The sequence below is a fragment of the Peptostreptococcus sp. MV1 genome (genome assembly GCF_000758885.1).
GTDB lineage: Bacteria > Bacillota > Clostridia > Peptostreptococcales > Peptostreptococcaceae > Peptostreptococcus.
This window is the reverse complement of sequence record NZ_JRNB01000047.1, coordinates 1-46,314: the sequence shown is the minus strand read 5'-3', so window position 1 is coordinate 46,314 and position 46,314 is coordinate 1. Positions and strand designations below refer to the sequence as shown.

The following is a 46,314-nucleotide window of genomic DNA, read 5'->3' as shown; positions in this document are numbered from 1 at the left end:
CACAGCTGGCTTGGAAGGCCAGAACTCTACCATTGAGCTACACCCGCATATAAAATTATGACTCATAGGGGATTCGAACCCCTGTTGCCGCCGTGAGAGGGCGGAGTCTTAACCACTTGACCAATGAGCCGTATGACGACCTCGCTAAGTCAAAGCTCTTTTCAATCACTACTGTTTTGAACAAGTATTATAATATCAAAGTTACCCTTAAAAGTCAATAGCTTTTTCAAGAAAAATTTGCATTTTTTCGCTTTTTTTCAGAAGTCTCTTTTTAAGCCACTTTAAGATGGAGAGAACTGTTCTAGTCTGCCCACCTGTATACTTATCTAACACTACTAGCAAATTTGTCTGATATTTATCTAACCATCATATCCACAACTATTATAAAACACTTTTAAGTAATCTGTCAAGAATTATTAAGATTGTCTTAAGAATATATTATATTTCCGTTAAAGTACTTTCACTGGCCCATTTTTTGGTCTATAATCTTTATGTAATTAAGGGGGTATTAATATGAAAAAAGTATTAATAATGACCGCTTCCACAGGTGGAGGCCACAACAGGGCTGCAAAAGCCATTATAGAAGAATTGGAAAAAAGGACCTACAAGGGTCATAATATAGAATGTAAGATCATAGATAGCTTCAAGTTGGTCAGCACAGCCATGGACAAGCTAATATCAGATGGCTACGAAATATCAGCTAAGTATACACCATCAGCATACGGTCGCATCTACAAGCTATCCGACAAGAAGTTTTTCGCTATAAACGAATTTAAAAACAATCCAATCGCCCTAATACTAGCTAGGAAATTCAAAAAACTAATACTAGAAGAAGAACCCGACCTAATAATCGGAACTCATGCATTTCCACTGGTAGCACTTAGCAGGTTGAAAAGAGGCGCTAGGGGTGACGAACTAGAATGTCCTTTCTCAGAATTTGTAGCAAAGACAAGTGAGGAGATGTACAACTTTCCACCACTTATATCAGTTTTAACCGACTATACAGCCCACTCTGCCTACCTACAGGACGAGATTGACTACTATATATGCGGAGATGAATACGTTAAGGAACTCCTTATAGAAGACGGTATCGATGAGTCCAAGGTCATGCCTTTTGGTATACCTGTAGAAAAATCCTTTATGGAAAATAGGCCTAGAGAAGAAGTTCTTGGGGAACTGGGATTGGATCCCCACAAAAAAACCATCCTTTTGATGGGTGGTAGCTTTGGTGCGGGCAATATAAAGGGAACGCTTGAAGATATATCTCAAATAGATAGGACCTTCCAGATCCTAGTCATCACAGGCAGAAATATGCACCTAAAAAAATCTCTAGAGAGAAAAATTGAAAACTACGATACCAGTATAGATATAAAGCTCATAGGCTTCACCAAGAATATGAATGATATCTTGTCTGCTGTAGATATACTTATCACCAAGCCAGGGGGGCTGACTACTACAGAAGCCCTACTAAAGGATGTCCCAATGGTCATACCATACTTTATACCTGGCCAAGAGGGCGAGAACCTAGACTTCTTGACCAACTGCGGTGTAGCCATCAGGACTACCAAAAAGTTTTCCATTAAGTCTGTTATAAAGGTCCTTCTTGACAACCCAGAAAGACTCGAAAGGATGAAGGACAATATCAGATCAATCAAAAAACTAAAGTCTGCTGAGAACATAGCCGACCTGGCCCTGGATATATTCGACAGGTCAAGTGTGGATTACGAATCAATCCACCTGAGGCAAAACCTCTTGACTAAGATAGAAAACAGCGTTGTAATCAGTAAGAGCATCATTTCAAAAGCCTGGTCATGGTCTATAGGCTTATAAAAAATAGGCACCAAAAGTGATATTTGAGTCACTTCTGGTGCCTATTGATATTTTTGATTCATTTTCTCATTATGCGGCCCCTATTTGCTGAAAACTCCCCTTATTGGTCATTCTCTTTTGCCTCATAAATTGTTATTTATTTCTAGGAGGCTCATAATAGTCCTCTTCATAGTCATACTGAAAGTTTCTAGCATTGTTCCTAAATACACTGGTATCATTAACCCTCTTATACCTAGATGTCCTGCCTGATTTCTTTGTCTTAGTCTGGTTGTGTCTCTTTTTTACTACCAGACCAAGGGCCTTGTTTTCATCATATTCCTTAGCCATATTTTCAACCTTCTTTAGCTCCAAACTATACTGGTCCAGACAGGCCTGGGCTATCTCCAATTCCTGGTCTAGGTCCATCATATCTCTCTTCTTCCCTCTAGGGCCTTGGAAATCGTCACATCATCAGCATACTCCAGGTCACCACCTACTGGTAGACCATGGGCTATCCTAGTAACCTTGATCCCCATAGGCTTGACCAACCTAGAAATATACATGGCAGTCGCCTCCCCCTCTATAGTAGGATTTGTCGCCATTATTATTTCCTGGACACTGCCATCTCCTAGTCTCGAAATCAGTTCCTTGATATTGAGCATATCTGGACCTATGCCATCCATAGGAGATATGACCCCATTTAGGACATGATAGCGACCATTATAGTCCTTGGTCCTCTCCATGGCTGCAACATCCCTAGGATCCTCTACCACACAAATAGTAGATGAATCCCTATGACCATTGGCGCATATAGGACAGACCTCTGTATCTGAAATATTACAGCAAACACTGCAATACTTTATTTCATTTTTCACGTCTACCAATGCCTTGGATAGGCCTGCCACATCCTTTATATCCATGTTTATCACATGGAAGGCCAACCTCTGGGCAGTCTTTCTACCTATGCCTGGCAGCTTTGAAAATTCATTTATCAGCCTATCAATTGGCTCACTGTAATTCTCCATATCGTCATATCACCTTCTACATTAAGTCAACCAACTAGAAAGGCAGGTTCATTCCACCTGTTAGCTTGCCCATCTGAGACTTCTGCATTTCATCTATCTCTCTCATGGCCTGGTTTACAGCACTCATGACTAGGTCTTCCAACATCTCTATATCGTCTTGGTCAACTACTTCAGGCTTGATGTTGATACCAACTACTTCCTTCTTGCCATTTACCCTTACTACAACTGCTCCACCACCTACAGAAGATTCTATTTCCTTAGCCTCTAATTCTTCCTGGGCCTTTTGCATATCAGCCTGCATCTTCTGAGCCTGCTTCAACAAGTTGTTCATATTCATTCCACCTGGCATTCCTCCGCCAAATCCACCTTTTTTAGCCATTAATATTTCCTCCTCAAATTTATTTTCTTATTTATATTTAGCTTATTATATTAAACCTACAACTACTCTATCTCTAAAGTATCCCCCAAGACATCCTTGAGCATGGACTCAAGAGGACTCTCTTCATCCTTTGGAGCCTCTTCCTTGTCAAAATTCATCTTGGACATATTGGCCTCCAGAATAAACCTCAGGTCAATATTTAGACCACATATCCTAGATAGGGTAGACTGTATATAGGCCTTATTGGACTCTTCCTCTAGCCTCTCTAGGGCAAATTCAAACTTGTCTTCCAGAATTATATACAAGATACCATTTTTATAGCTGATACCCTTTTTTTGTACCAAAAAGGCCCTCAGTGGCATCTTCTTGTCTTCCTTCATCTTGTCTAGGAACTTGTCCCAATTTTCGTTGATTAGGACTAGGTCCTCATCGTCTATTATATCAAATTTATCACTAGTGTCTATAGAAGAATTTGTCGACTGGTCCATAGCCATACCTAGATGTGGAGGGACTTGGTTCAAGCCCTGCACCATTGTGGCTTGACCGACCTGACCTGGCAATACATTAGCCTTTATACTAATCATACCATCTTCAACCAACTTTTCCAGTTTTTCCAACCTCTTTGATAGGGCTTGGTCTGACTGGTCCATAGCCGGTGATGCTAACTTCATTATATATATTTCAAGGGTCATCCTCTGGTTGCTAGAATACTTCATCTTGTCCGCCAAGTCTGATAAAATCGTCAAAATTCTGATGATTTCTTCCGTATCTATACCACTAACCAGGTCCATCATAGACTGAGTTTGGTCTTGAGTCAGGTCTACAATATCAGTAGACTGTCCAAATATCTTGACCATCATTAGGGACCTGAAAAAGCCTGTTATGTCCTCTACCAAGAGCCTCAAATCCTTGCCCCACATAAAGTAGTCATCAATCATTTCCATTGACCTACATACATCGGACTCCATTATTGACCTAGCCATCTTTAGTAACTGGTCTGGATCAGAACCGCCTAATAGGTCCAAGACTTGGTCTGCTGTCAACTTGGAATCAGAAAATGACAGGCACTTGTCCAGTATGCTCAGGGAATCTCTGACAGACCCCTGGCCATTTCTGGCTATTATCCTAATGGCATCTTCCTCTATGTCTATAGATTCACTCTGGCATATTAGTCTCATCCTGTCCATGAGGTCTCCAACCGATACCCTCTTAAAGTCAAACCTCTGACACCTAGATAGGATGGTCGCCGGTATCTTATTGGGCTCTGTAGTAGCCAGTATAAATATGACATAAGATGGTGGCTCTTCTAGCGTCTTTAGAAGGGCATTGAAGGCCCCCTGTGATAGCATATGAACCTCATCTATTATATATACCTTATACTTGGAATTAGCTGGTGTATACTTGACTGTATCCCTCAATTCCCTGATATCATCTACGCTATTGTTGGATGCTGCGTCTATCTCAATTACATCTAGGTTTGACGAATCCATTATAGACAGGCAGCTAGGACACTCATTACAAGGACGGTCTTGGTCGCTGGTTTGACAGTTGACTGCCCTAGATAGAATCTTGGCAGTAGTAGTCTTACCAGTACCCCTAGTCCCACAAAATAGGTAGGCATGACTCATACTATTTTCTTTTATTTGATTTTTAAGAGTCCTGATGATATGGTCTTGACCTATTACATCATCAAATACTAGTGGTCTATACTCCCTATACAAGGCCTTGTGCATAATATCCCTCCAAAAAAATAACAACCCCATTAATGGGATTGTAAATTTATATGTTTAAACTGCACACCATCCTTCGACAAGTGCCTACAACCGTTGCTAGTGTAGTTGGCTCCGCACAGGCGTCCCCAAGTCACATGAAAGTGACCACTTACCGCTGCTTTCTTCCGAATCTGACGGGATTCATGGGCTTGCATTGCTTGGGACCCATGCATCAACACTACTTGCACAAGACTGCATCACAGACAGCTTGCCTCTGGATGGAATTCAACCTCGCTAAAGCGGATTGCGAGTTACAGGGCACCGCTAACTCCCCATCTAGTACAGCAAAATTATAACCAAAATTAATTTAATTATTGATTAACATATCTACATTTAAATCTTAGTTAACCATTAAAGTGAAACTTACCTCTGTAAATTTAAAGTGTCTGACTTTGATTAGCCAAGACATAACTTATGATATCATATTTGAGATAAATATTCAATGTTTTATTTTCATTAATAGTTGGATTGACGGGCTTTACCATGAGCAAGACAAAATAGGCTACTTTAAAAGAACTACTAGACCGCCATTTCTTATACTATTTGCTAGAGCCTTCCTATCATTAAAGTTATTCTTGTCATACTTTTTGATGCTGATATCATCCGTCAAAAGTATGTACTTACATACTAAATAGGTCTTGTAGTCATAGCCCTTCTTGGTGTAGACTGTCACCTGCTTGTTGTAGGTAGTTGTGGGGTAGGTCAGTTCATTGTCACTGATCTTATCCTCCATAACTTCCTTGAAGCGGTACATATCTACATCATGGGCCAATCTATCAGCCGGTACCAAGACCTGGCTCAGCCTGGCGTGATCATATAGGCAAATACCTAGCATCATGACCAGGCTAAGGCCTATATAAAATATATTTTTCCGATAGACGCTGAGAAACCATGCCAAAAATAACAATCCTATATATATCTTCATACTATTAAAATACCTATCATAACTAGCCAAAACCCTAGCCTCATATATAGGCATGGAAAACAAGTACATAAACAGGTTGCCCACCTGGTAGGCAATAGATGTCAATAGGGCAAATACAGATAGACCTGCCAGAGAAAGCCAAAACTTCTTTTTGGTCACCAAAAGACTTATCAGACCAATCGCCAGCAGGGCTATAAGTATATACCAATAAATATCTCCAACATTCCTGTCTATAAACATATTTACTATCATATCCACATTTCCCTTGCCCTTGGACGCCATTTCCTCTGAATACCTGGCAAAGGATATAGAGTGCTTGGCTGCCTTTTCAGCCACAAAGGTCCTCTTGTGGTGGAGGATCCAGGCCTGCTGGACTATAAATGGAATCAAGATGGCCATGACTAGCTTTAGACTAATTTTCCTCTCTTTTATCATGAAAAATACTAAGAGTAGCAAGGAAAACAATAAAAATATAAGTCCGCTATGCTTGATACTAATCAAAAATGACCCCAAGAGTAAAAAGGGAAGCCATACCTGTCTCACATCCTTCCTATGGTAGTAAACCATATAGGACAGGGCAAAGGCCACTGTAGCTAGTATAGTATCTATATACATGGTAAAGGTCCTGACATTGGCAACCTCAACTAGAGCAAGTGTAAACACAAAGACTAGACCCATAAATACCCTTTTGGCCATATCACCCCTGGCCATTTTTCTGGAGAAAGGCAGGATGGGCAAGACAGAAAATACTAGTACAAGGGCATGAGCCTGTTGGTATAGATTTTCTTGGTAGACGGTCCTAGCGCTATTGAAAAGACAAAATATTGGCATGGCCAGTGGATAATCACTGAAACTAATACACTTGTCCAGTGGTCCAGGTAGGGCCCTAGATGTCTGCATCAGCCTAACTGCCAGTCCCCAATGTGAAAAGGCATCATAGTCCCCCACATTAGACCTCAAAAATAGGCCCGTATATACCAGCATAAGAAGTCCTGTCAGGCCATACAAGTAGAGGTTATTCCTATATATTCTCGGATAGGCCAATAGTCCAAACACAAATAGGCCCAGTCCCAAAATATACATAATATAAATACCAGGAAAAAGAAGGTCCATATAGCCAAAAAATATAAGGGCTACAGATATAAAAGCAATCGTACATATGGGGGCAAACTGACCCCTTATAGCTAGCCTAGCCTCTAGGAAGCAAGAATATCCCGCTATACAGGCAAATATCAATAATAAGTGCAAAAATGGATACAGTATCCTTATACCATCCAATACTTTTCACCTCCAAAAATCACCAATAAAAATAAATCATAAAAATATAAGGCCCCACCAAGCAGGACCCCAAAAATAAAGAAGTGCTTAATTAAAAAATTTAGTAAAAAAACACCTAAGAATCATCCTATAAATTTTAAAAGAATCTACAAATGGCCTAAAGTGACTCTCTGAATTTTCCTTGATATAGTGGGTCTTGATATCCACTTCTCTTATCTTATAGGACAGTCTAGAGGCCTCTATCAACATATTCATCTCATATTCAAATCTGTCACCATCAAGATTATTGAAGTCTGCTAGGGCTCCTAGAGAAAGCCCCCTCATACCCGTCTGACTGTCATTTATCCTGACACCATATAGGAGACTAAATATAGCCCTAGTCAGCTTGTTTCCATACCTACTCTTGAATGGCACACATGCCTCATCAAAATTCCTCCTACCCATATATACAGTAGAAGCAAAATCCCCCTCACAAGATAGGTAGTCATCAGTCATAAGACCGTCCAACCTGACCACATCTTCCACCAGGTGCTGACCATCAGAATCCAAGCACAAGACACCTATATATCCATCCAAGGCAGACTCATCTAAACTTAAGACATAGGTAAAAGCATCCTTTAGGGCCCTGCCCTTACCCATATTCTTCTCATGCGTCAATATATGTATATATGAGCCAGATAGCCCACTTATATCTGTAAATATCTTCTGCTTATCATCCTGACTTCCATCATCGACCACTAGAATATATTCAAATCCATTTTTCACTAGATCCTTGACATATTCTACAAAATAAAAAGGAGGGTTATAAGCAGGTATTATCAATATAGTCTTTCTCATCCTATTCAAATGCCTTCACCCCCCAACTAATCTTTCTTTATAAACCTATAACACTAGGCACTTTTTGTCTTCTTGAACATGGCTGAAACCCTGTCTACATAAGGTACATAAATAGACAATAGGGCAAAAGCAGCCAATACTAGCGGATACCAAGTTAGGTATACCACTTCAAAGGGACTATTTAGTCCCTTTATACTTGCACAGGCAAATAAGACCTGGGCACCATAGGGAATCAAACCCTGGAATACACAAGAGAATATATCTAAAAGCGACGCCGCCCTCTTAGGCTCTATACCGTACTCTTGACTGATTTCCTTGGCTATTGGTCCATTGATCAAGATAGCAACTGTATTGTTTGCAGTAGCTAGGTCTGTAAGTGATACCATGGCACTGATACCAAGTTCAGCTGACTTCTTACCCTTGATAATCTTCCTAACCTGCTTGATAATCCAGTTTATACCACCCTCACGTTCAACCATATAGGCTAGGCCACCTGTAAACATTGATAGAAGGAAGATATCCAACATACCCTTGAAGCCTTCAAATATCTGCTGGCTGAATACTAGGGCTGTAAATGAACCGTCACTAATACCTATTATACCTGATAGGACAATACCTCCTGTCAAAACTACGAACACATTCATGCCCCATATAGCAGATACTAGGACGAATATATATGGTATAACCTTGATTATATTGTACTCATATGACTTCACACTTGGTATAGCCTCTGGTCTAGCAAATACCAGCAACAAAACTATAGTAACTATGGCAGCTGGTAGGGCTATAATAAAGTTGGCCTTGAACTTGTCCTTCATCTCAACTCCCTGAGTCCTAGTCGCCGCTATAGTAGTATCTGATATGATAGATAGGTTGTCACCAAACATACCACCACTGATAGTAGCACCTATCACCATGGCCTCACTAAGACCTGCCGCCTGGGCAAAACCTATAGCTATTGGAGCAACTGCTACAACCGTACCCACAGATGTACCTGTAGATATGGCTATAAAAGATGAAATTATAAATATACCTACTGTTATATACTGAGGTGGTAGTACTGACATACCAAGATTTACAACTGAATCAACACCGCCCATCTGCTTGGACACTGTTGAGAATGCACCAGCTAGCAAAAATATGATACACATGATGATTATGTTTTCATTACCGCATCCCTTGACTAGATTATTGAACTTTTCTTCAATAGACCCCTTAAACATTATAAATGCAACTATAATACCTACTATTGCCGCTACTGGTGATGGCAATTGATAAAAGGCCATTTCTGTCCCCTGAACATTCAAGACTATACCTGTAATCAGGTATATACCTACAAAGACTAGGAAGGGGATTAAGGCTTTGGCACTAACCTTATCGTTTTTCATATACGACTTCCTCCTTAAAAAATAAATATTTTCTCATTTTACATACTAATACTAATAGTATACAATAAAACACCAGGCTATACAACCTAGTGTTTTCAATATTTCTATTTAATCAACTTATAAACTGGCGGAGAGAGAGGGATTTGAACCCTCGGTGCAGTTTCCCACACACCCGCTTTCCAGGCGAGCCCCTTAAGCCACTCGGACACCTCTCCGTATTATTTCCACCTAGATAATAATACCACAAGTCATCCAATTTTATAAGCCCTAATTTTAATTATAGTCAATAAATTCCCTCATGTTGTTCATCTTTCTATTCATGATACCCCCAACTGATCGGAAACCAACACCATAGCATCCCAAGGAAGGGTCTGTTACATCATACTGCCTAAGGGCCTTGGTCCAGATTTCTCTTTCCTCATATGTTGGGTTCTTTACGAATATAGCTGGGTCATCAAAGGTAGGCACAGATGAATAGAAGGTACAATTTCTAGAATTCTTCTGACAAAACTCCTTTACACCATCATGACAGGCAAAGTGGTCCACATTACCCCCACTCTTGTCGTGTACATTCTTGGCAAGGCTCTTGTATGAGAAGTTCTTTCCATGTTCTTCCTCAAATTTTTCTATAGCCTTAATAACTATATCCTTGTCAATCTCCAGATTTCTATTGTGGGTAAAGATTACATTTTCCTTCTTTACACCCATTATTTCAAGGGCCCTTACCATCTCCATATCTCTCAGATAAATAAAGTCTTTCCTACTAATCCTACTCCTACTAGTCCTAATAAACTCACGGTCTAGGGCTTCGTATACCCTACTCTTACTACCATCTGTCATCAGTATCAGGTAGACCTTCCTGCCGTCCTTTACATCTCTGATTATATCCAAGCCCATATCTATAGACTCATCATCCTGGTGGGGATTTATATATACCACGTCAGTCACATACTTTTTAACCAATCCACCCACAGCTACTATCTTTTTGAAGTGGTAGTCGTGGACCTCTTCACTAGACTCCTTGACCAATAATATGTTGGTCTTCATGGCTGTCGCAAGAGGCGTTGCTGCTACAGTATCTGCAAATGTCGTACCAGATGAGATCAGGATATTTTCACTGTCTGGATAATATTCCTTGTGGATAATTCTAGAGGTCTGGTACCTATCCTGACCACTAATCCTCCTAGCCCTACTTATCTTTGCCATGGATTCATTGCTGATTGTATTCTCACCACCAACTACTAATACTTCTTCAGCCCCATAGTCATTTATAATTTTTGCCGTACTATCATCTATGTCCTTGCCAACCAAGAGCATTGGAATCTTGTTTGTATAGGAATATGACGACATAGACAAACTATCTGCAAATACCTCACTACTAGCCAATATCAAACTTTTTTTGTTGGTATTCTTATTTTTATCGGCAAATTCACCACACTTATAAGATAGGTCAAAAGGCTTGTCAGCGCTAATAGTCTGGACCTTGTATCCCTCGCTAACCAGGTCTGATTCTAACTTGGGATTTATATTGCAACCTACTATATATACATGTTCTGCCTTTAACCTGGCAATCTCTGCATTTGTATTCCTATCCAAGCCCCTCCTGCTATTCAACAATATAGGAGCATCTAGGTAGGCCGACAACTGTAGGGCCGACATACTATCCACATAGTTGGATCCATCTACTATAATAACCTCATCTGAATGATCATAAGCCATCTGTGATATTAGCCTAGATGTGTCATACCTATCCTGACCATTCAGGCCCACATAATCCTTAGTCATATCGTTCAAAAATTGGTCAATTTGCCTCTCTCCATAGGCCTCTATGTCCACTCCTGCCAACATACCCATGCTAATACTAATTATACTGGCCAGTATAAGACTCTTCCTTATAAATTTAGCCATTGATACACCTCCAAATAATTCCAATTTTCATAAAATTTTCTGCTTATCAATAGAATATCACATAATAGCTTTTTTGTAATTATATTTCAGTATACAATTTATTAACTTTATATTTTTTGATATTCAGCCTATTTTATATGAGAAAAATCTCGTCGAGTCTATATTTTTTTCTCCTTCCTTCTCTCTCTAAAAAAGTCGGTCAAAATCCTACTAGCCTCTTCTTCTAATATACCAAACTCAACGTTTATATTTCTATCCCTATAAACTTCTAGCTTGAAGTCATTATGCTTGCCAACTAGGTGATTTTTCTTGTGGCTGGCCCCTATATATAGCTTTTTTATCCTAGAGTTTTCTATAGCTCCTGCACACATCAAGCATGGTTCCATAGTCACGTACATATGGCAGTCAAACAACCTCCACCTGCCCAAGGTCTTGGCAGCATCCTGGATAGCAACAATTTCTGCGTGCTGGGTCGGGTCACCTGTCAACTCAACCTGGTTAAATCCCCTACCCACTATCTGGCCATCATATACCACCACAGCACCTATAGGGGTCTCCTTCATGGCATAAGCCTTCTTGGCCTCCTTCATGGCCTCAGACATAAAATACAGCTTGTCATCCTTCATAAGGCCAGACATTATAGCCACACCATGGGCTCCTGCTTCTAAGGCAAGACCTGAATTATCCATACCTATACCACCTATGGCATAGACTGGTAGTCTAGAAGTTTTGCACATATTCCCCAGAAAATCCAAGCCTCTAGGCTCCAGCCCCTTCTTGCAGTCGGTAACAAATACATGGCCGGCAAAAATATAGCTCGCTCCCAGTTTTTCAGCCAATCTAGCCTCATCAATAGAATGGGTAGATGCACCTATATGGTCAAAACTCTCCATAAAATACCTATAGTCTTCTTCATTTTCTGCTAGGTCTACAAGTAGGGGAAGGGGCATATGGATATTTTTTATCCCCAACTCCAAGGCAGATTTCCAGTACTTGTGGGCATATAGGTATATCTGGTACTTCTTACAAAGGACATCTACATCCTTTAGGAGCTGAAAATAATCCTCCTCACCTAGGTCCTTCTCTCTCAATACCAAACCCTGTATAGAAAAATCTGCCAGGTAGTCCCCCTTTCTATAGGAACTGAATACATCTTCCAACCTCTTTAATAGCCCCTCTTGGCAAAGCTTCCTATTGGTCACTATCATCAAATTTGTATTTCTTTCCACCTTATAACCCACCTCGCTTTCGAATATTTTACATAAATATTATACCATGCAAGCTCATATAAGAAGTGCATGGTATAAGTAATCTTTATGTATTTTACTGACTAATATCTGCTAAGCTTCTTTGCTAGCTTCCTGAGTTAGGTTTATATAGTCGCTCATAACCGGCTGTAGACCACCAGACTTGATAGCCTCAAAGACTTCTTCCACATTCCTAGCATCAGCTATTTCAAACTGTTCATCACCCTTTTGGTCCTCTACTTCCTTAGAATGACTACCTATACCCGTACTAACTCCGGCTGATATCTTTGTAGCAGCTATCTTTATAATATTATCCCTAAATCTAGGCAACTCCCTAGTTGATACGGTAATATTAGCAAATGGAAGAAAAATCCTATAGGCACATATTATCTGCAATAGCTGAGTTTCATGCACGTCCTTGGGGTTAATTTTATCGTTATTTATAATAGGTCTTAGCCTTGGACACGATATCGATATCTCTGCATGAGGGTACTTTTGTTGCAATAGGTAGGCGTGGTAGCCCGTAGCAAAGGCATCCTTCCTAAAGTCATCCAAGCCCAATAAGGCCGCAAATCCTACCCCTCTCATACCACCTCTCAAGGCCCTCTCCTGAGCATTTAACCTGTATGGGAAGATCCTCTTGTGGCCTGCTAGGTGAAGTGTCTCATACTTGTCGGAATTATATGTTTCCTGGAATACTGTCACATAGTCTGCCCCGCAAGAGTTTAGGTAGGCATATTCATCAGAATTCATAGGGTATACCTCTAGGCCTACCACACTAAAGTACTTGGTAGCCAATTTACAAGCCTCACCTATATACTTGACATCAGAATGCTTTCTACTCTCTCCTGTAAGGATCAGGATCTCTTGAAGTCCTGTAGCTGCTATAGCCTGCATCTCCTTTTCAATCTGGTCAAAGTTCAACCTAGACCTCTTTATCTTGTTGTGTGAATTAAACCCACAATATATACAATAATTTTCGCAGTAGTTTGCTATATATAAGGGCGTAAACATATATATGGAATTACCGAAATGTGCCCTAGTCTCCCTTTGAGCCCTCTGAGCTATCTCTTCTAAAAAATCTAGGGCAGCTGGTGATAAAAGGGCCTGGAAATCTCTTGGTGATAAAATATCTTTAGCCAAGGCTGCCTTTACATCAGCAGGTGTAAATGAATCATAGTCATAAGCCTCCATCTGGTCTATAACCCTATCCATAATATCTGACTCAAACTGTTCCATACCTTCCATATACTGCATATGATCTATTCTCTTCATATCGCAACTCCCCCCTAGTCCTGTAAAAATCCTGTAAGTGGTGATGAAGCTACACCACCCTTTTCTATGACTCTTCCTAATTTAGCTAAATATGCTAGTCTACCTGCCTCTATAGCCTGCTTGAAGGCCTGGGCCATCATAGGTATATCTCCAGCTGTAGCTATAGCCGTATTGGCCATTATGGCAGCCGCCCCCATCTCCATAGCCTCACAGGCCTGTGATGGTCTACCAATACCTGCATCTACTATTATTGGTAGGTCTATTTCATCTATCAGAATCTGTATAAAGTCCTTAGTAGCTAGTCCCTTGTTTGAACCAATTGGAGAACCAAGTGGCATTATACAGGCAGCACCAGCATTTTTTAGGTCTCTAGCTACATTTAGGTCCGGATACATATATGGCATGACTATAAAGCCTTCCTTGGCAAGAATTTCAGTAGCTTTGATAGTTTCAGCATTATCTGGCAATAGGTACTTTGAATCCCTAATTACCTCAATTTTTACAAAGTCACCACAGCCACACTCTCTAGACAACCTAGCTATTCTCACGGCCTCCTCTGCATTTCTAGCACCTGACGTATTTGGCAAAAGTGTAACCCCCTTAGGTATATAGTCCAGGATATTTTCCACCTGGCCACCCACAGCCCTTCTCAAGGCTAGGGTAATAATTTCTGCCCCTGCATACTTGACTGCACTATTAATCAGGTCCAAAGAATACTTGCCTGAGCCAAGTATAAACCTCGAATTAAACTCTCTACCACCTATTATCAACTTATCTTCCATATTTGTATCCTCCATATTTTTAAATTCTTATTTTTCTTACTCCATACCCAGGAGTAACCTTATAATTATATTAGCCTGGTGACCTGCACATATGCTGACCCTAGGAGCCATCATACCATCAACCTCTTCAAAGTCTGACCTTCCATCACCACATATATATAATCTTCCAAACTTCTTTTCAGTCCTAATCAGGTTGGCATCATCCAAACCAGCCATACCAGATGCAGCTACAAGAATCTTGTCATCAAAATTCGTCAAGACCTCCGACACCACCATAGACTTGCTAGCAGCATCATCTAGGGCCTCACAGACAACATCTGAACCTTCAACAATATCTATAATATTATCCTTGTCTATCTTTGTATTTATTATCTCTAGGTCTATAAATGGATTAATGGACCTAATAACCTCTAGCAGGGCCTGGGGCTTTTTCATACCTATATGTGATAGGTTATAGTACTGACGGTTTAAATTTGACAATTCTACTCGGTCAAAATCTACCAATACTAGCTTGCCTATACCAGACCTGGCCAGATAGACTCCTATATTAGATCCTAGACCACCAAGCCCCAAGATACACACGCTCGACCTTGCCAAGACCCCATCTTTATCCCTTATATTCCTCTTGAAGAGGTCATCCGGACCTAGACTATAGCCCTTTATAGTCACATGACTTAGGCCCTTATTTATTTCGCAATCCTTATAAATCTTAGCCACCTCCTACAAAACAAACTATCTCCACCTTGTCATACTCGTTTAATACGTAGTCACCATAACTTCCTCTTTTCAGGATAACTCCATTTAACTCAACAGCTAGCCTATTCGTATCAAAGCCCTCACTCTCCAAGTAATCTAGCAGGGTCCGGCCTGCAACAAGAACTTCCTTACCATTTATAGTAGCCACAACTTCACCTCATTTCAAAAATATTGTGTCCGATAAAACTTCAAAAACATCTAAAATCAGCGATTATATAATACTAGCTAATATATCGGTTTTTTCTATGATTTTCTAATTTTTACCGAAAAAAAACGCACGAAGGAAGCCTACACCCGTGGTGGTGTACCCCTTCGTGCGATATTAATCAACACTCTACCTGTATTTTACTATATCTTGCTTGTAATGACAAGGGGAAATCTCTATTTCATCTATAAAACCATGAAAAAACTGAACCCATAAAAGTCTACATAACCGAGTCTACCATATAAATCGGTATAAAACTGATTCCATCCTTTTTACATCTATCCTTTTGTGACAATAGGATTTGCTCGTCTATCACCTTAGAATACTTCTTGCCAAATTCTTTTAAGGACTTGTGGCTACCCAAACCTGATGACTTCACTTCTATCGGCCTTAGCTTGTAGCCATTAGATACCAGAAAATCTATCTCATAATAATGGCTACTAGCCTTCTGGTCCCATGTATGATAGTAAAGCTCATAATCCTTAAAAACGACATTTCTTCAAAATAATAAAGTCCGAAAAATGACATTTCTTCAAGATTATATTTGCCTAAATAGTGTATTTCTTCAGATAAAAACCGACCCAAGAATCAGAACTCATCTGACTCCAGGTCGGTTAAAATTTCATATATTAAACTATAATCTTATTCCCAATAATCTAGGTCTTCAGGATTCAATCCAACAGACTTAGCGTGGAATTCTGGTTCCTTACCAGCCTTCTTCTGGTCTTCATAGTCCTTAAGAGCCTTAATAGCTACACCACCCATGATTACACAACAAGGTATATTTATAAGAGCCATCAAGCCCATTGTAATATCGGCAAATGCCCAAGCTGCTTCCATTGACATGATTGCACCAATGAATACTATCAAGGCAGCAACTGCATAGAATAATTTCATAAATCCATCACTTGGCTTCTTGTTGCCATTTAGGTAAGATAGACCTGTTTCACAGTAGTAAAGGTTACCTATCAATGTAGTGAAGGCAAACATGATCATTGCTATTGTGATAAATAGTGGTCCAAATGAACCAAATACAGAACGTAATGATTCCTGTACCATTGGAGCACCTGCAAGTTCAGGCTTCATTCCAACACCACTGATTAATATCATAAATGCTGTTGCTGAACAAATCAATATAGTATCTATATATACAGATAGGAACTGTACTAGACCCTGCTTAACTGGGTGAGAAACCTCTGCTGATGCTGCAGCATTTGGAGCAGAACCAACACCTGCTTCATTTGAGTAAAGTCCACGCTTGATACCGTATACTAGGCAAGAACCTGCTATACCACCGGCAAAAGACCTAGCACTGAAGGCATCTGTAAATATCATTCTGAATACTTCTGGAAGCATTCCTATATTTAAAACTAGTACTATAAGTGAAACCAATACATAAGCTATACCCATAAATGGAACTATAACCTCTGTTACGTGTATCATACGCTTACCACCACCAATGATTGAGATGAAAACCGCAAGCGCTATAACTGCACCTATTATCTTTGGTGTCACACTTGGATTATAGAAACCGTAAGTTGAGAATGCAGACTGCAGGTTGTAAGAACACAATAGGTTAAATCCAAAACCATAAGTCAAAATCAAGCATACAACGAACAGACCTGCAAGGAACTTGCTCTTTAGAGCTGTTTCAATGTAATAAGCTGGACCACCGTAGCATCCACCAGTCTTTTCATCTTTACGCTTGTAAATCTGAGCTAGTGTAGACTCTATAAATGCTGTTGCTGAACCAACTATAGCTAGTATCCACATCCAAAATGCTGCACCTGGACCTCCAAGTACTATGGCAGTAGATACACCAACTATATTACCTGTACCAACACGAGATGCAGTAGAAACCATCAAGGCCTGGAAAGAAGAAACCTTTCCTTTTTCGCCTGGCTTTTCCATAACTGCCCTTACAGATTCAGGAAATAGCCTAAGCTGCACAAACTTTGTCCTAAAACTGAAATAGATACCAGCTACAGCTAGTACTACTATCAGAATGGGATAGTACATAAGGTCGTCAATTTTTGTCAATAATTCTAAAATAAGTCATTCCTCCCCTTTTCGCAGAACAAAATATCGTTATCCTGCAATTTAACATATTTATTACTAATTTATTCCACAATAATATTATCCTATAAACAGGGGAAAATTGCAAGCAAAAAACTGAAGGTTTCAAAAAAATTATCTAATTTCTTATACTATAACAAAAATTGCATAAATACTATAATTAATGGTCAAATGCATGGTATTTATATCTATATTGAAGCACATTATGAAAGTTATGCATAGAACGATTCAAAAAATTGTGCAGATATAAGAGTTAATGAATTAAATATTTCATTTATTCCAACCAAACTTTTTATACTATATATTATTTGATTACATCACACTTCATATACTTTCTAAGCGCCTCTGGAACTACCACACTGCCATCAGCCTGCTGGTAGTTTTCAAGGATCGCCGCAAGAGTTCTACCCACTGCTAGACCTGAACCATTTAATGTATGAACAAACTCAGTCTTAGAGTTCCTATCCCTCTTAAACCTGATATTGGCCCTTCTAGCCTGGAAGTCTTCAAAATTTGAGCAAGAAGAAATTTCTACATACCTGTTATAGCTTGGCATCCAAACTTCTAGGTCATACTTCTTAGCAGCAGTAAATCCTAGGTCACCTGTACATATCTTAACTACCCTATATGGTAGACCCAATAACTGTAGCATCTTTTCAGCATCGTTAGTCAAAGTCTCTAGCTCCTGATAAGAATCCTCTGGCTTTACAAATTTCACTAGCTCTACTTTATTGAACTGGTGCTGTCTAACTAGACCCCTAGTGTCCCTACCTGCTGAACCGGCTTCAGACCTAAAACATGGAGTGTAGGCACAGTGTTTGATTGGAAGCTTGTCCACATCTACTATTTCATTGTTGTATAGGTTAGTCACTGGAACCTCTGCAGTCGGAACTAGGAAGTATTCTAAACCTTCAATCTTGAACATATCCTCTTCAAACTTAGGTAGCTGGCCAGTACCTATAAAGCTGTTTCTATTAGCCATAAAAGGAGGTATTACCTCTGTATAACCGTGGTTTTCAGTATGCTGGTCAAGGAAGAAGCCTATTAATGACCTTTCTAACTTTGAACCTAGTCCCTTCAATACTGTAAATCTTGAACCAGTTATCTTTCCACCTCTTTCAAAGTCAAGTATATCTAGTCCTGTACCTAGGTCCCAATGGGCCTTGAAGTCAAAATCAAACTTAGTAGGCTCACCCCATCTTCTTATTTCAACATTGTCCTCATCAGTTTCACCCTGTGGTACATCTGGATGTGGAACATTAGGTATTCTCATCAACCTGTATACAAGCTTTTCTTCCACTTCTCTAAGCTCAGCATCAAATTCCTTAATCCTGTCTGATAATTCCTTTAATTCAGCCTTGATAGCATCTATACTTTCACCATTTTTCATCATCACTGGTATCTTCTTAGAATCAATATTTGACTTGTTCTTTAGAACTTCAACTTCCTTTAATATAGCCTTTCTCTTGTCATCCAATTCCAATACTTCATCAAGGTCCTTAGGGTCAAATTCACCTTCACCTCTTCTGCCCATCAAAAGCTTAATCTCATCAAGATTCTCTCTAATTCTCTTTACGTCTAACATCCTTCTACCTCTCTTTATAAATTTTATTATTTTGTATCAAAATACCTAGGCTCATGCAGAAAATCCTATGACCAAGTCTGATAAAAACTAGTCCTTGGTCCTTTTTTTAATAATAAAAAAGGACTCCCATCCCCATAAGGGACGAAAGTCATTATTCCGCGTTACCACCCTAGTTGGCTAAAAAACTAGCCCACCTCTAACCCTTATCGCAGGTCCTACGTCTAGTACTATTTCAAACTAGAAGCTCCGGAGTAGATTCAGAAAAACTTGCCATGGATTCACACCAACCATCCATTCTCTGAAGACAAGATTTAACCTACTAGGCTCCATCATCGCCCTTAAGTCTATATGTGTTTATTATATACCTATTAGGTATCTTTTTCAAGCCTATTTTACACTATCTTCACTATCTTCACTATCTTATGCACCAAGTGGCATATAATGGAACACTCTTAATTCCATCCTCATATCCGAAATTTTTTGTTGAAAGTCTTATAGCCTCAGCCCCATACTTTTTCATAAATTTATCTAGACTTTTTGACCTAGTTCTCTGGCCTGATTTTACTTCTATTGGTATAATCTCACCTTGTGAAGATTGATATACAAAGTCTAGTTCTGTATTTTGATTTGGATTCCAATAATAGGGTTCCACGCCACTTGCGACTAATTCCTCAAGCACATATAACTCTGCCAAAGTCCCCTTATATATACCTAGTATCTTGTCATCTACAAGCACTTTTTCATAAGGCATATTTATCATTCTCGAAAAAAGTCCCACATCTGATAAATATACTTTAAAAAAACTAGGTTCCCTATAGGCAGCAATTGGGATGCTTCCCTCGCTTATTCTTTCAAGCTTATTAATAATACCTGACATTTCCAACCAATGAATTGGGTATGCATAGTCTTTAGCCCTGGCTCCAGACTTTATTACGCTATACTTAAACTTTTTATTATCCTTGCCTAAATGCACAGGTATACTCTTGAATATATCATACAGTTTTGTAGAATCTTCATTAGATGCATATTTCTGCATATCAGCAATATATGAATTATTTATTAAATTTTGCACCTGCCTAACCTTATCCAAGTCATTGGTGGATATATAGGTGTAAACCGCCTCTGGCATACCGCCGACCAGCAAATATTCCCTATATAAACCAAGAGCCATATCATGCAAGGGAAAGTACTCATTCTTCTTATAAGAACTCTCTATCATTTTAATAATTGAAGATTTGCCTTTTGCAATCAAAAATTCTTTAAATGTCATAGGTCTCATTGTCTCCAACTGCACCTTACCTACAGGAAACGAAAACTCTTCACGATTCATATAGATTCCAAGCATACTTCCTGTAGCTATAACATTATACAAATTATCAGACTCCTCAAAATATTTCAAAGATGTTATCGCCCTCTCACTAGCCTGGACCTCATCAAATATAAACACAGTATCCTCATTAACTTCTACATCATACAATACACCTATAACAGCCACAATTCTATCCGGATTAAGGTCATTTATAAATATATCATTCAAACTTTTATTTTCTTCAAAATTTAGATAAACCACATTTTTATAGTTCTCTCGTGCAAACTTCCTGACAATATAAGTCTTACCAACCTGCCTAGCCCCTTGAATTAAAAGGGGCTTCTTATTTTTATTTAACTTCCAATTCAATAGCACCTTTTCAAAATCACGCTTCATCATCTACCACCTCTTTCGGTAAAAAATGTTATATGTATCACTTTTTATCAATAAAAAATGTAATATACTACACTTTTCATTATATCACCAATAAGAGAAATTTACTACACTCGTCTCTCAATAACTGAAAAAGTTGCATAAGCTTGTAGTGGATGGTATTCATAATAAACTCTGCATGGTCCTGTACATTATATTTAGGTATTTAGAGGTCAACCTCTAAAAGAATCGGAGTATGGTCCTGCCTTGCCCCAGAATCAATCATCTCTGATACCATAACCTTATCAGCCACATCCTGGCTAACTATCCAATAGTCAATTCTCCAGCCTGTATTATTAATCTTGCTAGTCTTGACCCTCTGAGCCCACCAAGAATACACATCCTTGACATCTCCATGAACCTGCCTAAAAGTATCCACAAATCCCCTAGCAAGTAGGTTGGTAAAGCCTTCTCTCTCTTCATCAGTAAAGCCCGGAGACCTGTGATTATTAGCTGGGTTGGCAAGGTCTATTTCCTTATGGGCGACATTATAGTCACCACAGGCAAGGACTGGCTTGATCTTGGCCAAACCTTCTAGGTAGTCTGCATACTTGATATCCCAAGCCTGCCTATCTTCCAACCTCTTTAGGCCGTCGCCAGCATTAGGTGTATATACCTGAGTTACATAGCAAGAATCTAAGTCAAGAGTGATAATCCTCCCCTCATAATCCATTGTATCAGGAGCCCCTATCTCAGGATATGTAACCTCAAGTTTCATACCCTTTTTGTATAGGAACATGGTACCTGCATAACCCTTTCTAGCAGGTTCAACAGATGACCTCCAAACTAGGTCATAAGCTTCAAAGATTTCTTCTAGGCACTCAATGTGCTTTTTTGTTGGTCCCTTGGCAGACAACTTAGTCTCCTGTAGTGCTAGGATATCCGCATCCATACCAGCTAGTTTTTTTAGTACATCCCTAGACAACAAGGCTCTAGCAGAATCACTTGTTAGGGCTGCATTTAGGGAATCTATATTCCACGAAATTAATTTCATAATTACCTCCTATATATTTTAAAAAAGAGAGTGCTTTTGCACTCTCTTTATATATACCAAATAATATAATAATTATTCAATTATAGAAGCAACAACACCTGAAGCTACAGTTCTACCACCTTCTCTGATGGCGAATCTAAGACCTTCTTCAACACAGATAGAGTTGATTAGGTCAACTTCGATTGTTACGTTGTCACCAGGCATAACCATTTCTATACCTTCTGGAAGCTTACACTCACCAGTTACGTCAGTTGTTCTGAAGTAGAACTGTGGTCTATATCCATCGAAGAAAGGAGTATGTCTACCACCTTCTTCTTTCTTAAGAACGTAGATTTCTGCCTTGAACTTAGTATGAGCGTGAACTGTTCCTGGCTGAGCAAGAACCTGTCCTCTTTCGATTTCGTCTCTCTGAACACCTCTTAGTAGAGCACCGATGTTATCACCAGCTTCTGCCTGATCTAGTAACTTTCTGAACATTTCTACTCCTGTTACTACAACCTTTCTTGGTTCTTCAGTTAAACCAACTAGTTCAACTTCATCAGAAACCTTAAGAACACCTCTTTCAACTCTACCAGTTGCAACTGTACCTCTACCAGTGATTGAGAATACGTCTTCTACTGGCATTAGGAATGGCTTGTCAACGTCTCTTTCTGGAGCTGGGATGTATTCATCTATCATGTTGTAGAATTCTACTATCTTTTCACCCCATTCAGAATCTGGGTTTTCAAGAGCCATTAGAGCAGAACCTCTAACTATTGGAGTATCATCTCCTGGGAAATCATATTCGTTAAGTAATTCTCTAACTTCCATTTCAACTAGTTCAAGAAGTTCTTCATCGTCTACCATATCACACTTGTTTAGGAATACAACGATGTAAGGAACACCAACCTGTCTAGAAAGTAGGATATGTTCTCTTGTCTGAGGCATTGGACCATCTGTTGCAGCAACAACTAGGATAGCACCGTCCATCTGAGCAGCACCTGTGATCATGTTCTTAACATAGTCGGCATGTCCTGGGCAGTCTACGTGAGCGTAGTGTCTAGCTGGAGTTTCGTATTCAACGTGAGCTGTAGAGATTGTGATACCTCTTTCTCTTTCTTCTGGTGCCTTATCTATGTTAGCGAAGTCTACTGCTTCACCTAACTGATACTTGTTGAATAATGTCTTTGTTATAGCTGCTGTTAATGTAGTCTTACCGTGGTCAACGTGACCGATTGTACCAATATTAACATGTGGCTTATTTCTTTCAAATTTAGCTTTTGCCATTTTAAGTTTCCTCCCTTAAGAAATTAATATTTATTTATTGGAGGGCGGAATCCACCCTCCTTTTTATTCTTTATAAGTATATCACTTTTATACTTATTTTTCAACATTTCATTAAAAAATCTGATGATTTTTTGAGTCTATAAACGGATTTACGACCCTTTTTTACTTTATAAAGTTCAAGTCTTGGCTAGTCTATATTAATTAGACTTTTAAGACTACTTACCTTCTGTTATCTTTTTAGCAACAGATGCTGGAACCTGTGCATAGTGGTCGAATATCATAGTGTAAGTTGCTCTACCCTGAGTTGTAGATCTAAGGTCTGTAGAATATCCGAACATTTCAGATAGTGGAACGTGAGCTCTAACAACCTGAGCACCATTTCTTTCTTCCATACCCTGAATCATACCTCTTCTAGAGTTAAGGTCACCCATAACGTCACCCATGTAATCGTCTGGAGTAACAACTTCAACTGCGAAGATTGGTTCAAGAAGAACTGCATTACCCTTCTTCATTGCATCCTTGAAGGCCATAGAAGCTGCCATCTTGAAGGCCATTTCTGATGAATCGACTTCATGGTAAGAACCATCGTATAATTCAACAGCAACGTCAACAACTGGGTAACCAGCTACGATACCTGACTGCATAGCACCCTGGATACCCTGATCAACTGGACCAACATATTCCTTAGGTACAGATCCACCAACCGTCTTGTTTTCGAACTTGTATCCTTCGCCTGGCTCAAGTGGGTTAACTCTGATCTTAACGTGACCGTACTGACCTCTACCACCTGACTGCTTAGAGTACTTGTACTCAACATCAACTGGAACTGTGATAGTTTCTCTGTATGCAACCTGAGGAGCACCAACTGTAGCTTCAACCTTGAATTCTCTAAGTAGTCTGTCAACGATGATTTCAAGGTGAAGCTCACCCATACCACCGATGATAGTCTGGCCAGTTTCTGCATCAGTTCTAACTGTGAATGTAGGGTCTTCTTCAGCAAGCTTCTGAAGAGCTACACCCATCTTTTCCTGAGCTGCCTTAGAAGCTGGTTCTATAGCAACGAAGATAACTGGTTCTGGGAATTCCATTGATTCAAGAATAATAGGCTCATTAGGATCGCATAGTGAATCTCCTGTAGTTGTATCCTTTAGACCAACTGCAGCAGCTATATCACCTGCATAAACTTCTGTTATTTCTTCTCTTGTATTGGCATGCATCTGAAGGATACGACCAATTCTTTCTCTCTTATTCTTTGTAGCATTTAGTACATAAGAACCAGACTCTAGCTTACCAGAGTAAACTCTAAAGAATGCTAACTTACCTACGAATGGGTCAGTCATGATCTTGAATGCAAGAGCTGAGAATGGTTCATCATCTGATGCATGTCTTTCACTTTCTTCACCATCTGGTAGGATACCCTTTATAGATTCTATATCAGTTGGAGCTGGTAGGTAATCTATAACAGCGTCTAAGAGTAACTGAACACCCTTGTTCTTGTAAGCAGTACCACATAGTACTGGGTTCATTTCACAAGCGATAGTAGCCTTTCTGATAGCTAGCTTTAGTTCATCTATACTTATTTCTTCACCTTCTAGGTACTTCATCATTAGGTCTTCATCAGTTTCTGCAACTGCTTCTACCATGATTTCCCTATATTCATTAGCCTGGTCTACCATGTCAGATGGAATGTCTATAACTTCGATTTCAGTACCCTCGTCGTTCTTGTAGATACTAGCCTTCATAGTTAGTAGGTCTATGATACCTGTGAAGTTGTCTTCACTACCTATTGGTAACTGTATAGCTACAGCATTAGCCTTTAGTCTTTCCTTCATCATTCCAACAACGTTTAGGAAGTCAGCACCCTGTCTGTCCATCTTGTTTACGAATGCGATTCTAGGAACACCGTAAGTTTCAGCCTGTCTCCATACATTTTCTGACTGAGGCTCAACTCCAGATCTGGCACAGAAAACTGCTACAGAACCATCTAGAACTCTTAGAGATCTTTCAACTTCTACTGTAAAGTCGACGTGTCCTGGAGTATCTATAATATTTACTCTGTGACCATCCCACTGACAAGTAGTAGCCGCAGAAGTAATTGTGATACCTCTTTCTTTTTCCTGCTCCATCCAGTCCATCTGAGACGCACCGTCATGAGTTTCACCGATTTTATGAGTACGACCTGCATAGAACAAGATTCTCTCTGTAGTTGTAGTCTTACCTGCATCTATGTGGGCCATTATTCCTATATTTCTAGTCTTTTCCAATGGAAATTGTCTAGCCATTTCTTTCCTCCTTAAATTATTTCAAACTCAGTTTGATGACTACCATCTGTAGTGAGCAAATGCCTTATTAGCTTCTGCCATCTTGTGAGTATCTTCTTTCTTCTTGACTGAGGCTCCTGTGTTGTTAGCTGCATCTATTATTTCCTTTGCTAGCTTTTCGACCATTCCCTTTTCGCCTCTAGCTCTTGTATATTTTACTAACCATCTAAGTCCTAGAGTCTGTCTTCTGTCAGCTCTAACTTCGATAGGCACCTGATAGTTGGCACCACCAACTCTTCTAGCCTTAACTTCTAGTACTGGCATGATGTTTTCCATAGCCTTGCTGAATACTTCTAGAGCATCTTCTCCAGTTCTTTCAGCTACTAGTGCGAACGCATCGTATACTATTCTCTGTGACTTTCCTCTTTTTCCGTCATACATTAAATTATTTATTAACTTTGTTACTACCTTACTTCCGTACATTGGATCTGGTAAAACTTCTCTCTTTGGAACATTACCTTTTCTTGGCATTACGCTTCCCTCCTTAATTATTAAAGTTAAATCATAGGTACTCGACAATGTCTGCCGTGATGCCATAAATATATTTATTTAAAGCATCGAACTATAATCAATTGCTGATTTCCAGCTACTTGTCTGTTCATATTATGGCTTGAACCCGCCCTGGGCCTAGCCCTCTCCTTGACCCCCAAGTCAAAGGTATGGGTCAAATCTAGTCGCTATCTAGTAGTTATCTCTAACCTACTTCTTAGCTTCCTTTGGTCTCTTAGCACCGTACTTAGATCTTGACTGTCTTCTAGCGTCAACACCTGCAGTATCTAGTGTACCTCTTAGGATATGGTATCTTACACCTGGTAAGTCCTTAACTCTACCACCTCTGATCATAACAACACTATGTTCCTGTAGGTTATGACCTTCACCTGGTATGTATGCAGATACTTCTATACCGTTTGTAAGTCTAACTCTGGCAACCTTTCTAAGGGCTGAGTTTGGCTTCTTAGGTGTTACTGTCTTTACAGAAGTACAAACACCTCTCTTCTGTGGAGCACTAATATCAGTGGCCTTCTTGTATAAAGAATTGTAGCCCTTCTGAAGTGCTGGAGCAGTAGATTTCTTTTCTACAGCTTTTCTACTCTTACGTACTAATTGGTTGATTGTTGGCATCAACTGCACCTCCTTTTGTTAAAATTTTCGATCTTGTTAATTGATCGCCAACCTGACCAATATGCTTAGCATATTGATTAATTGTTTTGATGCTTTTAGTCTTCACTAAAAAGGTATGCAATCTGTAGATTACATACCTTATAATTTTATCACCTCACAGGCCTTGTGTCAACTAGTTGTAGAATAATTTTTGGAAAATAGAATTAAGTGGATCTTCACATCCATCAATCACTATTATTTTCCTTTTTTTCAATTCTCACACATCAATTCCCTGTCTTTTATTTAATTTTTTTTACTAATCTCTCTTAAAAAGATCTCTCGTATATACCTTATCAATTACATCATCAAGGCAAGAATCATATCTATTTGCTATTATACTATGGCTAATCGACTTAAACCTATTTATATCATTTACTATCTTACTTCCAAAAAATGTGGTTCCATCTTCTAGGCTGGGCTCATATATAACTATAGTAGCTCCCTTAGCCTTTAATCTCTTCATTACACCTTGTATAGATGAATGTCTAAAGTTGTCAGAATTAGACTTCATAGTCAACCTATAGACACCTACTATACATTCCTTCTCATTTTCAAGAGAATATTCACCATGACTGTTGTAATCATAATAATCAGCTAAGTTCAAAACCCTATCAGCGATAAAATCCTTTCTAGTTTTATTACTTTCTACAATAGCGGACATCATATTCTGAGGTACGCTATCGTAGTTTGCTAATAGTTGCTTGGTATCCTTGGGTAAACAATAGCCTCCATATCCAAAAGATGGATTGTTATAATGGTTGCCTATCCTTGGATCTAAGCAAACACCCTTTATTATACTCTCTGTATTTAAGCCTTTCATTTCGGCATATGTATCCAACTCATTAAAATAGCTAACCCTAAGTGCTAGATATGTATTTGCAAATAGCTTGACTGCCTCTGCCTCTGTAAATCCCATCGATAAAATCTCTATATCTTCCTTAATAGCACCCTCTGCCAACAAGTTGGCAAATATATTACTCGCTTCAACAAGATATTTATCATCCTTATCTGCAGACACTATTATCCTAGACGGATACAAATTGTCATACAATGCCTTGGACTCCCTCAAAAATTCTGGACTGAATATAATATTTCTAGTATTATATTTTTTCCTTATAGATTCAGTATATCCAACTGGTATAGTAGACTTAATAACTATAATAGCATTTTTATTAACTTCTAACACATTTTCAACAACAGACTCCACAGATGATGTATCAAAATAATTTTTTTGTGCATCATAATTTGTAGGTGCTGCTATAACAACATAATCTGCATCCTTATAAGCATAATTCGCATCCAAAGTAGCAACTAAATTTAAATCCTTATTAGATAAATAATTTTCTATATAATCATCGTGTATAGGGGATTTTTTGTTATTTATCATATTCACCTTTTCCTCTATAACATCAACGGCTACAACGCTATTAAACTGGGCCAAAAGTATAGATATAGACAAACCTACATAACCAGTTCCAACAACAGCTATATTATAATACTTTTTCGATTTTTTATTTTCTAAAACATTCATCCCTATACACCCCTCTTTCTATTTTTCCACCAACAAGACTATAGCCTGTGATGATATTCCTTGTCTGGCACCGGTGAAGCCTAGTCCTTCTTCTGTAGTTGCCTTGACGTTGATACTAGTCCTGTCAGTATCCAGTAGCCTAGCAAAATTATCTACCATACTAGACAGGTGAGGAGCCATCTTGGGAGCCTGGGCTATAATCGTACAATCAGCATTGCCTAGCCTGTATCCCTTCTGGTCCATTAATTCCTTGGCATATTCCAAGAGTCTTAGACTGTCTGCCCCCTTGTACTTTGAGTCTGTATCAGGGAAGTGCCTGCCTAGGTCTCCCTCTGCTAGGGCCCCAAATATTGCGTCTATCAGGGCATGAGTCAAGACATCGGCATCTGAATGGCCAAGCAGCCCCTTGTCATGTTCTATCTTGACACCACCTATTATGAGGTCCCTACCCTCTACCAACTTGTGTACATCGTACCCTATCCCTACTCTCATTATCTTCCTCCTTATTACTACTAAATCCCCGGCAATTGATTTACCGAGGATTTTTATAAAATATATATAGCCTGTTTCTTAATCAAATATATACCTAGCCTGCCTTATATCTTCTGGCGTTGTAATCTTGTTGTTCATATATGAGCCCATTATCATCTTGACCTTGTGCCCGTACCTCTCTACTAGGCTGGCATCATCAGTCCCCAAAAAACCTTCCTGCCTAGCCCTTGTATGTGCCTCCCTTATCAGGTCAAACCTAAATGTCTGTGGCGTCTGAGCACACCATACTAGACTCCTGTCAGGTGTCTGGACTACTCTATTGTCTGAGTCAACTATCTTGACTGTGTCCTTGCTAGGAACTCCTACACATATAGCACCGCAGTCTAGGCTCTCCAAGATTGACCTAGTGATTATATCCTCATCGACAAAGGGCCTGGCCCCGTCATGTATCAGGACTATATTGGTGTCGTCTGAAATGGCTCCTATACAGTTGTAAATAGAGTCTTGCCTCTCAGAACCACCGATTACCTTGACTATGTTCTTGAACATATATTGTTCTATAATTGAATCTATCTCTTCCTCATCCTCTGCCCTGATGGCTAGGACTATCTTCCTAATCATTGAATGGTCGTAAAACCTAGCTATGGTATGGGCTATTATTGGCTTGCCTGCTAGGTCCAAGAGAATCTTGTTCTTGTCAGACATCATCCTCCTGCCAGCTCCAGCAGCTAATATTATTGCGTCTGCCCTTACTTGGTCTTTTCTTATCTTTTCCATATCAATCACCTTCTACACTGTTTGATGCCATGCTAGACTTGAAGGCTGATCCCGTCTTCCTAAAGTTACCCGGAGATATACCTACCGTCTTTGTAAATACTGTAGAAAAATAGCTGACATTCCTATAACCGCACTCTTGGCTAATCTCTGCTATATTCTTGTCCGTCTGCAAAAGCAGGTTTCTGGCACGGTTTAGCTTCCTAAAATTCACATAGGCACTAAAGGTATAGCCTGTCTTTTGCTTGAATAACTGCGATAGGTAGCTCTTGTTGATATGAGCACACTCCGAAGCCTCTTCTAGGCTGATAGGTCTTTGTATATTGTCATCTATGTACTTGAATACGCTCTTCAAGGACGGATTGACCCCTAGTATATTGTGTTCCAACATTTCATCATAATACTGGCCAACTATCATACTTGCAGTTGACACAAAATTCTTGCTCGTTATCTTTTTATGCATCAATATTGTACAATGATAGCAACAACGTTGCAAGGAAATATTATGTGTAAAAAGCGTGTAATAGTAGATAGCATATATCAGGCTATTTAAAAATACCCTGTATGCTACAATATTTTCACTATCTATCCAGTCTCTAGACATTTTTTTGAACTCTCCCATGGCATTTTCCATATTACCCCTTGCCAGATTCTCGCACAGGGCCCTATAGTCTATTTCCATATCGAAGCTGTCCAACTGCATTATACTATGCATAATAAAATCCCCCCTCTTTATACAAGTCTTCCCCAACTAATAGACTAGATGAGGTCGACCTATATAATCATATCTGATATAATCCTCTATTTATAAATGCAGACAAAATTCATGCCCCTTATACTTTCATTTATTATTATATATCATACAGAAGGCAAAAAACAGGGTCTAAAAGCAAAAAAACCTAAATATAGTTAATAAATTAATAAATATAGTTAATTGATTATAAAATTCAATGTGGTAAAATATATAGTATAGACGGTCAAAGGACAAGAGGAGGATATTATGAAAATTGCTATAGTATATGGATCACTAACAGGAAATACAGAAAGATTGGCCAAGGGGGTATTTGATAGAATAGCTCCTGAACATGAAAAGGCCTTATTCAATATAAAGGACAATCCAGACCTATCAGACTACGATGTAGTTGGATTTGGATTTTGGGTTGACAGGTCATTCCCATTCAAGGCTATGAAGGAATTAATCTCCGAGACAAGAAACAAGGAGGTATTCCTAATGGGTACTATGGGCTACTTCCCAGACTCAGACCACGGCCAGGCATGTATCAAGAACACTGTAGGCCTAGTTGACAAGTCTTGTAATATCATGGGCTACTTCATATGCAATGGTAAGGTAGATATGAGATTGCTAGAGAGAATAGCACAGATGAAGCCTAAGAACATGGGCGAGGAAGTATTTAAGAAGCATATGCTTGATGAGAAGAACCTGATCAAGTACAAGATGCTAGGTGAGCATGTCAACGATACAGACATTGAATACTGCTCTGCTAGGTTCAATGAAAGAGTTGCCATGAAGGCCGCTATTGATAGTTTATAATTTCAATATTTAAATATATGGAATTATGATTCCCCAAATTCCTACCGACATAATTTTATATTATGTCAAAAAAGCGACTAATCCCCAATTAGTCGCTTTTTTGTTATTTGTCTCCAAATTTTATTTCATTTATCATATCCATCCACTTACCAGTCTTGCCTACGTAAAACTCATAAGTATTGCCCTTTTTCATAGTGACCCTAATACCGTCATTGGTAAAAGGAGTAGGCTTGAACCTCTCTATTGACTCAGCCTTGGCTATGGATAGTCTAACAGCCTTCTTCTCTATTAGGTCTGGGTCTGGAGTGTTGGCAAATATTATCATCTTGTCTGTAAGGTATAGCCAACCCTTCTTTATCTTGCCGTCCTTCATTTGAGCCTGGGCATCATATTTCAGAATTCCCTTTTGATTCATCTTTATTGCAAATATCCTCATGTTGGTAGTGTCGCTTCTTCTCCTATTGAGCATCCAGCCTGTCATGAAGAAGGTTCCTCCCATTAGGACAAATACGTATAGGAAGTAGTTTAGGTTGCCCATAGTCAGACCTTCCTTGCTAAACCTGCCTACATTTAGGGCCACTCCAAAAAGAAGACCAACTAAAACAGACTTTTGCAGTTGTTTAAATACATCTGTTGTCATTATATTACCTCTCTTAAATCTTGATGGGAAGTAAACTGTCCAAGTCCACCTCCCACAATATTATTTATAACTTATTCTCTATACTCCAGTTTTAGACTAATTAAAATGCCCAGTTACCATCCTTAAATATCTGGAATTCCTGACCATCCTGCTGGATACCTACTATATCCAAGTCCTTGTCACCTATCATAAAGTCCACATGGGTCATGCTGACATTGATTCCTAGACCGTCCTTGTCCTCTTCAGCTATATTTGCCCCATCCTTGACACAAGAGCTGTAGGCAGCCCCAATAGCCAGGTGGCATGAAGCATTCTCATCAAATAGGGTAGTATAGAAGACTATATCCTTGTTGGAAATCGGTGAATCATATGGCACTAGGGCAACTTCACCTAACCTAAATGACCCTTCATCAGTCTCTATCAAGTTCTTTAGGTTGTCCCTGCCAGTCTTGGCATCAAAATCCACAACTTTACCAGCCTCATACTTAATCCAGAAGTCCTCAATCAAGCTACCAGCGTATACTAGTGGCTTGGTAGAATGGACCACACCGTCCACCTTGTACTTGTGTGGCATACCATATATCTCCTCTGTTGGTATATTTGGATTAAATAGGTTGCCCTTTGGATCCTTGGCAGCCCCACCTAGCCATATATGATTATCTGGCAGACCTATCACTAGGTCAGTCTTTGATGACTTGTATCTCAACTCCTTGAAATTCATCTTGTTCATAAAGGCTGTCTTTTCCTTTAGGTTCTTATTGTGGTCATGCCAAGCTGCCACAGGGTCCTCAGTTACCCTAGAGCAGTCTAGGATATTCTTCCATAGCTCTTCCATAGCCTCACTATCAGCAAGGTCAGGATGAACCCTCTTGGCCCAGGCTAGAGATGGTACAGCCACTATAGACCACTTGACCCTATCATTAAGTGTATATGATCTCCACTCCTTCAAATACTTGCCGGCCTCCTTCTGGAAACGTCCTATCCTATCAGGATCAACCCCCTTCATAAGGTCTGGGTCATTGGCTATAATAGACAGGAAGGAACCACCCTCCTTGGCAATCTGAGTGTACTTGTATGACTGCCATTCAGGATACTCATCAAAGGCCTCTCCTGGTGCATTTAAGTACTTGACCCTAGTGATTACCTCATCAGAATACTCCACATACACCTGCTTGGCACCAGCCCTATAGGCCTCCCTCACACACCTTCTAGCAAAGTCCCTAGACTCCACATCAGCCCTAATCAAGAGACTCTCGCCCGGCTGAACATTTATACCTGTCTTGATTGCCAACTCGGCAAACTTGTCAATTCTATTGTCTAAAGTCATATTAAAACCTCCTATTTATATTTTTGCTTGTAATTCAAAATATTATTTCCAACTAGTTCCTACAATACTGGCCCTGGTTTTATTTGTCGATAAATTGTCGACACTTCATATACAACCACATAAGCTTTTATACCCTCTACATAAAATATAATATCATATAGAGACTCCTATATCTACAAGCAATTCTTATTTTATATAGTCTTATACCCACCAAAGCACCTTGATAAAATAGGGGAGCCATGCTATAATTGTATTACAAAGTAATACTAAATTTAGTAAAAATATCTTAAAAAATCTTTTTTAAAAAATATATTGCACGAGGAGGTATAATCATGTCAATTTCAGTCAGATTAAATAAGGATGATACAGAATTATTCAAAAGTTACGCCAAGCTCAATAATATCAGTGTATCTGAGTTGGTTAGAAGGGCCGTCACAGAAAAAATAGAAGATGAATATGATATCCAGGTTGCAAACGAAGCTTATGAAGAATTTTTGAAGGATCCAGAAACAAAATCTCTTGAAGAATTTAAGAAGGAATTGGAGATGATTTAGTGTACAAGGTAGAATTCTCCAAAAGAGCACAGAAAGACCTGAAAAAGTTGGATAAACCAATTCGAACTTTGATTATCGCATGGATAGAAAAAAATCTAAATAACATAGAAGACCCCAGAAGCCTCGGTAAAAATCTTGTCGGTGACAAAAAAGGGCTCTGGAGATATAGAATTGGAGGTTACAGGTTAATCTGCATTATAGAAGATGAGCGACTAATAATTCACGCCCTAAATATAGGTCATAGGTCGGATATATATTCCATGTAGGCCTTGGTATAAATAAAAATGAAGTTTAACATCCTTTTTCCTCGCATTAAGGATTTTAAACTTCATTTCTTATATCTAGTAACACATTTCTATATTTAATAACACCCATTTATATTTAGTCACTTATAAGCTTATTTATTTTCCAAAAACTCATCTGGTATCAAGGACTTGACTATATTCCTATAATTCTCTACATGGTAGGCACCATTTCCATACATTTCTATATGCCTATTAGCCAGGTCCATAGGATACTTGTCCAGCCTATACACAGAGCCGTCAAGCCCGTACTGGTTCCTCTCTAGGTGAAATACTAGTGGCACAAACTTGGCCTTGTCTATATAGGTCTTGTTGCCATCCTTGACAAAATCAAAGCTAGCCATCCCCTCTAAATAAGTAATAGGAGTCAGCATATTGTGGACAAAATTCCCAGTGCCATAGTATACTAGGGTCCTTTTCTTGTCCTTGTTCTCTAGCCATTTAACAGTCTGAATCTTGTGGGCATGGGTGCCGACAACCACATCTACGCCCAGGTCATTAAATAACTTGGAATACTTCTTCTGAGTGTCGTCTAGAGCCTGCACACCCTCTTCACCCCAGTGGCAAGACACCAAGATAAAATCGACCTTGCCCCTTAAATTGGCTATATCCTTCCTAATCCTATCCTCATTTAGGTAGGAAACCCTGTAGTCTGTATCAGGTGCAATCCCATTAGTACCATATGTATAGCACAAAAATCCTATCTTGATCCCCTTCTTATCTATAATCACAGGCCTGGCCCTATCCTCTTGTGAAGCAAACACACCTGTATGGTAGGTATCAGTCTGGTTCCAGAGCTTGATCGACTCAGGAATAGCCCTTGAGCCCTTGTCTAGGGAATGGTTGTTGGCCATATTTATCACGTTAAAACCAGCCCCAGTCAGAGCTGGTATCATGGCTTGGGGGGTATTAAACTGAGGGTAGGTACCAATACCAAATTGGTCACCCGCTATAATAGACTCCTGGTTGATGTACTTGAGGTCATAGTGGCCCAGGTCAGCCTTGATATTTTCATATAGGTGGTCAAAATCGTACTGACCATCACCAAAAGTCCCCTTGCGCCTATCAGCCGCATTATAAATAGAGTCGTGAATAAGGTTATCCCCAACACCCGCAAAACTAAGCCTCTTGATAGCTGGTTTCTTGGCAACCTGCATCTTTTGCGAACTGATCTCCGTCTGAAAGAAGTAGACTGTTGACAGGATAAATATTAAGACTATTCCAAGAGATATAAATATAAAAGATTTGTCGTTTTTTAGATTCATTTGCTCCCCCCTATAATTAGTTTAATTCTGATTTTATATAAGATAGCTTCATATACTTGCCATAAAATATCTTTCAATACTGATTATATCACAAGTAAGTATACATCTCTATCTCAATAGTATATAGATAAGTATATAGAAAAAGCCACGGCGATCAACCGTGGCTTCTTCTAAAATATAGGTATGAAATTTAACTTGAATGCTATCTAATAACTTCTAACTATTTTTTCTTCTCTTATTATACCATATTTTTTGTTTCTAATAAAGATATGATTATCCCGAACTCAATAGTATTATCTTCTAAAAAAATGATTATTAGACTCTTGTATTCAAGTTTTTTATCATTTTTTTAAATTTATCAGTTATAAAAACTCTAAAACATTTTATATCATTGATATGCTTGAATTATAGACTTTTATTCTCATTTTATTTTTCTATTTAAAAATAGTCTTTTATACTGATTGTAGAACTACAATTTTCATTATTTTTCTGGTTGCTATTAAAATTATAATATTGCTGAGTACAAAATATTATCTTTCATCTCCTACTACCATACCTCCAAGTTATTTTTGAGCATACTTTACCTAAATCCTTATACAGTCTACACAAAAAAAACATGGTAGAAACCAATCTACCATGCTTGAATGCGCCCAGCGGGACTCGAACCCACAACCCCTTGATTCGTAGTCAAGTACTCTATCCAGTTGAGCTATGGGCGCAATTTATCACACTTTGATATTATACCATAAATTTAAAAATCCTACAAACAAAATTACACTTATTTTATATGCTTAAATTGCAATACCCAAACTTATTCTACATTGTTGTCCTCATAAATATTTAAATGAGCTATTCTCCGTGACTATATTTCTATGCTAAGAGTCTCTAATTAAAAGATTCTCTCTTCATATATTTTTTTATTTCAAAACCAATCATCTCTACTTATTATATGATATAATAATATATTATGCAAAAATACTAAACAGAGGAGGTTAGCATGTTTATTGACGATACAATTGCAGCCATAGCCACTGCCCCTGGTCAAGGTGGTATTGGTATTATCAGAATCAGTGGATCTGATTCGTTGAAAATTGCAAACAAGATATTCTCGCCCTTTCATAGGCAGTCTGTCCTAGACTACCCGGTCAGGACCCTAATCTATGGAAATATAATAGACGGCGATACAATTATAGATGAAGTACTCCTGGCCTATATGAAGGGACCTAATTCATATACAGCTGAGGATGTAATAGAGATCAACTGCCACGGAGGCTTTATATCCGTGAGAAAAATACTAGAGCTAGTCCTAAGGTCTGGTGCCAGACCAGCCCAGGCTGGTGAGTTTACAAAGAGGGCCTTTTTAAATGGCAGGATAGACCTATCTCAGGCAGAGGCAGTCATAGATATAATAAATGCCAAGACTGATCAGTCACATAATGTGGCCCAATCCCAGCTAGAAGGAGCCCTATCCAAAAAAATCAGGTCTCTAAGAGACAAGATAACAAGTATTTTGGCCCAACTAGAGGTGGCTATAGATTACCCAGAGGAAGATATCGAATTCATCACCTATAAGGAGCTAGTTGACCAGACTATAGAGGTAGACAATGAGGTGAAAAAACTCTACCAGACAGCAGACACAGGAAAAATACTGAGAGAGGGCCTAAAGACAGCTATTCTAGGAAAGCCAAATGTCGGCAAGTCTTCCCTAATGAACCTAATACTTGGAGAAGATAGGGCCATAGTAACGGATATACCTGGTACTACCCGTGATGTCATAGAGGAATTTGTCAATATAAAAGGCATCCCCCTAAAGATAGTAGACACAGCAGGTATCAGGGCTACAGATGACCTAGTTGAAAAGATAGGTGTCGAAAAATCAAAGGAACATATGAAGCTAGCAGACCTGGCCCTAGTGGTTTTGGATTCATCTAGACCCCTAGACAGTGAGGATAGGCAGATTCTAGAAAACATAGACAGGTCCAAGTCCCTTGTAATTATAAACAAGATGGACCTAGACTGTAAGATGGACCTAGACAGCCTAAAAAACTACATCGACTCTAAAAATGTCATCAATATATCTGCCCTAAAGGGCCAGGGTATAGACCTAATCCACGACAGGATAGAGGACCTTGTATTCGAAGGTCATATCAGTGATTCATCTGACCTAATGATTACAAACTCTAGGCATAGGGATGCTATCTACAAGGCAATGCAGTCTATCAATGACGCCATTTGCTCTCTAAATGATAGGCTACCATACGACTTTATAGAGGTAGATCTCAAGGATGCTTGGGACTATCTTGGATGTATCAATGGAGATACTATAGAAGAAGACTTGCTAGATACTATATTTAGCAATTTCTGCATAGGTAAGTAATTTAAGAAAATTTGAAAGGAATAAATAATAAATGGAAAGATTTGAAGCAGGAAACTATGACGTCATAGTCGTAGGTGCAGGCCATGCTGGATGTGAAGCAGCCCTGGCCAGTGCGAGAATGGGTATGAAAACCCTAATGATAACCCTGTCACTAGATGCAGTAGCTGCCCTAGCCTGTAACCCATCAATCGGTGGAACTGGTAAGGGTCAGTTGGTCAAAGAAGTAGATGCTCTGGGTGGACAAATGGGATTAAATATAGATGCAACATACATACAATCAAGAATATTAAATACAGCCAAGGGACCGGCAGTCCACTCCCTAAGAGCCCAGACAGACAAAAACCTCTACCATAGGGTCATGAAAGAAACCATAGAAAATCAGGAAAATCTAGACCTAGTCATGGATGAGGTAGAAGAAATTCTCCACGAAGGTAAGACTGTCACAGGTGTGGCAACTAGGTTGGGTTGTGAATATAGGGCCAAGGCTACAATATTAGCAACGGGAGTCTACCTACAATCGACAATATTTATAGGCCATGACACATTCAAGGAAGGTCCAAACGGTCTAGGCTATGCAAAGAAACTAACTGATAGCCTGAGAGAGCTTGGACTAGATATGAGAAGGTTCAAGACTGGCACACCAGCTAGGGTCCACAGGGATAGTATAGACTTCTCTGTTATGGAACCACAGCCTGGAGATGACAAGGTAGTGCCATTTTCTTTTATGAATGAAAATATAGAAAAGAACCAGATAGTATGCTACCTAACTAGGACTACACCAGCCACAAAAAAATTGATAGAAGATAATATCACTAGGTCTGCCATGTATAGTGGTAACATCGAGGGTACGGGACCTAGGTACTGTCCATCTATAGAAGACAAGATAGTCAAGTTCAACGACAAGGAAACCCACCAGCTATTTATAGAGCCAGAAGGACTGGACACAAAGGAAATGTATATACAGGGTGTATCGACTAGCTTTCCACTGGATATGCAGGTCAGGATGTACCGCTCTATAAAGGGTCTAGAAAATGCCAGACTAATGAGACCAGCCTATGCCATAGAGTACGACTGTATCAACCCTACCCAGCTAAGACAAAACTTGGAGATAAAGGGCTTGGAAAATCTATTCTCAGCAGGCCAGTTCAACGGAACATCAGGTTACGAAGAAGCTGCTGCCCAGGGTCTAATAGCTGGTATCAATGCAGTATTGAAGATAAGAGAACAAGAACCCCTTATACTAGATAGGTCAGACGGATACATAGGCGTTCTGATTGATGACCTGGTAACAAAGGGAACCAATGAACCCTACAGGATGATGACATCAAGGGCTGAATACAGACTCTACCTAAGACAGGACAACGCCGATATGAGACTTACTCAAAAGGGCTATGACATAGGCCTAGTCAGTCAAGAAAGGTACGACAGGTTCCTAAAGAAAAAGGATGATGTAGAAACAGAAATAGCCAGACTAAAAAATGATAGGATCAGGCCAAACGAAATCAACCATATACTAGAAGAAAGAGGCATTGCCCCTCTAAACAATGGCTTGTCCCTATATGAATTTTTGAAGAGGCCAGAAATTACCTACTCCCTACTAGAAGAGGTAGGAAAGTCTTCAGACAAAGACCTGTCAGATGAAGTAAAAGAACAGGCCGTAATAATGATAAAATACGAAGGCTACATCAGCAAGCAGATGAAGCAGATAGACCAGTTCAGAAAACTCGAAAAGAAAAAGTTAAGACCAGAGCTGGACTACAATGAAATCGAAGGACTAAGGATAGAAGCAAGACAAAAACTAAATGCCATCAAACCTACATCCATAGGACAGGCATCAAGAATATCAGGTGTCTCACCAGCAGATATATCAGTGCTATTGATATACCTAGAACAATTAAGAAGAAAAAAATAGGGCAGGGACTGTCCGAATTAACGCCTGTGGAGATAGTAGGTTGCGAGATCAGCGAAGCAGGAAGCCCATAGGCTTTAGACTATGGGTAATTCACAATTTCAATAAAAAGGTTATAGAAATTTCATTAAGATAAATAATTTAGTGAGGAAAAAAATGAATCAAAACATTGAAAATATAGAACTACTAAAAAATAGACTAGTTGATTTTTCAATCAATGTAGACGAAACCATGCTAGATAGGTTTGAAAAATACAGACAAATTCTAGTAGAGTACAATCAACATATGAACCTGACAGGTATCACAGAACAAAGAGAAGTCTATATAAAACACTTCTTGGACTCAGTTGCCATATTCAAAAATGGCTACATAGCTGATGACCTGTCTGTCATAGACGTTGGTACAGGGGCTGGGTTTCCAGGTCTCCCCTTAAAAATATGCAATCCTAAAATTAAACTAACCCTACTAGATTCACTAAACAAGAGGATCAACTTCCTAAAAACTGTAGGTCAAGAGCTAGGATTAAATGAAATAGAGTATGTCCATGGAAGGGCAGAAGATATAGCCCAAAAACCAGAACACAGGGAAAAATACGACATAGCAACTGCCAGAGCCGTGGCCAGTCTACCAGTCTTATTAGAACTATGCGTGCCATATGTAAAAATCGGTGGATTCTTTATATGCCTAAAGGGACCAAGTGTAGATATTGAATTAGGACAAGCAAAAAATGCAATGAAATTACTCGGAGTAAGACTAGTCGAAAAAATAAACGTCATCCTGCCTGACCAAGAGCTAAAACACAATATATTGGTATTTAAGAAGGAGGAAAAAACACCAGCAAAATATCCAAGAAGAGCTGGCAAACCTTCAAAAAATCCACTATAGTCTCTTCATAGTAAGGTAAACAAACAGACTTTTTCTCATACCTATGAGATAACAAATAATCCCACAAAAATTTAAAAAGCCCTAGGATGGTCATATCCTGGGGCTTTGTTGTCTACTATCAACAACCTAAACTCTGTAGTCACGAATATATTATCTACAGCCAACCCACATACTCCTGAATGGCATCACACACGTACTGGGCTGTTCCCTCTCCAAATTTATCAATCTTATTTTTCATCTCAATATTCTGTACATAACTCTGGCCAATAGTCGAAAATATAGCCATAGGGTAGTCAAAACCATAATCACAAAGAGTCTCATGCAAACGACCAGCCAAATCAACATTCTCCTGGGCATTAGCCTCCAAACCCTTAGCCTTATTCTCAGCAAACAAAGCAAAAATATCATCAATATTCATATCTAAAATTCTCCTTTCAAGCCTCAACTTTCAATAAGTATATTATACCCTATAGAACAATTATCTTCCACCACTCAAAGAAATATTATACTAAACTGGGATGAATCACATCTTCACTATAGTACCAATTTTACCATAGAAGGACCTACAATTTTACAGACTTTTTTACATAGACCCTATTTGTATAAACGAACCCTAAAAATCGTTTAACATTACTTTTTTGTATCATTTAGTATCTTCCCATCTCTTATCGTAATTATCCTATTCGCTCTTTTTGCAATTTCATTATCATGTGTTATCATAACAAGCGTTTGATTAAACTCACTCACTGCTCTTGTAAGTATCTCCATAACTTCATCAGTCGTTTTGCTATCAAGATTTCCTGTTGGTTCATCAGCAAATATTACTGATGGTTTGTTTGATAACGCTCTTGCAATTGCTACTCTCTGTTGCTGACCACCTGACAATTCATTTGGATACTTTTTTATTTGATCTTCTAGCCCCATCTGTACTATTAAATTATTAATATAAGCCTCGTCTTCTTTTTTATTATCTAAGTGTATTGGTAAAACAATATTGTCATAAACATTAAGTACAGGTATGAGATTAAAACTTTGGAATATAAACCCGAATTCTTGTCTCCTTATTTTAGATAACTCATCATCACTCAGTGCATAAATATCATTCTCTCCTAGATACACATTTCCAAATGTTGGTTTATCAAGGCCAGCCATACAGTGAAGCAATGTTGATTTTCCACTACCCGATGTACCTACAATTGAAGTAAACTTTCCACATTCAATTTCTAAAGAAATATCGTCAACCGCCTTTACTATACAATCGTCTTTTCCATAATATTTTTTTATGTTATTTGCTAATAATTTTTTCATAGTTTATCCCTCGTTTAAATACTAAAAATTTCAACACTTTCATAATTCAACAACACAAGTATTATTCAATTCCAAAAATCAATTTCATTTTATTACAATTATGTTCGAAAACTTCTTCATCAAAAAAATCAACACCAGTATCTATAATAGCAACTAATAACATTACACCTCTCCTAAATCATATATTAATAATTTATTTAACTACATATTATTTATTTTAATGTATAATATTCTACTCTTCAATCCTCTTTTTTAAAACCACAATAAAAACCAAAACAAACAATACACTTACATATAATGTTGCTAATGATACCGTCTCAAAACTAAATATCATTTTATATCCGTCACCAAGATATTTTATATTAACTAAGTAGTCATGAATTGATTTATACGATACTATTCCAAACATTATTACCCCTGAAAATATCGCCCAGAATACACTCTCCTTGATATACATAAGTATCATATTCTTTTTCGATAGACCAATATGCCTCATTATAGTATTTTCTCTTTTTCTTTGTTCAAAAATCATATTTAAGCTTGTATATATTGTTATTATTGACAGCACTGAAATATAAATACTATTTACAATAATATTTTTCATTAATAATCTATGCTCATATTGATCAATATGCTTAAATTCGGTTTCGGATATAATTTTGTAGTTATTCTTTCCTAACACTTTATCCATATGTGCTCTTAGATTTTTACTATTGCCATTATAATTGAAATTTATTTCATCAGCACCTCCATATCCTACTAATTTCTTAAAATTATCTGTATCAGTGATTATTTCAGGAAGTAGCAACTGTGAAACTACTTTTCTTGACCATTTTAAATCATCAATAAATCCACCAACAATAATTTTTTTCGTTTTGTAGGCTTCTCTTCCATTGGAGTATTGGGCAACTTTGATCTTTATTACATCCCCAACTTTTATATTTTTCATAGTTGGTATCATCTTCGTTTCTAATTTATTATAGACCTTCGATCTAAGATAGGCTACCGGGTATTCTAAAGTCGATTTAAATTTATTATTTGTTATAAATCCATTTTTTATTAGGAAGTTATCATCTACTCCTGTGATAACTGTTTCTATTTCTCTACCATTTAAATCTCTATCGTTTAAAAAGTATTCATTGAACATCTTTCCATCACTGATAAAATAGGCCCCTTTACTAGATTTAGTAACGATATTTTTAATTCTATTATCATCTCTAATCCTACCTATATTTCTATCATTCAAGTTAGATTTTGGTCTATAAACATTACTTAGGTTTGTAATGTTATATTCTCTTCCCATAAGAAAATTTACTGAAGAATCAACATTCTTATCGAAATAATCTTTATTAATATTAATTACATATCTAGACAGTGATAAGCTCAACATAATAACCGGTACCATCAAATATATAGCATTTTTTTGTATATTTATTAATAATAGTTTCTTATGTATTTTTGTAGTTGGTCTTAGTAAGATTCTATTGATTTTTTTTCTTCTATGGTTATAGTTAGTTAAATCGACTACACTTAAATTATTTATCACATAAAATTCATATAAGAAAACAATTGCAAAAGGTATAATCGAAATAATAAAGGAAATTATGTAGGTTCTATAATCCATATGTATACTTTTATCCATAAGTCTAAATAGATCGTCTGAAAACAAGGTGAAATTTACTTTTTTCATATAAATTAACGATGCATAATATGATAAAATAAAGCTAATAATATTACTAATTAATATAATTAGTACTTTTTCTAAACCAAAGATAAAAAATACTTTTTTCTTACTTGACCCTACAACCCTAAGAAGGGCAGCATCTGCAAATACATCTCTAGATGCAATAAACAAGAAAACTAAGGGAAATAGTATACCTGCTAAAATTAAATTTTTTGTGTCTGGTGAAGCAATAAAAAATTGCTTATATGTATTTTCCGTATTTGTTAATATTTTATTATATATGACTAGATTTTGAGGTAAGTCTAATTCTGTATTTAATCCATAAGATTCACCCTCTGGATCCTTAAATCCAGTCTTAAAACTAATATATGCGTTAAATTTGTCTGGAATTATATTTTTAAAACCATCTCCCATTTTAATATATAATTGATCCATCCCTCTCATCTCAGTTGACTTAATCTTATTATATACTATGCCAGTTATTTTGATCTTTTTTGAAATACACCTAATTTTGTTGATTCCATTTTCTTCATAGTTTACTTTTACAACTCCATCGATATAGTCTCCGATTTTATGATTTCCAGTCCCGTCTAACAATATGGCTTCCTCGTCATTAAATGGTAATCTCCCCAAAACCAGCTTAAGTTTACTAATTTCATTCACCTTTTTGTTATACTCTTCTAAATGTAATATCTTGCCATTGTTCTCAATGAATTCTCCTATATTTTTTGTTTGATATACCTTATCTACACGTTTACTATTTTCTATATTCTCTAGTGTTGTTTTATCTATATTATTTGCTACAGCTCCATAGAGTGCTGAATTTTCATCGATAAATTTTTTTGCATTTATCATTTGGCTTTTAGTGGCAATAGACATTGAAACTAAACTTACCAGTGAAAATACTATGATTATACTCAAATATATAACTCTTTTTACGTGACTTTTTATATACTTCAACCCCAAAATATACATATTCATAAAATCATCTCCTAGTAACTAACTGTTCATAAAACATAATATGTGATAAAAACCACCTATTATATTAACTCTTCTAATACTTATCAGTGCCATATGCGCATCTTCTAACATTAGGGCCACATTTTTGTTTTAATATCCTCCATAATTTTCTTATTACTATTTGTTATATATAACATTTTAACATATTGTTGTATTTTTTGTCAAAATTTTCAAAAAATCCCCTAAAAATGACATAAAAAACATATACTAATTTAAGTTCTATATCAAATAATGTTGCTGATACTTTAAATTAATAAAATTTATTAAATTATGTAGTAAACTTATAACTATAGTTGCTGCCCTTTTGTATCTTATACTTTTCCATTAGCATTATTCTTGCCTTAAAATCCCTAAAGCTCTTATATCCGTAGGATACTATTTTAATTACCTTGCCCTACGTGGACTTTCACCACAGACTGACGGCATGCCCGCCATACTGCAAATTTGGCTTGGTAAAACCACCAAGCCAAACTTTATCATATAGAAACCTATTATATTTTTTTATTGTATATTTATTTAACGATTATTTTATCAATAAATACAGTACATACAACACTAGGATAATTATACATACTATTATAAAAACTTTTGAAATCTTTTTAAATATCTTATTATCTCTTAATGCTGTTGACCCCAATATTAATATCACTATAGAAATCACTAATAAATATTTTGTATTATTAAATATTAACTCCATTATTTGAATGAACTGATTCATACTAACACCTCATAGTCTCTAGGTCTGGTAAAACCATCCGTAATATCGATAAACATATCCTGCTACATGTATGTCCCATCTAAGTTCGACAAAATCCAATTAATAGTGTCGTTGCAAGTAATACTGATGACGCCTTAAGTGTAGTTTGTTTCCAATTCTTTTTCATACGTTTCCTCCTCATTAAAACAAATAGGTTTCCAGATTTGCAATAAATATTTTTTGAAGTTTTTTACTTATATTATTTCTAACAATAAACATTTTTAACTTTCATAAAATCCTCCTAAAAATATAAAATATAATTTCAACTATTAATAGCGTTTCGTTATTAGATTAGAGTCTATTTTACCCAAAATAGTTAAAAAAGCTACCACAAATATAGACACGGAAAAAGTTGTTGATATATAATTGTTAGTAAAATATACCAATAGATATATTAGGTATATAAATAAAGTAACTCTCATAGATTTATTTTTATATACTTTTTTTCATCTTGATCTAACCTTTTATTTTTACACTCAACTGGTGATAAAAATAGTATAACTATAGATGAAATAAGAGTTATAGAAAAAGTGTTTATTTTATAAACATTTATATAATATATTACATTTAAAACAAAAATTATTTTTAGTGTTGAAAAAATATAACAATTTATTAAACTTTTCGAATGGTATCCTCCTGAATATCTTCTTAACAGTATATACGAAAATGCATACAGTATGGCAATAAAAAATTCATCATAAATTATTCCGATAATAATTATTATTAAAAAATTTAATATAGAGTTGATTAATTTTCTTAGTCCATACCTATATATTTCTATTTCGCTATTTTCTATACAAGAATATAAAATTAATTTTTCTAAAATTAATTCAACCATATCTTTCACGCTAAAATCTTCTAAATTTTTTTATTTCTGGACTTTCCTTATCTTGAAAAATAAAAAAAGAACAGGTTGAGTTTGCACCCAAAATCACAAAAAATAGTGATAAATATGTTATCATGTTAAAAATCCTTTTCTTCACTTAATATCCTCCATATTTTGGTAAATTATATATGATATCATATCATATTACTCGTATTTTTTTTAAACTTGTCAAAAAAAACCACATAAATGACATAAAAAGCATGGGCTAATTTCAATCCATGCTTTTATACTAGTTGTCTCAACAATATATTATAGGTTAATAATAAATGGTTCTATAATATATAGCGTTGATGGTAACAAAAATGCTTTCAAAGTCGTAAG

At 37.6% G+C, this 46,314-nt stretch carries 41 protein-coding genes, 3 tRNA genes, 1 other RNA gene and 1 other annotated feature; of the genes, 7 read left to right on the top strand and 38 right to left on the bottom strand.

Annotated elements, in window-relative coordinates:
• Positions 1-58: 58 nt before the first annotated feature.
• A tRNA-Glu gene (locus tag HMPREF1639_RS03565) sits at positions 59-130 on the bottom strand.
• A gap of 383 nt (positions 131-513) precedes the next feature.
• Between HMPREF1639_RS03565 and HMPREF1639_RS03560 the strand changes: the two genes are divergently transcribed.
• Positions 514-1,830, top strand: coding sequence for an MGDG synthase family glycosyltransferase (locus HMPREF1639_RS03560; protein WP_036763303.1), 1,317 nt, complete (start codon positions 514-516; stop codon positions 1,828-1,830).
• Positions 1,831-1,962: 132 nt separating this feature from the next.
• On the opposite strand, the gene HMPREF1639_RS03555 is transcribed toward HMPREF1639_RS03560, so the two are convergent.
• From HMPREF1639_RS03555 to HMPREF1639_RS03425, 28 genes are all read right to left on the bottom strand, one after another.
• Positions 1,963-2,238 carry a hypothetical protein gene (locus tag HMPREF1639_RS03555; RefSeq protein ID WP_242847270.1) on the bottom strand — a complete coding sequence of 92 codons (276 nt, stop codon included), beginning with the start codon at positions 2,236-2,238 and terminating at the stop codon, positions 1,963-1,965.
• Positions 2,235-2,834: a recombination mediator RecR gene (gene recR / locus HMPREF1639_RS03550; RefSeq protein ID WP_036763301.1), complete on the bottom strand. Its 600-nt coding sequence runs from the start codon at positions 2,832-2,834 to the stop codon at positions 2,235-2,237. Before recR ends, HMPREF1639_RS03555 begins: the two co-directional genes overlap by 4 nt.
• A gap of 34 nt (positions 2,835-2,868) precedes the next feature.
• Positions 2,869-3,213 (bottom strand): YbaB/EbfC family nucleoid-associated protein, encoded by a 345-nt coding sequence (locus HMPREF1639_RS03545; protein ID WP_036763298.1) that lies wholly within the window; start codon positions 3,211-3,213, stop codon positions 2,869-2,871.
• 62 nt (positions 3,214-3,275) lie between these two features.
• Positions 3,276-4,946 carry a DNA polymerase III subunit gamma/tau gene (dnaX, locus tag HMPREF1639_RS03540; RefSeq protein WP_036763292.1) on the bottom strand — a complete coding sequence of 557 codons (1,671 nt, stop codon included), beginning with the start codon at positions 4,944-4,946 and terminating at the stop codon, positions 3,276-3,278.
• Positions 4,947-5,005: 59 nt separating this feature from the next.
• Positions 5,006-5,270, bottom strand: an RNA gene (ffs, locus tag HMPREF1639_RS09055) — signal recognition particle sRNA large type.
• Positions 5,271-5,487: 217 nt separating this feature from the next.
• A complete protein-coding gene (locus tag HMPREF1639_RS03535) occupies positions 5,488-7,188 on the bottom strand; it encodes a hypothetical protein (RefSeq protein ID WP_036763289.1) in 1,701 nt (566 codons plus the stop codon).
• Positions 7,189-7,275: 87 nt separating this feature from the next.
• Positions 7,276-8,025, bottom strand: a complete 750-nt coding sequence (locus tag HMPREF1639_RS03530) for a glycosyltransferase family 2 protein (protein ID WP_242847272.1) — start codon at positions 8,023-8,025, stop codon at positions 7,276-7,278.
• 53 nt (positions 8,026-8,078) lie between these two features.
• Positions 8,079-9,413, bottom strand: coding sequence for a Na+/H+ antiporter NhaC family protein (locus HMPREF1639_RS03525; RefSeq protein ID WP_036763287.1), 1,335 nt, complete (start codon positions 9,411-9,413; stop codon positions 8,079-8,081).
• Between the two features lie 125 nt (positions 9,414-9,538).
• A tRNA-Ser gene (locus tag HMPREF1639_RS03520) sits at positions 9,539-9,628 on the bottom strand.
• A gap of 58 nt (positions 9,629-9,686) precedes the next feature.
• Positions 9,687-11,321 carry a cell wall-binding repeat-containing protein gene (locus HMPREF1639_RS03515; protein ID WP_036763284.1) on the bottom strand — a complete coding sequence of 545 codons (1,635 nt, stop codon included), beginning with the start codon at positions 11,319-11,321 and terminating at the stop codon, positions 9,687-9,689.
• Between the two features lie 158 nt (positions 11,322-11,479).
• The gene (locus HMPREF1639_RS09580; RefSeq protein ID WP_198021054.1) at positions 11,480-12,550 is read right to left on the bottom strand and encodes a deaminase; all 1,071 of its coding nucleotides are present in this window, start codon (positions 12,548-12,550) and stop codon (positions 11,480-11,482) included.
• A gap of 111 nt (positions 12,551-12,661) precedes the next feature.
• Positions 12,662-13,843, bottom strand: coding sequence for a 2-iminoacetate synthase ThiH (gene thiH / locus HMPREF1639_RS03500; RefSeq protein ID WP_036763282.1), 1,182 nt, complete (start codon positions 13,841-13,843; stop codon positions 12,662-12,664).
• A 14-nt stretch (positions 13,844-13,857) separates the two neighbouring features.
• Positions 13,858-14,625, bottom strand: a complete 768-nt coding sequence (locus HMPREF1639_RS03495) for a thiazole synthase (RefSeq protein WP_036763280.1) — start codon at positions 14,623-14,625, stop codon at positions 13,858-13,860.
• 36 nt (positions 14,626-14,661) lie between these two features.
• On the bottom strand, positions 14,662-15,342 hold the full coding sequence (gene thiF, locus HMPREF1639_RS03490; protein ID WP_242847269.1) for a sulfur carrier protein ThiS adenylyltransferase ThiF: 681 nt from the start codon (positions 15,340-15,342) through the stop codon (positions 14,662-14,664).
• Positions 15,335-15,529 carry a sulfur carrier protein ThiS gene (gene thiS / locus HMPREF1639_RS03485; protein WP_036763278.1) on the bottom strand — a complete coding sequence of 65 codons (195 nt, stop codon included), beginning with the start codon at positions 15,527-15,529 and terminating at the stop codon, positions 15,335-15,337. The genes thiF and thiS overlap by 8 nt, the downstream gene beginning before the upstream one ends.
• 277 nt (positions 15,530-15,806) lie before the next feature.
• Positions 15,807-15,965, bottom strand: a complete 159-nt coding sequence (locus HMPREF1639_RS09220; protein WP_156955937.1) for a hypothetical protein — start codon at positions 15,963-15,965, stop codon at positions 15,807-15,809.
• A gap of 263 nt (positions 15,966-16,228) precedes the next feature.
• Positions 16,229-17,626: an alanine/glycine:cation symporter family protein gene (locus HMPREF1639_RS03480; protein WP_330371689.1), complete on the bottom strand. Its 1,398-nt coding sequence runs from the start codon at positions 17,624-17,626 to the stop codon at positions 16,229-16,231.
• Positions 17,627-17,966: 340 nt separating this feature from the next.
• Positions 17,967-19,247 carry a serine--tRNA ligase gene (gene serS, locus HMPREF1639_RS03475; RefSeq protein ID WP_036763273.1) on the bottom strand — a complete coding sequence of 427 codons (1,281 nt, stop codon included), beginning with the start codon at positions 19,245-19,247 and terminating at the stop codon, positions 17,967-17,969.
• 134 nt (positions 19,248-19,381) lie between these two features.
• Positions 19,382-19,589: a binding site (T-box leader), on the bottom strand.
• A gap of 73 nt (positions 19,590-19,662) precedes the next feature.
• Entirely contained in the window at positions 19,663-20,952 is a 1,290-nt protein-coding gene (locus HMPREF1639_RS03470) for an ATP-binding protein (RefSeq protein ID WP_036763269.1), read from the bottom strand.
• 202 nt (positions 20,953-21,154) lie between these two features.
• Positions 21,155-21,982, bottom strand: a complete 828-nt coding sequence (locus tag HMPREF1639_RS03465) for an exodeoxyribonuclease III (protein WP_036763266.1) — start codon at positions 21,980-21,982, stop codon at positions 21,155-21,157.
• 72 nt (positions 21,983-22,054) lie between these two features.
• Complete coding sequence (tuf, locus tag HMPREF1639_RS03460; protein WP_036763263.1) at positions 22,055-23,248, bottom strand: elongation factor Tu; 1,194 nt, start codon at positions 23,246-23,248, stop codon at positions 22,055-22,057.
• A 215-nt stretch (positions 23,249-23,463) separates the two neighbouring features.
• The gene (gene fusA / locus HMPREF1639_RS03455; protein ID WP_036763261.1) at positions 23,464-25,530 is read right to left on the bottom strand and encodes an elongation factor G; all 2,067 of its coding nucleotides are present in this window, start codon (positions 25,528-25,530) and stop codon (positions 23,464-23,466) included.
• A gap of 39 nt (positions 25,531-25,569) precedes the next feature.
• Entirely contained in the window at positions 25,570-26,040 is a 471-nt protein-coding gene (gene rpsG, locus HMPREF1639_RS03450) for a 30S ribosomal protein S7 (RefSeq protein WP_036763258.1), read from the bottom strand.
• A gap of 228 nt (positions 26,041-26,268) precedes the next feature.
• Positions 26,269-26,691, bottom strand: coding sequence for a 30S ribosomal protein S12 (gene rpsL / locus HMPREF1639_RS03445; protein WP_007788509.1), 423 nt, complete (start codon positions 26,689-26,691; stop codon positions 26,269-26,271).
• Between the two features lie 295 nt (positions 26,692-26,986).
• Entirely contained in the window at positions 26,987-28,261 is a 1,275-nt protein-coding gene (locus HMPREF1639_RS03440) for a nucleotide sugar dehydrogenase (protein ID WP_036763255.1), read from the bottom strand.
• Positions 28,262-28,279: 18 nt separating this feature from the next.
• Entirely contained in the window at positions 28,280-28,753 is a 474-nt protein-coding gene (gene ispF / locus HMPREF1639_RS03435; RefSeq protein WP_036763252.1) for a 2-C-methyl-D-erythritol 2,4-cyclodiphosphate synthase, read from the bottom strand.
• A 78-nt stretch (positions 28,754-28,831) separates the two neighbouring features.
• Positions 28,832-29,530: a 2-C-methyl-D-erythritol 4-phosphate cytidylyltransferase gene (gene ispD, locus HMPREF1639_RS03430; RefSeq protein ID WP_052045402.1), complete on the bottom strand. Its 699-nt coding sequence runs from the start codon at positions 29,528-29,530 to the stop codon at positions 28,832-28,834.
• A 1-nt stretch (position 29,531) separates the two neighbouring features.
• A complete protein-coding gene (locus HMPREF1639_RS03425) occupies positions 29,532-30,242 on the bottom strand; it encodes a helix-turn-helix transcriptional regulator (RefSeq protein ID WP_052045401.1) in 711 nt (236 codons plus the stop codon).
• 285 nt (positions 30,243-30,527) lie between these two features.
• On the opposite strand from HMPREF1639_RS03425, the gene HMPREF1639_RS03420 reads away from it, so the two are divergent.
• On the top strand, positions 30,528-31,079 hold the full coding sequence (locus HMPREF1639_RS03420) for a flavodoxin family protein (RefSeq protein WP_036763250.1): 552 nt from the start codon (positions 30,528-30,530) through the stop codon (positions 31,077-31,079).
• A gap of 103 nt (positions 31,080-31,182) precedes the next feature.
• Here HMPREF1639_RS03420 and HMPREF1639_RS03415 read toward each other — a convergent pair whose 3' ends face one another.
• Both HMPREF1639_RS03415 and HMPREF1639_RS03410 read right to left on the bottom strand, forming a co-directional pair.
• Positions 31,183-31,719 carry a hypothetical protein gene (locus tag HMPREF1639_RS03415; protein ID WP_036763247.1) on the bottom strand — a complete coding sequence of 179 codons (537 nt, stop codon included), beginning with the start codon at positions 31,717-31,719 and terminating at the stop codon, positions 31,183-31,185.
• 100 nt (positions 31,720-31,819) lie between these two features.
• Positions 31,820-33,046: an aminopeptidase gene (locus HMPREF1639_RS03410; protein WP_036763244.1), complete on the bottom strand. Its 1,227-nt coding sequence runs from the start codon at positions 33,044-33,046 to the stop codon at positions 31,820-31,822.
• A gap of 332 nt (positions 33,047-33,378) precedes the next feature.
• On the opposite strand from HMPREF1639_RS03410, the gene relB reads away from it, so the two are divergent.
• Complete coding sequence (gene relB, locus HMPREF1639_RS03405; RefSeq protein WP_036763242.1) at positions 33,379-33,600, top strand: type II toxin-antitoxin system RelB family antitoxin; 222 nt, start codon at positions 33,379-33,381, stop codon at positions 33,598-33,600.
• On the top strand, positions 33,600-33,866 hold the full coding sequence (locus tag HMPREF1639_RS03400) for a type II toxin-antitoxin system RelE family toxin (RefSeq protein WP_036763240.1): 267 nt from the start codon (positions 33,600-33,602) through the stop codon (positions 33,864-33,866). The genes relB and HMPREF1639_RS03400 overlap by 1 nt, the downstream gene beginning before the upstream one ends.
• Positions 33,867-33,997: 131 nt before the next feature.
• Here HMPREF1639_RS03400 and HMPREF1639_RS03395 read toward each other — a convergent pair whose 3' ends face one another.
• Both HMPREF1639_RS03395 and HMPREF1639_RS03390 read right to left on the bottom strand, forming a co-directional pair.
• Positions 33,998-35,167 carry a CapA family protein gene (locus tag HMPREF1639_RS03395; protein WP_036763237.1) on the bottom strand — a complete coding sequence of 390 codons (1,170 nt, stop codon included), beginning with the start codon at positions 35,165-35,167 and terminating at the stop codon, positions 33,998-34,000.
• 645 nt (positions 35,168-35,812) lie between these two features.
• Positions 35,813-35,886, bottom strand: a tRNA-Arg gene (locus HMPREF1639_RS03390).
• Positions 35,887-36,164: 278 nt separating this feature from the next.
• Between HMPREF1639_RS03390 and mnmE the strand changes: the two genes are divergently transcribed.
• From mnmE to rsmG, 3 genes are all read left to right on the top strand, one after another.
• Positions 36,165-37,544 carry a tRNA uridine-5-carboxymethylaminomethyl(34) synthesis GTPase MnmE gene (gene mnmE / locus HMPREF1639_RS03385; protein WP_036763233.1) on the top strand — a complete coding sequence of 460 codons (1,380 nt, stop codon included), beginning with the start codon at positions 36,165-36,167 and terminating at the stop codon, positions 37,542-37,544.
• 31 nt (positions 37,545-37,575) lie between these two features.
• The gene (gene mnmG, locus HMPREF1639_RS03380) at positions 37,576-39,456 is read left to right on the top strand and encodes a tRNA uridine-5-carboxymethylaminomethyl(34) synthesis enzyme MnmG (protein WP_036763228.1); all 1,881 of its coding nucleotides are present in this window, start codon (positions 37,576-37,578) and stop codon (positions 39,454-39,456) included.
• A gap of 153 nt (positions 39,457-39,609) precedes the next feature.
• A complete protein-coding gene (rsmG, locus tag HMPREF1639_RS03375; protein ID WP_036763227.1) occupies positions 39,610-40,338 on the top strand; it encodes a 16S rRNA (guanine(527)-N(7))-methyltransferase RsmG in 729 nt (242 codons plus the stop codon).
• Positions 40,339-40,492: 154 nt separating this feature from the next.
• Here rsmG and HMPREF1639_RS03370 read toward each other — a convergent pair whose 3' ends face one another.
• The 5 genes from HMPREF1639_RS03370 to HMPREF1639_RS09685 all read right to left on the bottom strand — a co-directional run bounded on the left by HMPREF1639_RS03370 (position 40,493) and on the right by HMPREF1639_RS09685 (position 46,090).
• On the bottom strand, positions 40,493-40,756 hold the full coding sequence (locus HMPREF1639_RS03370; RefSeq protein ID WP_052045400.1) for a TipAS antibiotic-recognition domain-containing protein: 264 nt from the start codon (positions 40,754-40,756) through the stop codon (positions 40,493-40,495).
• A gap of 212 nt (positions 40,757-40,968) precedes the next feature.
• On the bottom strand, positions 40,969-41,646 hold the full coding sequence (locus HMPREF1639_RS03365) for an ABC transporter ATP-binding protein (RefSeq protein ID WP_036763225.1): 678 nt from the start codon (positions 41,644-41,646) through the stop codon (positions 40,969-40,971).
• Positions 41,647-41,878: 232 nt separating this feature from the next.
• Positions 41,879-44,311, bottom strand: a complete 2,433-nt coding sequence (locus HMPREF1639_RS03360) for an FtsX-like permease family protein (protein ID WP_036763223.1) — start codon at positions 44,309-44,311, stop codon at positions 41,879-41,881.
• Between the two features lie 1,214 nt (positions 44,312-45,525).
• Positions 45,526-45,945 carry an accessory gene regulator B family protein gene (locus HMPREF1639_RS03355; RefSeq protein ID WP_242847271.1) on the bottom strand — a complete coding sequence of 140 codons (420 nt, stop codon included), beginning with the start codon at positions 45,943-45,945 and terminating at the stop codon, positions 45,526-45,528.
• A gap of 10 nt (positions 45,946-45,955) precedes the next feature.
• Positions 45,956-46,090 (bottom strand): cyclic lactone autoinducer peptide, encoded by a 135-nt coding sequence (locus HMPREF1639_RS09685; RefSeq protein ID WP_084572458.1) that lies wholly within the window; start codon positions 46,088-46,090, stop codon positions 45,956-45,958.
• Positions 46,091-46,314: the final 224 nt, after the last annotated feature.

Bases quoted from the DNA above. Each gene is read 5' to 3' on its own strand.
- HMPREF1639_RS03560 (WP_036763303.1), top strand. From the start codon at position 514: ATGAAAAAAGTATTAATAATGACCGCTTCCACAGGTGGAGGCCACAAC.
- HMPREF1639_RS03555 (WP_242847270.1), bottom strand. From the start codon at position 2,238: ATGATGGACCTAGACCAGGAATTGGAGATAGCCCAGGCCTGTCTGGAC.
- recR (WP_036763301.1), bottom strand. From the start codon at position 2,834: ATGGAGAATTACAGTGAGCCAATTGATAGGCTGATAAATGAATTTTCA.
- HMPREF1639_RS03545 (WP_036763298.1), bottom strand. From the start codon at position 3,213: ATGGCTAAAAAAGGTGGATTTGGCGGAGGAATGCCAGGTGGAATGAAT.
- dnaX (WP_036763292.1), bottom strand. From the start codon at position 4,946: ATGCACAAGGCCTTGTATAGGGAGTATAGACCACTAGTATTTGATGAT.
- HMPREF1639_RS03530 (WP_242847272.1), bottom strand. From the start codon at position 8,025: ATGAGAAAGACTATATTGATAATACCTGCTTATAACCCTCCTTTTTAT.
- HMPREF1639_RS03525 (WP_036763287.1), bottom strand. From the start codon at position 9,413: ATGAAAAACGATAAGGTTAGTGCCAAAGCCTTAATCCCCTTCCTAGTC.
- HMPREF1639_RS03515 (WP_036763284.1), bottom strand. From the start codon at position 11,321: ATGGCTAAATTTATAAGGAAGAGTCTTATACTGGCCAGTATAATTAGT.
- thiH (WP_036763282.1), bottom strand. From the start codon at position 13,843: ATGAAGAGAATAGATCATATGCAGTATATGGAAGGTATGGAACAGTTT.
- HMPREF1639_RS03495 (WP_036763280.1), bottom strand. From the start codon at position 14,625: ATGGAAGATAAGTTGATAATAGGTGGTAGAGAGTTTAATTCGAGGTTT.
- serS (WP_036763273.1), bottom strand. From the start codon at position 19,247: ATGTTAGACGTAAAGAGAATTAGAGAGAATCTTGATGAGATTAAGCTT.
- HMPREF1639_RS03470 (WP_036763269.1), bottom strand. From the start codon at position 20,952: ATGAAGCGTGATTTTGAAAAGGTGCTATTGAATTGGAAGTTAAATAAA.
- HMPREF1639_RS03465 (WP_036763266.1), bottom strand. From the start codon at position 21,982: ATGAAATTAATTTCGTGGAATATAGATTCCCTAAATGCAGCCCTAACA.
- tuf (WP_036763263.1), bottom strand. From the start codon at position 23,248: ATGGCAAAAGCTAAATTTGAAAGAAATAAGCCACATGTTAATATTGGT.
- fusA (WP_036763261.1), bottom strand. From the start codon at position 25,530: ATGGCTAGACAATTTCCATTGGAAAAGACTAGAAATATAGGAATAATG.
- rpsG (WP_036763258.1), bottom strand. From the start codon at position 26,040: ATGCCAAGAAAAGGTAATGTTCCAAAGAGAGAAGTTTTACCAGATCCA.
- rpsL (WP_007788509.1), bottom strand. From the start codon at position 26,691: ATGCCAACAATCAACCAATTAGTACGTAAGAGTAGAAAAGCTGTAGAA.
- HMPREF1639_RS03440 (WP_036763255.1), bottom strand. From the start codon at position 28,261: ATGAATGTTTTAGAAAATAAAAAATCGAAAAAGTATTATAATATAGCT.
- ispF (WP_036763252.1), bottom strand. From the start codon at position 28,753: ATGAGAGTAGGGATAGGGTACGATGTACACAAGTTGGTAGAGGGTAGG.
- ispD (WP_052045402.1), bottom strand. From the start codon at position 29,530: ATGGAAAAGATAAGAAAAGACCAAGTAAGGGCAGACGCAATAATATTA.
- HMPREF1639_RS03425 (WP_052045401.1), bottom strand. From the start codon at position 30,242: ATGCATAGTATAATGCAGTTGGACAGCTTCGATATGGAAATAGACTAT.
- HMPREF1639_RS03420 (WP_036763250.1), top strand. From the start codon at position 30,528: ATGAAAATTGCTATAGTATATGGATCACTAACAGGAAATACAGAAAGA.
- HMPREF1639_RS03415 (WP_036763247.1), bottom strand. From the start codon at position 31,719: ATGACAACAGATGTATTTAAACAACTGCAAAAGTCTGTTTTAGTTGGT.
- HMPREF1639_RS03410 (WP_036763244.1), bottom strand. From the start codon at position 33,046: ATGACTTTAGACAATAGAATTGACAAGTTTGCCGAGTTGGCAATCAAG.
- relB (WP_036763242.1), top strand. From the start codon at position 33,379: ATGTCAATTTCAGTCAGATTAAATAAGGATGATACAGAATTATTCAAA.
- HMPREF1639_RS03395 (WP_036763237.1), bottom strand. From the start codon at position 35,167: ATGAATCTAAAAAACGACAAATCTTTTATATTTATATCTCTTGGAATA.
- mnmE (WP_036763233.1), top strand. From the start codon at position 36,165: ATGTTTATTGACGATACAATTGCAGCCATAGCCACTGCCCCTGGTCAA.
- mnmG (WP_036763228.1), top strand. From the start codon at position 37,576: ATGGAAAGATTTGAAGCAGGAAACTATGACGTCATAGTCGTAGGTGCA.
- rsmG (WP_036763227.1), top strand. From the start codon at position 39,610: ATGAATCAAAACATTGAAAATATAGAACTACTAAAAAATAGACTAGTT.
- HMPREF1639_RS03370 (WP_052045400.1), bottom strand. From the start codon at position 40,756: ATGAATATTGATGATATTTTTGCTTTGTTTGCTGAGAATAAGGCTAAG.
- HMPREF1639_RS03365 (WP_036763225.1), bottom strand. From the start codon at position 41,646: ATGAAAAAATTATTAGCAAATAACATAAAAAAATATTATGGAAAAGAC.
- HMPREF1639_RS03360 (WP_036763223.1), bottom strand. From the start codon at position 44,311: ATGAATATGTATATTTTGGGGTTGAAGTATATAAAAAGTCACGTAAAA.
- HMPREF1639_RS03355 (WP_242847271.1), bottom strand. From the start codon at position 45,945: ATGGTTGAATTAATTTTAGAAAAATTAATTTTATATTCTTGTATAGAA.